The 43,954-nt window shown below is 39.2% G+C and carries 35 protein-coding genes, 4 tRNA genes, 1 rRNA gene, 1 other RNA gene and 1 pseudogene; 27 read left to right on the top strand and 15 right to left on the bottom strand.

Going from position 1 to position 43,954, the window contains the following annotated elements:
• The 3 genes and pseudogenes from rrf to ACYSN2_RS10455 form a co-directional block, all read left to right on the top strand.
• Positions 1–103, top strand: a 5S ribosomal RNA gene (gene rrf / locus ACYSN2_RS10465); the annotation flags it as partial.
• Between the two features lie 295 nt (positions 104–398).
• A pseudogene (locus tag ACYSN2_RS10460) lies at positions 399–761 on the top strand (IS630 transposase-related protein).
• On the top strand, positions 659–1,201 hold the full coding sequence (locus ACYSN2_RS10455; RefSeq protein ID WP_461750201.1) for a transposase: 543 nt from the start codon (positions 659–661) through the stop codon (positions 1,199–1,201). Before ACYSN2_RS10460 ends, ACYSN2_RS10455 begins: the two are co-directional and overlap by 103 nt.
• 122 nt (positions 1,202–1,323) lie before the next feature.
• Here the strand turns inward: ACYSN2_RS10455 and dnaB are convergent, their stop codons facing one another.
• Positions 1,324–2,715, bottom strand: a complete 1,392-nt coding sequence (gene dnaB, locus ACYSN2_RS10450; protein ID WP_461750200.1) for a replicative DNA helicase — start codon at positions 2,713–2,715, stop codon at positions 1,324–1,326.
• Positions 2,716–2,996: 281 nt separating this feature from the next.
• On the opposite strand from dnaB, the gene ACYSN2_RS10445 reads away from it, so the two are divergent.
• The 5 genes from ACYSN2_RS10445 (at position 2,997) to htpX (ending at position 6,558) form a co-directional block, all read left to right on the top strand.
• Positions 2,997–3,620: a YcbK family protein gene (locus tag ACYSN2_RS10445; protein WP_461750199.1), complete on the top strand. Its 624-nt coding sequence runs from the start codon at positions 2,997–2,999 to the stop codon at positions 3,618–3,620.
• Positions 3,621–3,689: 69 nt separating this feature from the next.
• Complete coding sequence (locus ACYSN2_RS10440) at positions 3,690–4,301, top strand: NUDIX domain-containing protein (protein ID WP_461750198.1); 612 nt, start codon at positions 3,690–3,692, stop codon at positions 4,299–4,301.
• 132 nt (positions 4,302–4,433) lie between these two features.
• Positions 4,434–5,054: an L-threonylcarbamoyladenylate synthase gene (locus tag ACYSN2_RS10435; protein WP_461750197.1), complete on the top strand. Its 621-nt coding sequence runs from the start codon at positions 4,434–4,436 to the stop codon at positions 5,052–5,054.
• A 90-nt stretch (positions 5,055–5,144) separates the two neighbouring features.
• On the top strand, positions 5,145–5,516 hold the full coding sequence (gene rplS, locus ACYSN2_RS10430; protein ID WP_461750196.1) for a 50S ribosomal protein L19: 372 nt from the start codon (positions 5,145–5,147) through the stop codon (positions 5,514–5,516).
• A gap of 157 nt (positions 5,517–5,673) precedes the next feature.
• Positions 5,674–6,558: a protease HtpX gene (gene htpX / locus ACYSN2_RS10425; protein WP_461750195.1), complete on the top strand. Its 885-nt coding sequence runs from the start codon at positions 5,674–5,676 to the stop codon at positions 6,556–6,558.
• A 111-nt stretch (positions 6,559–6,669) separates the two neighbouring features.
• Here htpX and ACYSN2_RS10420 read toward each other — a convergent pair whose 3' ends face one another.
• Together ACYSN2_RS10420 and ACYSN2_RS10415 are read right to left on the bottom strand one after the other, a co-directional pair.
• Positions 6,670–7,476 carry an IclR family transcriptional regulator domain-containing protein gene (locus tag ACYSN2_RS10420; protein ID WP_461750194.1) on the bottom strand — a complete coding sequence of 269 codons (807 nt, stop codon included), beginning with the start codon at positions 7,474–7,476 and terminating at the stop codon, positions 6,670–6,672.
• A 130-nt stretch (positions 7,477–7,606) separates the two neighbouring features.
• The gene (locus ACYSN2_RS10415) at positions 7,607–8,410 is read right to left on the bottom strand and encodes an IclR family transcriptional regulator domain-containing protein (protein ID WP_461750193.1); all 804 of its coding nucleotides are present in this window, start codon (positions 8,408–8,410) and stop codon (positions 7,607–7,609) included.
• A 187-nt stretch (positions 8,411–8,597) separates the two neighbouring features.
• On the opposite strand from ACYSN2_RS10415, the gene ACYSN2_RS10410 reads away from it, so the two are divergent.
• Genes ACYSN2_RS10410 through ACYSN2_RS10395 form a run of 4 tightly spaced genes read left to right on the top strand, consistent with a single transcriptional unit; the run spans position 8,598 to position 12,539 of the window.
• Positions 8,598–9,260: a 3-oxoacid CoA-transferase subunit A gene (locus ACYSN2_RS10410; protein WP_461750192.1), complete on the top strand. Its 663-nt coding sequence runs from the start codon at positions 8,598–8,600 to the stop codon at positions 9,258–9,260.
• Between the two features lie 14 nt (positions 9,261–9,274).
• Positions 9,275–9,934, top strand: coding sequence for a 3-oxoacid CoA-transferase subunit B (locus ACYSN2_RS10405; protein ID WP_461750191.1), 660 nt, complete (start codon positions 9,275–9,277; stop codon positions 9,932–9,934).
• 29 nt (positions 9,935–9,963) lie between these two features.
• Positions 9,964–11,175, top strand: a complete 1,212-nt coding sequence (pcaF, locus tag ACYSN2_RS10400) for a 3-oxoadipyl-CoA thiolase (protein ID WP_461750190.1) — start codon at positions 9,964–9,966, stop codon at positions 11,173–11,175.
• Between the two features lie 38 nt (positions 11,176–11,213).
• On the top strand, positions 11,214–12,539 hold the full coding sequence (locus ACYSN2_RS10395; protein WP_461750189.1) for a short-chain fatty acid transporter: 1,326 nt from the start codon (positions 11,214–11,216) through the stop codon (positions 12,537–12,539).
• A 75-nt stretch (positions 12,540–12,614) separates the two neighbouring features.
• Here the strand turns inward: ACYSN2_RS10395 and prmC are convergent, their stop codons facing one another.
• Positions 12,615–13,454: a peptide chain release factor N(5)-glutamine methyltransferase gene (gene prmC, locus ACYSN2_RS10390; RefSeq protein ID WP_461750188.1), complete on the bottom strand. Its 840-nt coding sequence runs from the start codon at positions 13,452–13,454 to the stop codon at positions 12,615–12,617.
• A gap of 313 nt (positions 13,455–13,767) precedes the next feature.
• On the opposite strand from prmC, the gene ACYSN2_RS10385 reads away from it, so the two are divergent.
• Positions 13,768–14,553: a fatty acid desaturase family protein gene (locus ACYSN2_RS10385; RefSeq protein WP_461750187.1), complete on the top strand. Its 786-nt coding sequence runs from the start codon at positions 13,768–13,770 to the stop codon at positions 14,551–14,553.
• A 271-nt stretch (positions 14,554–14,824) separates the two neighbouring features.
• Here the strand turns inward: ACYSN2_RS10385 and rnpB are convergent.
• An RNA gene (gene rnpB, locus ACYSN2_RS10380) (RNase P RNA component class A) lies at positions 14,825–15,176 on the bottom strand.
• Positions 15,177–15,345: 169 nt separating this feature from the next.
• On the opposite strand from rnpB, the gene ACYSN2_RS10375 reads away from it, so the two are divergent.
• Together ACYSN2_RS10375 and ACYSN2_RS10370 are read left to right on the top strand one after the other, a co-directional pair.
• Positions 15,346–15,951: a hypothetical protein gene (locus tag ACYSN2_RS10375; RefSeq protein ID WP_461750186.1), complete on the top strand. Its 606-nt coding sequence runs from the start codon at positions 15,346–15,348 to the stop codon at positions 15,949–15,951.
• 97 nt (positions 15,952–16,048) lie between these two features.
• On the top strand, positions 16,049–17,467 hold the full coding sequence (locus tag ACYSN2_RS10370; RefSeq protein WP_461750185.1) for an MFS transporter: 1,419 nt from the start codon (positions 16,049–16,051) through the stop codon (positions 17,465–17,467).
• Between the two features lie 90 nt (positions 17,468–17,557).
• On the opposite strand, the gene ACYSN2_RS10365 is transcribed toward ACYSN2_RS10370, so the two are convergent.
• The 8 genes from ACYSN2_RS10365 to ACYSN2_RS10330 form a co-directional block, all read right to left on the bottom strand.
• A complete protein-coding gene (locus tag ACYSN2_RS10365) occupies positions 17,558–18,001 on the bottom strand; it encodes a hypothetical protein (protein WP_461750184.1) in 444 nt (147 codons plus the stop codon).
• Between the two features lie 178 nt (positions 18,002–18,179).
• Positions 18,180–18,256, bottom strand: a tRNA-Pro gene (locus ACYSN2_RS10360).
• 89 nt (positions 18,257–18,345) lie between these two features.
• Positions 18,346–18,421 (bottom strand) — tRNA-His (locus ACYSN2_RS10355).
• A 62-nt stretch (positions 18,422–18,483) separates the two neighbouring features.
• Positions 18,484–18,560, bottom strand: a tRNA-Arg gene (locus tag ACYSN2_RS10350).
• Between the two features lie 41 nt (positions 18,561–18,601).
• Positions 18,602–18,678, bottom strand: a tRNA-Pro gene (locus ACYSN2_RS10345).
• Between the two features lie 59 nt (positions 18,679–18,737).
• Positions 18,738–19,976, bottom strand: a complete 1,239-nt coding sequence (locus tag ACYSN2_RS10340; protein ID WP_461750183.1) for a multifunctional CCA addition/repair protein — start codon at positions 19,974–19,976, stop codon at positions 18,738–18,740.
• 103 nt (positions 19,977–20,079) lie between these two features.
• Complete coding sequence (locus ACYSN2_RS10335) at positions 20,080–20,769, bottom strand: lysostaphin resistance A-like protein (RefSeq protein ID WP_461750182.1); 690 nt, start codon at positions 20,767–20,769, stop codon at positions 20,080–20,082.
• A gap of 181 nt (positions 20,770–20,950) precedes the next feature.
• The gene (locus ACYSN2_RS10330; RefSeq protein ID WP_461750181.1) at positions 20,951–25,828 is read right to left on the bottom strand and encodes an alpha-2-macroglobulin family protein; all 4,878 of its coding nucleotides are present in this window, start codon (positions 25,826–25,828) and stop codon (positions 20,951–20,953) included.
• 368 nt (positions 25,829–26,196) lie between these two features.
• Here ACYSN2_RS10330 and pbpC point away from each other — a divergent pair, with 368 nt between their 5' ends.
• The 8 genes from pbpC (at position 26,197) to ACYSN2_RS10290 (ending at position 35,915) form a co-directional block, all read left to right on the top strand.
• Positions 26,197–28,467 (top strand): penicillin-binding protein 1C, encoded by a 2,271-nt coding sequence (pbpC, locus tag ACYSN2_RS10325; RefSeq protein ID WP_461750180.1) that lies wholly within the window; start codon positions 26,197–26,199, stop codon positions 28,465–28,467.
• 167 nt (positions 28,468–28,634) lie between these two features.
• On the top strand, positions 28,635–28,994 hold the full coding sequence (locus ACYSN2_RS10320) for a YajD family HNH nuclease (RefSeq protein WP_461750179.1): 360 nt from the start codon (positions 28,635–28,637) through the stop codon (positions 28,992–28,994).
• A gap of 23 nt (positions 28,995–29,017) precedes the next feature.
• Positions 29,018–29,983: an alpha/beta hydrolase fold domain-containing protein gene (locus tag ACYSN2_RS10315; protein ID WP_461750178.1), complete on the top strand. Its 966-nt coding sequence runs from the start codon at positions 29,018–29,020 to the stop codon at positions 29,981–29,983.
• Between the two features lie 127 nt (positions 29,984–30,110).
• Positions 30,111–31,052: a hypothetical protein gene (locus ACYSN2_RS10310; protein ID WP_461750177.1), complete on the top strand. Its 942-nt coding sequence runs from the start codon at positions 30,111–30,113 to the stop codon at positions 31,050–31,052.
• A 91-nt stretch (positions 31,053–31,143) separates the two neighbouring features.
• Positions 31,144–31,512 carry a DUF1283 family protein gene (locus ACYSN2_RS10305; protein ID WP_461750176.1) on the top strand — a complete coding sequence of 123 codons (369 nt, stop codon included), beginning with the start codon at positions 31,144–31,146 and terminating at the stop codon, positions 31,510–31,512.
• A gap of 149 nt (positions 31,513–31,661) precedes the next feature.
• The gene (locus ACYSN2_RS10300; protein WP_461750175.1) at positions 31,662–33,170 is read left to right on the top strand and encodes a tetratricopeptide repeat protein; all 1,509 of its coding nucleotides are present in this window, start codon (positions 31,662–31,664) and stop codon (positions 33,168–33,170) included.
• Positions 33,171–33,415: 245 nt separating this feature from the next.
• Complete coding sequence (locus ACYSN2_RS10295) at positions 33,416–33,997, top strand: hypothetical protein (RefSeq protein WP_461750174.1); 582 nt, start codon at positions 33,416–33,418, stop codon at positions 33,995–33,997.
• A gap of 262 nt (positions 33,998–34,259) precedes the next feature.
• Positions 34,260–35,915: a dihydroxyacetone kinase subunit DhaK gene (locus ACYSN2_RS10290; protein WP_461750173.1), complete on the top strand. Its 1,656-nt coding sequence runs from the start codon at positions 34,260–34,262 to the stop codon at positions 35,913–35,915.
• A gap of 154 nt (positions 35,916–36,069) precedes the next feature.
• Here ACYSN2_RS10290 and hslU read toward each other — a convergent pair whose 3' ends face one another.
• Both hslU and hslV read right to left on the bottom strand, forming a co-directional pair.
• Positions 36,070–37,410: an ATP-dependent protease ATPase subunit HslU gene (gene hslU, locus ACYSN2_RS10285; protein WP_461750172.1), complete on the bottom strand. Its 1,341-nt coding sequence runs from the start codon at positions 37,408–37,410 to the stop codon at positions 36,070–36,072.
• A 214-nt stretch (positions 37,411–37,624) separates the two neighbouring features.
• On the bottom strand, positions 37,625–38,164 hold the full coding sequence (gene hslV / locus ACYSN2_RS10280) for an ATP-dependent protease subunit HslV (RefSeq protein ID WP_461750171.1): 540 nt from the start codon (positions 38,162–38,164) through the stop codon (positions 37,625–37,627).
• 328 nt (positions 38,165–38,492) lie between these two features.
• Here hslV and ACYSN2_RS10275 point away from each other — a divergent pair, with 328 nt between their 5' ends.
• The 4 genes from ACYSN2_RS10275 to ACYSN2_RS10260 all read left to right on the top strand — a co-directional run bounded on the left by ACYSN2_RS10275 (position 38,493) and on the right by ACYSN2_RS10260 (position 43,378).
• Positions 38,493–39,266, top strand: a complete 774-nt coding sequence (locus ACYSN2_RS10275) for a HesA/MoeB/ThiF family protein (RefSeq protein WP_461750170.1) — start codon at positions 38,493–38,495, stop codon at positions 39,264–39,266.
• Between the two features lie 111 nt (positions 39,267–39,377).
• The gene (locus tag ACYSN2_RS10270) at positions 39,378–39,710 is read left to right on the top strand and encodes a hypothetical protein (protein WP_461750169.1); all 333 of its coding nucleotides are present in this window, start codon (positions 39,378–39,380) and stop codon (positions 39,708–39,710) included.
• Between the two features lie 232 nt (positions 39,711–39,942).
• Positions 39,943–41,901: a PhoX family protein gene (locus ACYSN2_RS10265; protein WP_461750168.1), complete on the top strand. Its 1,959-nt coding sequence runs from the start codon at positions 39,943–39,945 to the stop codon at positions 41,899–41,901.
• Positions 41,902–42,193: 292 nt separating this feature from the next.
• Positions 42,194–43,378: a linear amide C-N hydrolase gene (locus ACYSN2_RS10260; RefSeq protein WP_461750167.1), complete on the top strand. Its 1,185-nt coding sequence runs from the start codon at positions 42,194–42,196 to the stop codon at positions 43,376–43,378.
• Positions 43,379–43,954 lie beyond the last annotated feature (576 nt).

Here is a 43,954-nt window from a genome sequence, read left to right as displayed (position 1 = left end):
AGCGCTATGGTACCACCTGATCCCATCCCGAACTCAGAAGTGAAACGTAGCTGCGCCGATGGTAGTGTGGGAGATCCCATGTGAGAGTAGGTCACCCCCAGGGTTTAATTTGAGAAGCCTCTAGTTCTAACGAACTAGAGGCTTTTTCTTTGCGCCAAGAAAAATGAAAAAAGATGAAAGCTTAAGATAAGAAGATAAAAAAACTTAATCGTGAGGGTTGGGAATAGGAACTATGTCATGATCTCTCGCTAGGTTATTCATCAAGCATCTTTTCTATTGAAGTTTCATAGCTTTTATTGTCGTATTCCGAATATTGGTGAGAATCCTAGATATAGCTATTCTTAAACAATCTCCCTTATAATCTATAAAGGATAACCATCATAATAGTAAGGATAGCTATGAGCTACGGAAAAGATTTAAGAACAAGAGTCCTCAACTTTGTTACCGAAGGTGGCAGCAAAGCTGAAGCTGCGCGAAGATTTAGTATTAACCCATCAACGGTTTATGAATGGTTAAAGACGCCGGATGTTTTTGAAGCTAAAAAAACACGAAACTACACGCCAAGAAAGTATACTTATGAGCAACTTGAGTTATTTATTCAAGAATATCCAGATACCTTTTTAAAATAAATTGCTCTACATTTTGATACGAGCATTGGATCTATCAGCCATTCGTTGAAGAAAATGAAAATCACACGCAAAAAAAGACCTTTAGGTATCGAGAAAGCCTCAAATCCCCTGAAAAGCGACGACAATATTTAAGGCATTGGTATAAAGCAATATCCGCACAAAAAAATATAAATTATGGGAGAAAGCACCAAGGTCTTAGAGTGTATGATTTTAAAAAAGGAGCGAGAAGTTCTAGAACATCATTAATTGCAGGTTATTTTAATAAAAAATGTCTTGCACCTATGTTGTTTTCTGGCACATGTAATAGCGAGGTTTTTAATGAGTGGTTTGAAAAACGACTTATTCCTGAATTACCGAAAAATAGTGTCGTTGTTTTAGATAATGAGACATTCCATAAAAGTGACTATCTCAAAGAGATAGCACCTAAGTATGGCGTTGAATTACTGTTTTTACCTCCTTACTCTCCCGAATTAAATCCGATCGAAAAATTATGGGCAAATTTAAAGAAGTTTTGGAGAGGTAATGCTCATCTAACTTTAGATGAAATGATCGTGACGTCGGGTTTTATTTAATAATAGCTATAAAATTTAACAATAAAAGATAGATGTAAAAAAACCTCATACATCTAGCGCAGATTAGGCTAGAAGATGAGGCTCATTAATAGGATTGAAATTTAGTTGGAATGATTCAGGAATTACTCATCCACAAACTGATCTGCAAAGTCTCTAGTCGAGAGATTCATAAATCGTGAATAACGACCTTGAAAGCTGAGTTTAACGGTTCCAATAGGACCATTACGTTGCTTTCCGATGATGACTTCAGCGACTCCTTTCTCAGGAGATTCATCATTATAAACTTCATCTCGATAGATAAAACAGATAAGGTCAGCATCTTGCTCAATTGCTCCGGAGTCTCGAAGATCACTCATTACTGGTCGTTTATTAGGTCGCTGCTCTAGGCTACGATTCAGCTGAGAAAGAACAATTACGGGAACATTAAGCTCTCTCGCCATAAGCTTAAGGGAACGAGAGATTTCAGAAACTTCCGCAACACGCTGATCTGACATGCCGGGAACACTCATAAGTTGTAAGTAGTCCACCATTACAAGGCCTAATTGACCGTGATCCCGTTGTAAGCGTCTTGCTCTTGAGCGTACTTCAGATGGGCTCAGTCCACTTGTATCATCAATAAATATTTTTGTTTGTGCTAGAGTTTTTGTCGCATCACTTAGTTTTTTAGCTTCAATGTCATTCAACTCGCCTGTTCTGACTTTCCCTTGCTCAATTCCACCGATAGAAGCAAACATTCTCATGACAAGTTGTTCGGCAGGCATCTCTAAGCTGAAAATAGCAACGGGTTTATTGGTATACATGGCAACTCGTTCGACCATATTCATTGCGAGGGTTGTTTTCCCCATTGATGGTCTACCGGCAACAATGATCATGTCGCCATTTTGAAGGCCTGAGGTCATTTCATCAAATTGATCCCAACCTGTTGGTGCACCTGTAATACCGCCTTTTGCTTGTGCTAATTCATCAATTCTAGCAATAGTGCTTTTAAGAACATCACGAATATCTATGAGGCCAGCATCTTGTTTGCTTCCTTGTTCCGCAATTGCAAACACGGCCTGCTCTGCAAACTGAATGAGCTCGTTACTGCTTCTACCCTTTGGATTAAAACCAGAATCCGCAATATTTGTACCCACAGCTATGAGTTTTCGAACAACAGAGCGTTCATAAACGATTTTAGCATAGGCTGTAATATTACTCACAGAAGGCATATCCTGAGCTAGAGTCGCTAAGTAGGGCAAACCTCCAATGTCTTCGAGTAATTCACGCTGTTTTAGATCATCACTAACGGTTAGGATATCTACAGATTGCATTTCATTATGAAGACTTTGGATTGTTTCAAAGATGATCCGGTGATTTTTACTATAAAAATCCGTTGCTGAAACCATCCCATCAATTCTGTCCCAAGCATCTTTGTCTATGAGTAATCCACCCAGCACTGCTTGCTCAGCTTCAATAGAATGAGGGGGTGTTTTTATTTGTGCAAGATCAGTATCGTATGTTTGAGAGTTTTGCATATTTAAATAAGTGTCTTAAAAGTAATTATCGTGTATTCTACCATGAGTAAAGAGTGTTAGCTGATTTCACACATAAATATGATGTGTAGAATTTTTATTATGAAAATATAGCAATAATTTATTTTGTATATTATATTGATAATTATTTTAAATAATTTACCTTATGAAGGTTGCATTTTCGCACCCCGAATACTAAAATTACCTCTTGAAAATAACTTAAAGAAAAGTAATAAGTGCGATATCGTCATTGAATAAATGACAGAAAGGATCGAATAATATATATGGACAATAAATTAATTATTACAGATAGAGAATCATACATTCAACAACACAATGAGATTGTTTGTGACAATAGACGAAATCTCTTGAAAGTTGCATCTGGAGTATTAGCTGGGTCCGCTGTGTTTGGAATTTTTGGTTTAAATCCTGCCTTAGCGAAACAAGCTCTATCTAATGAACGAGAGCTCGTTATATATACACCGGCATTGGGTGAGACTACAAAAACAGTATATTGGGTTCCTGGCGAAGGTTACATTCAGGAATCATTGGATGAAATTTCTTGGGCATTGAGAGATAGAAGAACAAAAACTGCTAAACTCTATGATCCACATGTATTAGACCAGCTCTATGCAATCACTCTTCAGTTAGGATATTCTAAACCTGTTCATGGTTTAAGTGGATATCGTTCTAATAAAACAAATGAAATGTTGCGCAATACGATGCGAGGTGTGGCAAAGAGTAGTTTCCACACTAAGGCAAAAGCAATTGATATTCGTATGCCTGGTATTTCAACTCGTAATCTTCGTAATTCTGCCTTATCATTAAAAGCGGGTGGGGTGGGATATTACAGTAGATCTTCGTTTGTACATATTGATAGTGGTACGGCAAGAAGCTGGGGTAGCTAGATAAATGATTTTGATAAAAAGCCATTCATTATGAATGGCTTTTATTTTGCGTATTAAAAAAGAGGATCTATGAGTTTAAGTAAAAGCAATATTACGATTAAGGTAAATCATAGAGTTTTTGATAGCTTCTTCAAAGTTAATGAACTGATTGTAGATCATGACTGTTTTGATGGGCGCCGTTTTGAAGGCGTAAGACGAGAGGTTATTGCAAAAAGTGATGCCACAAGTGTTTTGCTCTACGACCCTAAAAGAGATGAAGTTCTCTTTGTTCGTCAATTACGCGTACCTTTATTAATGCGCCCAGAAAGAGCATCTCCATGGACGATTGAGATCGTTGCCGGCACAATAGACCGAGCTGAAACACCAGAAGAGATTATCCTGGCAGAAGCGAATGAAGAGGCTGGTGTATTTGTTCAGGAGCTTATTCCGATTTATGAATATTATCCATCGACTGGTGGGAGTGCGAGTAAGATGCACCTTTACTTAGGCTTATGTGACTTAGAGAATGCAGGCGGCTATTTCGGTTTGGCGGATGAGCTTGAAGATATTGAGGCATTCGTGGTAAGTCGAGAAGAGGGGTTTCAGATGCTTGACCGTGGAGAATTAGACAATGAATTCACGATCATTGCGATGTTGTGGTTCCAGTTGCATTACAAGGAATATCTGTCTTGTAATAAGTAGCGATTGCTTTTCGAGATGGAGAGGTTGTATATTATTTAGCTTGATACTCTAATCAATATTTATCAATTTTTATGTAAATTGTGTAAGGCAATTATATTTTACGTTAGATTTTACAAAAGAGAAAAGCTTCCTATGTTATTGCATATTCATCCTAAAAGTCCTCAGGCTAGACTCATTGAGCAAGTAGTATCTATCTTTCATGCGGAAGGAGTGGTTGTCTATCCGACAGATTCTAGTTATGCCATAGGATGCATGTTAGGGAATCAAAAGGGAATGGATCGTATTTTAAAGATTCGACAGGAAAGCGCCAAAAGTCACTATTTTTCTCTGATGTGCCAAGATTTATCAGAATTATCGCATTACGCTTTAGTGGACAATCCTCAATATCGGTTATTAAAAGCGATATTGCCGGGAGCTTACACTTTGATATTAAAAGGAACCCGAGAAGTTCCTAAAAAGCTTTTAATGCCGAAAAGAAATACAGTAGGACTTCGAGTTCCTAATCATGTTATAATCCAAGCTGTTTTAGCAGGGCTCGGGGCTCCGATCCTCTCAACGACGTTAAAAGTACCTGGTTACGATGCATATGAGCTCAATGATGCTTCGATAATCAATGATGTGATTGGTAATCATGTCGACGCTATCATTGATGGCGGTGCTTGTAGCATGGAGCCAACGACTGTAATAGATTTGAGCAATGGTGTACCAGAAATATTGCGTAAAGGGCAGGGCTCTATCTCATTATTTGAATAAAAGTGATACCAATAACAAAATATTGGTGTATAATGCTTTGCTTAGAATAAATCTGGGTAAGATGGTTATTACATTAGAAGGTTTAACGACATGAATATTATTAAACAATTAGAGCAAGAAGCGATGCAAGGTAAAGAGCTTCCTGCTTTTAACCCTGGCGATACTATCATCGTAAATGTAAGGGTTAAAGAAGGCGAGCGTGAGCGTATTCAGGCATTTGAAGGCGTTGTAATCGCAATCAAAAACCGTGGATTAGGTTCATCGTTCATCGTAAGACGTATTTCTCACGGTGTTGGTATGGAACGTACATTCCAAACTTACAGCCCGCTTATTGCAGGTATCGACGTGAAACGTCGTGGTAGCGTTCGTCGTTCGAAACTCTACTACTTGCGTGAACTTTCAGGTCGCGCAGCAAGAATCAAAGAAAAATTACCAGCGCGTAAAACTGCAAAAACTGCGTAATTATTTCGAAAGATTCGACAGTGAATTAAGCCTTGGTGATTTATCATCAAGGCTTTTCTGTGTTTGCCATTGTTTTATTGATAAGCAACCACATATAGTATTTTAGTAAATTGTTTTAAGAATTATTTGATACGGGAACGAAGGAGAAGGAACTCTCATGTTTAAACGAATAGCATTATGGATGATGATGAATATGGCGGTAATTGCCGTTATCACCATTATTTTAAAAATTACGGGATTAGATACGGCAATTTCAGGTGGAAGAGGCTTATTACCAATGCTCTTAGCCTGTGCGGTTGTTGGTTTTGCCGGTTCGATTATTTCTCTGTTAATGTCCAAGAGTTTAGTGAAGCGAACAATGGGTGTGCATATTATTGAAGAGCCGCAAACAGAGTTTGAAGCTTGGTATGTGAATGTTGTGAAGAGACAAGCGGCGGCCGTTGGTGTTAAAACGCCGGAGATTGGAATTTTTGAATCGCCGGAACCTAATGCTTTTGCGACAGGTGCAAGTCGTAATAACTCATTGGTCGCGATTAGTACAGGTTTGACACACGTAATGAACAAAGATGAGATTGAAGCGGTTATCGGTCATGAAATGGCGCATGTGGCAAATGGTGATATGGTCACAATGGCGTTATTGCAAGGTGTATTAAATACATTTGTGGTTTTCTTTTCTCGTATTATTGCCGAGGTTATTGCATCTCGTAGTAATTCAGAAGGAGAGGCTACTAGTTCAGGTGCATACTTTATTGCAACAATGATTCTTCAGATTGTTTTTGGTTTTTTAGCGCAAATTATTGCGAGTTGGTTTAGTCGTTATCGTGAATATCGAGCAGATGAAGGTGGCGCAAGATTAACGTCGAATAGACAAATGGCGAATGCCCTTGATGCGCTACGCCGTAGACCGGATATGAACCAAGATCTTCCAGGGGAGTTTGCGGCATTTGGTTTTACAGGATCTTTAAGAGACCTTTTCAGTACACATCCACCCTTAGAAAAACGTATTGAAGCATTGTTGGCTTCAGAGCGTAGAAATGGTTAGATGGATGATCTAATTTTGAGAATTAGAAACAGAGCATACACAAAAGCCTAGCTGATTGAGCTAGGCTTTTGTGTTTTTAGATCTTGAGTTATTGATGTTTTAAGTCGTTCTTTAAATAAAATTAGTCAGAATATCTGCTGATTCTTTAAGAACAGGTAAGAATTTTTGTTCAATCGTTGCAAGATCATTTTTGAGGATATTGGTGCTAATACTTAAAGACGCAATCACTTTTCCGCCACGATCAAAAATAGGAACAGCAACAGAACATAAGCCAATTTCAAGTTCTTGATCAATGATTGCAAAACCTTGTTCGGCAACTTTTTTGAGTTCTTCTAAAATTCCATCAATCTCATAAATGGTTTTTGCTGTATAAGGAATAAGCTGTGACTGATTGAGGATTTCAATCTGTCTTTCCCTGGATTCTGCTGCTAATAATACTCTGCCCATGGAAGAGCAATATGCCGGCAGATGGCTCCCAATGGTGAAAGTATCGGACATAATTTTTTTATTAATCTCGGAAGATCGTGCAATATAAATTACTTCATTTTGGACCAATACTGCCATCGTCGCTGTTTCATCGAGTGTTCTTGAAATATTTTCCAAGATCGGTTGGGCGGTGCTAGAGAGTGTTTGAGAATTAATATAATTGTGAGCGAGCATTAAAACTTTGGGAGAAAGTTCATAATAACGATCATCTTGAATGACATAGCCGAGTTCCATTAAGGTAAAAAGACCTCGGCGTACGGTTGCTCGTGGAAAACCGGTATCTTTTGCAATATCTGAAATCGTTTGTGCTCGTTTACTAGATGATAAAACTTCGTATATCACTAATCCTCTTGCAAAGGAGCTTAAAAAATCCGAATTATCGGCATGTTTTTCGAGGATTGGTGTAATTTCATCTAGGAAGTTCTTTTGCATAAATCTCTTTATTAAACGAATAATATGAATATGCGCATAGTATAAGATATCGAAGAAAGATTTTCCTTTTTATAGAGAGAAGTATTGATCTCTCTATTATTTGATGAGCTTTAGGTCTGAGGAAAATAGACTATATAAATGTTGTTAAAATGGCGGAAGATGCGAGAAGTTCTGGAAGGAATCTTTCTTTCATCTCCTTAATTTCATTTCTCATGGCGTGTGTACTCACATTTATAGCTGCAATTGTTTTTCCTGATTTATCGCGCACAGGAACAGCGATGGAGCAGAGTCCTAATTCTAATTCCTGATTAATAATGGCATAACCTTGTTCTTTTATTTTTGCTAATTCCTCTAATAGGGCATCTATTTCATTAATAGTATTTTGAGTGTGTGCTTTAAGTTGAGATTCTTTTAATATTTCTATCTGTTTTTCAGTAGGTTCTGCTGCTAGTAATATTCTTCCCATTGATGTGCAATATGCCGGAAGATGACTACCAATTGTTAAAGTATTTGTCATGATTCTTTGAGTATTTTCAGAGGATCTCGCAATATAAATAATTTCATTTTGTACTAAAACAGCCATGGATGATGCTTCATCGAGGTTTCTTGTAATTCCTTCAAGAATTGGTTGTGCTGCATTAGGAAGAGTTTGAGAAGTAATGTAGCTATGAGCTAAGGTTAGAACTTTAGAGGTTAGTTCATAATAACGATCATCTTGGTGTACAAAGCCCATTTTTAATAATGTATATAGGCTTCTACGTACACTGGCTCTGGGAAAGCCTGTGATTTTAGAAATATCGGATATTGTTTGAGGTTTTTTACTAATAGATAGTATTTGTAAAATAACAAGACCTCTTGCAAAAGCACTGATGAAATCAGGATCGCTAGAATAATGTTCTACAAGTTGGAGGTTGCTATCTTTATCTAATGTCATCAATGGGCTTGCCTTCTCAATTTTATATATTAGTTCAGTACCTTAATTATAAGGCAAGCCAAGAGTTTATGCTCTAAGTAAATCTCAGTATGCATCAATAATTATTGACAACATATTATTAGTATGAGATTAATTATATTGTTCGATATTAGTTGATTTCGTGCGATTGTCGCACAAAAGGATTTATATGATTAATAAAATAGGGCGATCTTTAGGAGAGGCTATAGAAAAAATTTTCGATGGTGCCACCATCATGATTGGTGGTTTTGGTACGGCAGGACAGCCGGCTGAACTGATTGATGCCCTGATTGAGCATGGTGCGAAAGATTTAACCATTATTAATAATAATGCCGGCAATGGGGAAATTGGGTTGGCAGCTTTATTAAAATCCAAACGTGTGAAAAAAATTATTTGCTCTTTTCCAAGACAATCTGACTCCCATATTTTTGATGCACTTTATCGTGCCGGAGAAATTGAGTTAGAACTTGTTCCACAAGGAAACTTAGCGGCAAGAATTCAAGCTGCAGGATCGGGGCTTGGTGCTATTTATACGCCAACAGGATTTGGAACAGAACTTGCAGAAGGGAAAGAAACCCGAGAAATTAATGGTCGTAATTATGTGTTGGAATATCCCATCTCTGCGGACTTTGCACTCATTAAAGCTTATAAAGGCGATCGTCACGGCAATCTTATCTATCGTAAAACGGCGCGTAACTTTGGCCCGATTATGGCAGCCGCTGCTGATTACACAATTGCGCAGGTGAATGAGGTTGTGAATGTGGGAGATTTAGATCCTGAGTGCATTATTACGCCGGGAATCTTTGTAAATGAAGTTGTTGAAATTAAGTAGAGCGAGGAATAGTGATGACAAAAACATATACACCACTGACAAGAAATGAGATTGCCGAAAGAGTTGCTAAAGATATATTTGATGGTGCTTATGTCAACTTAGGAATTGGGCTTCCGACCTCTATTGCGAACTATCTTGATGCAGATAAAGAAGTATTTTTGCATAGCGAAAATGGTTTATTAGGAATGGGACCTTCCCCAAAAGAGGGAGAAGAGGACCCAGACTTAATTAATGCCGGTAAAGAGCTCGTGACATTACTTCCTGGAGGAAGCTACTTTCATCATGGCGATTCTTTTACGATGATGCGCGGTGGACATATTGATATTTGTGTTTTAGGTGCATTTCAAATTGCTGAAAATGGAGATCTTGCAAACTGGCATACCGGTGCGAAAGATGCGATTCCAGCAGTAGGCGGCGCAATGGATCTTGCAATTGGTGCGAAAAATGTTTGGGTTGCAACAAATCATACAACGCGTGATGGCACGGCAAAAATTGTAAAAGAGTGTAGTTATCCATTAACAGGCATTGGATGCGTTGATCGGATTTATACAGATTTAGCGGTCATTGATGTGAGAGATAAAAAATTATATGTCACTGAAATGTTCGGGGGAATTACATTTCCAGAATTGCAGGAATTAACCGATGCGCCGTTAATTGATGCATCAACAATTTAGAATAAGAATAATGAGGGAAGGAATAGAATATGGCGGAAATTAATGCATATATTTGTGATGCAATTAGAACCCCTTTTGGTCGATATGGTGGAACATTAGGCGGAATTAGAGCGGATGATTTAGCAGCATTACCCATCACTGCTTTAATGGAAAGGCATCCTGAAGTAGATTGGAAAAATCTAGATGATGTGATTTTAGGATGTGCGAATCAATCAGGGGAAGATAATCGTAATGTTGCGCGAATGGCGCTCTTATTGGCAGGGTTACCGCAGGAAGTTCCCGGTGTTACGGTAAACCGATTATGTGGTTCAAGCTTAGAAGCGATCGGAAGTGCCGCAAGAGCGATTAAATCCGGAGAAGCGGATCTCTTAATTGCCGGCGGAGTTGAAAGCATGACGAGATCTCCTTTCGTGATTGGAAAGAGTGAAAGCGCTTATGATCGATCGCCAAAGATGGAAGATACCACGATGGGTTGGCGCTTTATTAATCCAAAGTTGAATCAACTCTACGGCACAGAAACTATGCCGGAAACCGCAGAAAACTTAGCGGAAAGATTTAATATTTCTCGTGAAGATCAGGATATCTTTGCTTATAGAAGCCAAATGAAGGCCACAAAAGCACAAGAAAATGGGATTTTTGATCAAGAAATTATTCCGGTAAATATTCCTGTTAGACGATCAGACGATATCGTATTTGATAAGGATGAGCATCCAAGAGCCTCCACAACTTTGGAAGGCTTAGCAAAGCTCAAACCTTTTGTAAAGCAAGATGGTGTCATCACTGCCGGCAATGCTTCCGGTATTAATGATGGAGCGGCCGCTCTGTTGATCGCGTCAGATAATGCCGTATCTGAATATGGATTAAAACCATTAGCAAAAATTATCGGTATGCAGAGTATGGGCGTTGAGCCAAGCATTATGGGATTCGGTCCTGTGCCGGCAATTCAAAAGCTTCTCAAACGTACAGGTTTAACATTAGAGGATATGGATGTCATTGAGCTGAATGAAGCTTTTGCGACACAAGCACTCGCTTGTATGCGTGAACTAGGCTTGGAAGATGATGCTGAGCATGTTAATCCCAATGGAGGTGCAATTGCTTTAGGGCATCCTTTAGGCGCATCGGGTGCAAGATTAGTGGCAACCGCAATTTATGAACTTGAGCGCAGAAAAGGGCGTTATGCTCTTTGTGCAATGTGTATTGGCGTTGGACAAGGAATTGCACTGATTATTGAAAGACTATAAATGTATAAAAAAGTATAAATAATTTAATTGGAGGATTCATGGAGAAAATAACAAATTTTACTGTAAAAGTAATGCAAAGATATTTGCCAGATGCGTTGATATTAGCGATTTTTCTAACAGTGATCGTGTTTGTTTTGGGGCTTTCTATTGCTGATAAAACACCTATTGATATGGCGAATTATTGGGGGAAAGGCTTTTCATCATTATTTACATTTGGAATGCAAATGGCATTAGTCTTATTGACAGGATATGCATTAGCATTAACGCCGATAGCTAGACGATTTCTAAATTTTTTAACAAGTATTCCAAATACACCTAAACAAGCATTAGCATTAGTAGCAGTGATTTCATTTTTGGCTTGCTATATTAACTGGGGGTTTGGATTTGTAGTAGGTGCGATTTTAGCCAAGGAAATGGGAAAGAAAATAAAAGGGCTTCATTTTCCAATGGTTGTGGCAGCAGCTTATGGTGCTGAGATCATTAGAGGACCATCTTCATCGATCCCTCTTGTTGTAGCAACTCCTGGACATTTCTTGGAAGATCAAATAGGGATTATACCGGTTACAGAAACCCTTTATTCGGGTTGGAATATCACTTTATCAATCGTGATATTAATTGCTCTTGTACTTTTGTTTATTAGTATGACGCCAAAGAAAGAAAATATTATTGAATACAAGGCAGATGATGAAGATGAAGTTGAATATGGGTACATTAATAAAACAAAAAAAGAGATGACTTTTGCTGAAAGATTAGAGCACAGTTATTTGGTAAATCTTTTGTTAGCTGCAATGCCGATTATCTATTTAGTCAGTCATTTTAAAGACTTAGGATTTAATCTGAATTTAAACATGGTAATTCTAATATTTTTGGCATTATCTTTAGTTTTGCATAGGAGCCCAGCAGCATTTTTAGATGTTATCAAAGAAGGAATTGTATCCACTAGAGGGATTATTATTCAATTCCCATTATATGCGGGTGTTGCAGGAATGATGGCAAGTTCAGGACTAGTAACTATCTTTGCAGATTGGTTTATTACGGTATCTAATGAATATACTTTTCCGTTTATGACATTTATTGCGGCGGGATTGGTAAATATTTTTATACCATCAGGAGGAGGTCAGTGGGCAATACAAGGACCTGTCATGATGGAGGCAGCTATGGCATTGAAAGCGGATATTCCTCAAACTATTATGGCATTTGCATGGGGAGATGCGTGGACTAATCAGATACAACCGTTCTGGGCATTACCATTGTTAGGTGTGGCAGGGCTCTCTGCTAGAGATATAATGGGGTATTGTTTGATCTGGTTATTTTTATCAGGAATAATTATTTCAACTATGTTTGTTGGATTGTCATTTTTGTAAAAATTAGGATTAAAATTAGATGAAGTTAAAAGGGCTTTTCTTGAAAAGCCCTTTTTAGCATGTATATAAGTGTATTTATTCTGAATAGAACCCCAAAGTCACTCGATCATTTCCGCCGTAATCTTGTATTGTTTGGATATTTTGATATCCACAATCTTGCATTTTTTGCTGTAAAACTTCTCGCTGATCGTATCCATGTTCGAGCAGTAACCATCCTGAGTATTTGAAGTAATTAGGAGCGGTTTCGATGAGATGAAAAAGATCGGATAATCCTTGATTGTCGGCAATGAGTGCGCGTTTGGGTTCAAATTTTATGCCGTCACCTTCTAAGTGTTGATCGATGGGATCAATGTAAGGAGGATTGGAAACGATCATATCAAATGCTGATTTTGGCAGGTTTTGGAACCAATCACTCTGCTGAAAATGAATCTCTAATTGGTTATTTTTTGCATTATCTTCGGCAATTTTTAACGTTGTTTCATAATAATCTACGGCAGTGACTTCAATGTCAGGGCGCATGCTCTTAATCGAAAGTGCAATGGTGCCACTTCCTGTACCGAGATCTACTAGAGAAAATGGCGCTTCTAATGCCGTTGGAATAAGGGATAGTGCCGTATCGACAATCACTTCTGTATCATCTCTTGGGATTAAGGTTTCGGCATTCACTTTGAAAGATAAGCCGTAAAATTCCTGTTCTCCCGTGATATAAGCAAAAGGTTCGCCATTTTTTCGGCGTTCAATGAGCGATAAGAATCGAGCCTGAGTTTCAGTATCGATCTCTCTTTCTGGGAACGCGATGAGATAGCTACGATTGACATCGAGCGCATAGGCAAGAAGAAGTTCCGCTTCAAATTGGGGAGAAGGAAGTGATTTTAAGGTTTCTTTACCTAAAATTAGGGCATCTTCAATAGTCATTGTATGGCTCGAAAGGAAGGTTGAACGCTATAAAGCGAATTTGTCGCTTGGTTTATAAATTTACCGATAATTTTATCATAAATCATTTAGAAGAAGCGTTTGGAGGAATTATTTAAGGCAGAATGATAGCGGTATATTCGGTCGGTATTTGTGCTATATCTTAATGAAAATTTGATCTATAGATCTTGTCGAACCTTTACATTTATCTGCTTGGTTAAAGTTCACTATTAATGGTATATTCTGTAATTACAGAAACATGAAAATATAGATAGCCTTTTACATCATGTGAATAGAGATAAAAGATGAGGGTTTTATGGCAGAAAATGTAAGAAAAAATGTTGAATGGCGAGATTTAGTAGCCTTAACGCCGTGCGAGAGTAGAAAGGAATTACTCATTTCGATGCCGTGGTTGCTCTTATCTTTTTTCCTTGCCTATATTGGGTGGTACGTGATTGCACTGGGCGCATCTTTTATGTTTTTTATGACAGGATTACGGCAAGTTCACGATATTTTCCATAGAGCTTTAGGATTGCCGAAGTGGGGAAACTATGTGGTGCTTTATGTATTAAGCAGTTTAATGCTCGGCTCAATGCATTCTGTGAAGGTCAATCATTTACGGCATCATCAATATTGCTTGGAAAAAGAGGATTTAGAAGGGAAGTGCGCAACGTATAAATGGTGGCAAGTGATGTTTTTCTTTGGCCCCATTTATCCTTTTTTGCATCATTATAATGCCTTGAGAGTCGGCAAGAAGCATGATCGCATTTGGATTGTTTTAGAATTAATGGGAAATGCCGGCATTTTAATTGCCGTATTCGGGTTTTTGAATAGTAATATTTTAACCTATCATTATGCGACAATGCTTGTGGCTCAGGTGTTTTCAGTGTTCTTTGCAGTTTGGACTGTGCATCATGATGCGCTAGATCATGTCTTTCAGGCGCGTACTATTCGAAATCCGATTAAGAGCAATATTACGTATCAGCTCTTTTATCATGCCGAACATCATCTTTTTCCAGCAGTGCCGACAAAAAATCTTCCAAAGCTTGCTCAAAGAATAGATGCGTATTTGCCGGAGCTTGAAAAGAGAATGGTGTATTGATGGTTTAGTATGAGGAATCGTTACTTTTAGTAATTCTTGTCAGTAATTTTTTTCGGCAATATATCGTGGAATTAGTTTCAGAGAGTTTAATTGTCAAATAGGGGCTGATTCATCGCTGGTTCGAATGTTTGCATTTTTCTAAAAATCACGTGCCAGCAGTATTAAATCTTTTAAGATTTTTAAGGCTTTTAAGGCTTTTGGAAATCTTAAATTGAAACGACTATAAACAAAAAAGCGGTGCAAATAATATTGCACCGCTTTTTCATTGAAAAGTTTGAGTTAGCCGATAAGCCGGGTTCTGTCGTGGATAATCATTCATCTAGGAATAGAATTGCTTCTATCCTCAAGCGACCTACCCGAGTACAACGCGGATCTCGTCTAATGTACTCCTATTTGGTCTTGCTCCAGATGGGGTTTACCTCAGCTACGAGAAGTCACCTTTCGTACGGTGCGCTCTTACCGCACCTTCTCACCCTTACCGAGATCTAAAGATCTTTAGGCGGTTTAATTTCTTCAGCACTTTCCATAAGCTCACGCTTTCTAGACGTTATCTAGCATCTTGATCCGAGGAGCCCGGACTTTCCTCTAGTATTAAAAATACGAGCGATTACCTGGCTAACTCAAGCTCGCTATTTTGCCTAAGTTTGAGCGGTAACGCAATCAATAGATGCGATATGCATGAAGTTTTTTATATCGGAGGAATTTGTAAATATATTATCAAGAGCGATACAGCTTTGAGGGAATCAATGAGATAATTGTTTTTACAGAAAAATTTAGAAAGGTCGGTAAATTATGGGATCAAAACAGAAGATTTGGATCGGGGCAATTCTTGCCATTATCGCGATAAATATTGTGGTATATATTTTTTTAATCGATAAAGAATCTGAAATGAGTAACGTGCCAGTATCCGTGGCAAAACCACCTTTAGAGCAACCTAATCAAATTTATCGGATGCAGTTTTATTCTAGAGGTTCGGAATGTGGGTTATATGTGAACGGAGAACGTATTTATGATACTTATGGACGTGGATTTGGGTATTTAACGTCTGATTATAATGATAATATCAACCCGTATTTAATCAACGGTAAGAATGAGTTTAGCTTGAAGATGCTCAGCGAAGGGGGATATTTCACGCCGAGAGGTGATTATGAATGTTTTGTGAAAATTAATGCCGGAAGAGGGAAAGCTACGACTGAAACGGTGGCTTATCTGAATATCGATTATGCCGGTCAAGATCACTTTACGATGGGAGATAGCCTTGAATATCCCTATAAGTATCCTTCTAACTTTCAACCTCATTTGGCAATTCAGCAGCCTGAAGATTCAGAAAAAATTGCGGTAATATCTGGAGTATTAGAAATTGCGAACTTAGCAATATCAGAATCGGACACTAAATAGGTTACCAAAAATAAAAAATGCCCATTCAATACCAAAAATATAAATAAGTGCTCATATAAGATTAGGAAAGGAAGCCATTTACAGAGTGAGAAGAGATATGGATCATCAGGTCAATAATGAGATTTCAAAACGGTCAAAGCAACTATTGCCGGTCATTTTGGCGATTGCGATTTTTATGCAGATGCTCGATACGACCATATTAAATACGGCGCTTCCGAGCATTGCCGCTGATCTCAATGAATCTCAATTAAAGCTTCAATCCATTCTTGTGAGTTATACGCTTGTATTGGCGATCTGTGCGCCGATTAGCGGTGTTGTGGCAGATAAAATTGGGACGAAAAGAACCTTTTTACTAGCGATTATTCTGTTTACATTGGGCTCGCTTTTTGCGGCATTTTCCATGAATTTAACGCAGTTAACTTTATCTCGGGTTCTACAAGGCGTTGGTGGCGCAATGCTGACGCCGGTAGCACGCTTAGCTCTGATGAAGGCGTATGAACGGAAAGATTATCTTCGAGTGATTAATTATGCGCTCACGCCGGCACTGATTGGTCCGATTTTAGGGCCGGTTGTCGGCGGATACTTAGTGCAATATATGAGTTGGCATTGGATATTCCTCATTAATATTCCCATCGGCGTGATTGTTTTACTGCTCGCTTTTTTTGCGATGCCGGATTTCAGAGGTGCACCCTTTAAGTTCGATCTGCACGGATATATTATCTTTGCATTGGCGGTATTTCTTATTACTTTTGGCTTAGAATATTCCATTAATGGCGATTATAAATGGCTTTCGATTCCGCTTATATTGGGTGGATTTCTCTTTTTAATGCGCTATTGGTTCTATGCAAGACGTAAAGATAAACCGCTTTTTGAATTAACGCTGTTAGATATTCGCACTTTTAGAATTGGTCTGAATGGCAATCTCGTGGCAAGACTTGGCATTAGCGCGATGCCATTTCTATTGCCGCTATTCTTTCAAGTCGCCTTAGGATATACGCCAAGTGATGCCGGTTGGTTACTTGTACCTATTGCAGTGGGTGGAATTACGATAAAGCCTTTTGTGACAAAAATTTTACGAATGACAGGTTATCGGCGCATTCTCATTTGGAATACGGTGCTTATTAGTGTGAGCATTATTCTAATCGGCATTCTTGGGCGCTATATACCGATTGCGATTTTAGTGATACAGCTCTATATTTTGGGGGTTTGTAACTCTATTCAGTTTACGGCAATGAATACGCTGACAATCGGGGATCTTGGCAAGGATCAAGCAAGTAGCGGAAATAGTTTGGTGGTTGTGAATCAGCAGTTAGCATTAACGTTAGGCGTGGCTTTTGCGGCGCTGTTTTTAAACTTCTATGTCGCGCAACATTGGTTTGTGACAGAAAATATGGAAAAAGCATTCCAGCTCACATTCATTAGCATGGGAGTTTTAACGCTGTTGGCGACCTACATTTTTGCGAAACTAAAACATGATGACGGAGATTTGATGGCGGGAAGAAAGAAGATCGATTAATGTTTTGAATTTTGATCGATCATAGAGAATGTTGTTTTCATTGAATGTCATGGGAAGTTTATAGAACTTGCTGAGAAGCTGATTGATCGCTTATTTTAGCTCAGAAATTTTCCCATCGGTAAAATACATCGTTCCTTGATGAACCTTATGATTCTTGAATGAACCAATAAAATAGGACTGATCACTTAAGATAAGCTTTCCCTTTCCTTCAAATCGCCCATTTTGATGTTCGCCTTCATATATTTCGCCGGTAATCATAGTACTTTTGCCAAAACCATGAGGTTTGTTATCTTGAATACTTCCTTGATAGAAAGATCCATCGGGAGAGATGATTCTTCCCTGATTTTCAGATTCGGCAATATAGATGCTCTTATCTTGCAAATAGCGATATTGATGTGAAGGTAAGTGAGTAATCTCTTTTTGCGCATTCAAATAAGCTTGGTTCTTCGCCGGCATTTGTGGTGTTGGTAGGGAAGAGCACGCTGTAATGATGAGCGGTAAGAGTAAAAGAGGGAGAATTCTGAGTTTTGTCATTGAGTATCAATTCATTGCATTAGTGATGAATGATGATTTTAGCATTACTGAATGTTAAGGTATTTATTTCAGTTTGAAATTCTTTAAAGAACGTACTGGCGCTTTCGTGAGTATTCTGACAAATCGGTAAATTTAAGACGAAAAAAAACATCCCGTAAGGATGTTATTTTCTTAAAGATGGTCGGGGCAGAGGGATTCGAACCCCCGACCCTCTGGTCCCAAACCAGATGCGCTACCAGGCTGCGCTATGCCCCGATCTTAATGTAAGAAGTTGATATTTTTATCATTACAAATTGTCTTTGGGAAACAATCTGTAAGTTTTTCTATATTTACCAAAGGTAAATTGGGGTGAACGACGGGGATCGAACCCGCGACCACCGGAATCACAATCCGGGGCTCTACCAACTGAGCTACGTCCACCATAGAAACTTACTTCTTTTACCGCTTTTCTCTCTTGCAGTCTTTACGCCGATGATGCTTAATGGCGCGCTCGGCAGGACTCGAACCTGCTACCCTCGGCTTAGAAGGCCGATGCTCTATCCAGATGAGCTACGAGCGCTTAAAGCACTTCAGGGCTACATTGAACACTGTCATAAAAATTGGTCGGGGCAGAGGGATTCGAACCCCCGACCCTCTGGTCCCAAACCAGATGCGCTACCAGGCTGCGCTATGCCCCGAAATCTTTAATCTTGTGTTCCAAGAAAGAAATGTATAATAGGCCATAAACGGGATACCGTCAAATTTTTGAGTAATCTTTAATCGCTTTTGCGATCACTTTAATTTGGGAGATGCGAATTGCTTCCGGAATCTCTTTTTTATCAATGTCTTGAATGATTGGCTGCAAATTCATATTTGCCACGTTTTCTCTTAATTCTAAGATATATGCCTTCTGAGGATACATTCTGCCCATAAAATGCAGTCTTCCTCTTGCATCTGCTTTACAAGCATCCACAAAGCGTACTAAATTTTGTGGTTTGCGAAACGCATCTAAACTTTTCAATAGCTTAAGAATGGTTTTTGGTTGTAAAGTGAATGCTTGATGCATCAAAAGATGGAATTCCGTCACTTTTAACGCAATATCTCGATACTCTTTTGGCACTTTTAAACGATCACAAAAAGCTTCTACAAGGGGAACGCCGCGGATTTCATGCAGTTTATGGCTTGGCCATTCATCCATCGGCGTGACTGCTTTTCCAAAATCGTGGCAAAGAATGGCAAACCGCGTTGGTAAATCATCTGTAATTGCCGTGGATGCTTCTAGTGCCATTAACGTATGAACGCCAGAATCAATTTCGGGATGATACTTTGCCGTTTGCGGCACGCCAAATAGTGCTTCAAGCTCAGGAAAGAGAATCTCTAAGGCACCGACTTCCCGAAGCGCATTAAAAAATTCCTGCGGCGATGCTTCTCCTAATGCCTTATTGAGCTCTTGAAATACTCTTTCCGGCGTTAAAGCTTCTAGTTCGCCCGATTGGATCATATTTTTAATAAGCGCTTTTGTTTCATCGGCAATGGTAAAACCATATTGATAATAACGCGCATAGAATCTTGCTAAGCGAAGTACACGAACAGGATCTTCAATAAAAGCATCGCTCACATGGCGAAGCACTTTGTTTTCAATATCCTGAATGCCGCCGTAAGGATCAATCAGATTGCCATCAGAATCTTCGGCAATAGCGTTAATGGTTAAATCTCGGCGCAGAAGATCTTCTTCTAAAGTGATAGAAGGATCGGCGCAAACTGTAAAACCTTGATAACCTTTCGCAACTTTCCGCTCAGAACGAGCGAGCGCATATTCTTCTTTTGTTTTGGGATGTAAAAAAACAGGGAAATCTTTGCCAACGAGCTGATAGCCTTGATCAGTCATAATTTCCGGCGTTGCGCCCACTACAACCCAATCATGTTCATGATAAGGATGCTTCAGTAACTTATCTCGCACAGCACCGCCAACGAGGTAGGTCTGAAATGATGTCATATATATTCCTTGCTTTTGGGAGGTTTATGTCTCAATTAAACAAGATTATAACGTATTTCGTGGAGATAGAATTTCTGTTTTTTATCAAACTATTAGTTGCTGACTATAAGTCGTAAAAAACAGCATAAACACTTACGGCATTATTGATGATATGAATCAGAATGGGATATCTAATATCTCGAGTATAAGCGTATGTCATCGCCAAAAAGACACCCATTAAAAAATAATATAATAAGGTGAGTGAGAAAGAGATTTCATGGAGTAATCCAAATAGTAATGCGCTAAAAAAAATGGCTGAAAATCTAGATATATAGGTATTTTTGGTGAAAAAATAGTTGAAAAATATTCCTCTAAATAATAATTCCTCCGCAATAGGAGCACCAGCAATCGCAAATATCGACATCGTTATAGGAAAACGCACCAATAATATTTCGATGATTTTTTGATTTTCCGGCGATTCAATTTGAAGGACATTTTCAAACATAAAGTGGGTTATAAATAGTAGAGCCAGGATCATTATCAAGAAATAGCCAATATTTTTATTGAAAGAATAAGTGCCATATCCGACAGGATTGTGTTTTTTTAATTGCCGTTGATATAGATAATATAAGCAGCAGATCACAAGAAAACAGGTAGTAGAAATGGTGGATGAAAGACTCAGATCATGGTCAGGGAAGAAAAGTATCCACAGCATGGGAATGGATACAAATACGATTAAGAGAATAAAAAAAATAAAACGCATGAGATATAACAGGCATGTATAAAGCACTTGTTTTGGAGTAACTTGTGTCAATGGATTCCCTCTTTCTAGAATGTCTATTACTCGATGTTTCCTAGATTGCTCCTAGATAAAATTCTTTATAAATCTAGTAATAGTAATAAAAGCATTACCCTAATTGCGATGTAAGCAATTAGGGTTAATGGTGATGGATTGATAAATGTGAGTTGTAGATTGTTAATCTTACTGATCGCCGTTATTTCTCAATAGTGATAATGCCGGGTTCCACCATGATATTTTTGTAAGTAGGAAGATACATATCTTCGATGGTTGTGATGGGCATTTCATAAACGCCGGGAACGGCAGCTTCCAGAATATAGACAAACTCTTGCTTCACGCCTTTTGAGATCGGCAGTGATACCAAATAGTGATCAAATCTGAATTCTTCATGTTCAATTCGATCTCTTTGCGCTTTGGAAATGCCTAAATCTTTGTAAAACTCCTCAATATCATCGGTTGCGATGTTTGGATTCACAAGATTAAAACCGCCGGGAATACGATCGACAATCAATCCGCTTGGAAGATTATTATCCGGCGCTTCAACGGTTAAACGAACCGTAATTCGATCGCCCACTTTCAGCGTTTGCCCAATATAGTTATTTAAGGATTTAGTGAATTTCAGTTTGAAGTTCTCCACTTGCACAGGATGCTTTGGATATCCTTCAATATGATATTCCATAAATAACGGTTCTTTGCTCGAAAGCGTGGCAATACTATTTGCCGGAATGATGGTATTTGTGAGAAGCGATTGCGCTTCTCCGTTAACGATGAACGACATCTCCGTCGGCTCAAGCGATTGATCAACGCCGAGTTTAATCAGCGAATAACGATCTTGGGTACTAAAGTATTTTCGGGTGTTTAATCGATTATCCAATAGAAGTAATAGCTCGTTTTGAATATCATTATTGACCTGAAAGTTGCGAGCGCTGATCTCATTAAACATCGTTAAAATCAATGCGATTTCAGAAACATCCGATTGATAATAGCCATATTCCTGATTTTTACTCTCCATTTTTTCAAGCACTTTTGAAAATAGAATATTTCCATCTTGCTCATTGCCGAGAATGGTAAATGCCGCGGCTAAATAGGCCGTAGATAACGGCGTTAATCGATGCTCAAGCTGTTTTAAAAAGAGAATATCGGCATTAAAGATTCTACCTTCTTTCGCTAAAACCCAAGTCGCATAACTGACATTGGTTAAGCTGAAACGGCTGAGAATATTATCTCGGCTTGAAGGCACTTCTGTACCGATTCTATTGTAGACACTTTGAGCATCATTGAGTTGTCTTTTGAGATAAGACAGCGCTCTATCAAGATCCTTTTGGGGAATATGTGCAGGATATTTCTCTTTTGCTGTGGTTAAAAAGTCCGTAATATACACGCTCGTTGCAAAACGGCTTTCGCCATTTGACCACAAAGAGAAACCGCCATTCGGTTTCTGACGATCTAATAACTTGCTGATGGTATCTTTCATCATTTTATCTTCCCACTCTTCAAAGCTCTCGGAAGATTTTTTAGGATTGCGCTGAATGTCTAATTGATACGCCAGACGTTTTTCCTGATCTAAGATCGCATTCTCTTTGAATAACCATGGGAAAGCCTTACTCGTAATCTGCTCTGTACAGCCATAAGGATATTGGAATAATCCGCTGGTATAAGAGAGAACGTTAATATACGGCGTTTTCGAGAATGTAATGGATTCTCTAAATCCTTGGCTAAATTGCCCTGAAATAGCGCTATTTCTCTGCCAAAGCGTATCGGCTTTTAGAGAATTACGATCATAAATCGCCGTTTCTTCTGTTTTATGAACCGTTCCGATTTGGTAGTTTCTAATCGCTTTAAAGCTTTGGGAATCAATCTCTAAAACCACTTCGGCAAAGGGTGTGAATTCCTTTAAAGAGATAGGAATCAGCGCATGAAAGCGTTCCTCTTTATCGAGTTCCACGACATTTTGATAATCAATATCAAATTGCTCACTGCCTACAGAAATTTTGATAAGATCTTTCTGACCCGTCATATTCACAAGGGTGAGCGAGATAAAGGTTTCATCTTCCACACGAATAAACTTCGGCGGGACAAGGTCGGCGATAATCGGCGCACGAATGATGAGCGTTTCGTTGATCTCCCCGATTTGCGAATCATTAAAGATTTTTACAGCAACTTCCGCTTCGCCATTAAAATCAGGTAGATCAAATGTGATAAACGCTTTGCCATCCTCAAACGAGATCAGCTCTGAAGAGAGAGAAACCGTTTTCATCTCTGTAAGGTTCGGTAAGCTTTCCTCTTCTTCGGCAACGAGATCGGAATCCCCACCAAACTGCGGATTTAAGAGAGAGCCCATTCCTTGCTTAAAGATACGGCTGTAATAATCAATAATCTCGGCGCTATATCTGCGCTGTTTGAACAAGGCATCAAACATGGAACCCTGTTTTTCGGGAATCATATTTAAAATTCCCCGATCGGTAATGCTGATCGTGGCATAGAGCGATTCTTTGCCGGCATTTTTTAAAGTTTGAATATCCGCATCTGATAAGGAAACTTCAATTGTGACAGGCTGATCGGGAAGGGTAATTGCCGGGAATGAGAGTTGAGGATACAGTTTGCGGGCGCTCGTATCGATTTTTAATGGGATAATTCCTAAAGAACGAACGGTTTCATCTTTCTTGTTTTTAGAGATTAACAACCCTGAAATATAGAGATCATGATGATTCCACTTTGGATCAAACGGAATTTTGAGGATACTTTTACCGGAAGGAATATGTGTATTTTCTTCAAATAAGATGTTCGATCCTTCTACTAAAAGCGTGAGATTTCCCGGAAATGGTGCATCAATCGTGAGTTCAATCTCTTCGCCGGGCTTAAAGCTTGGCTTTTGCGTGGAAAGATTTAAGTGAAGTGGTTTTGCTGCTGCAAGTTGTCCTGAGCTTGAGTTTTCCCAGCTTCCGGCAAATTTAAATTCAGTCACTAAATCGGTATCGAGATCTTTAACTTCTAAAATATAGCTTCCCCAAGAGTAAGGCGAGAATGAAAAGTTCGAAATATCGCCACTTTGAATCACTTTCTGCTCGCGAATTTGGAAGCCATAGTTTCTATGGCAATCCCAACCACGATAAGTGCTATAAACCCAAGTACAATATGGGTCTTCATACTTTAATGTGAGCAGTAAGTTGCTCGGCGCAATATCGCCTTCCGGCGTTGCGGTAAAGATTTCAAAATTAGCATCTCTGCCGTAACCGATATTTCCCTCTTCAAAAAGCGGGCGAATCACCGGCACGGCTTTTCCTGGCCAAAGATTATTTTTAGCAGAACGACTAATACCAAGAACGGAACCATCGAGAATATTCACTGCCGTATCAAATCGCAAAACAGCAGAAGGAGATGGCCAATAATCTTGAGAGAAAGGACGGGTTGCTTCAAAGATTACTTCCCCATTTTTATCTAAAAATCCTCGATCTTGGTAAGATTTTACGAAGTACTCACTAGGGAATGACAATACGCCTGTAAACCAATCCTTGTGACCAATAAAGGGTGTTCGATTTAGAGATAATTCATGATGAAGAGTAACTTCATTACCATTTGCCGGCGCACCAAAGAGATAACGGCTAGAGATATTAAATGAGATCTGTTCATCATATTGATAGATTTTCTCTTCCGCTGTCACAATAAGTTCCATTCTTTCTGGCATAAACTCTTCAATATAGAGTTTTAACGAACCGAGCGGTAAATCACTACTAATATCGGTACGCGCTTCAATTTTCCAAATGCCGGTTTTTGCTTCTTGCGGAATGGTAATGATGGATTGATAGAAACCTTCTGTGCTCGAATCAATTTGATAATTTCGGAAAGTTTTTCCCTGAGGATCAATCACGCTTAAAGTTAAAGGTTGTTCTGGCAATAGATAGCCATCAAAATTTCGAAGAAGCGTGTTGATCGTCATCGCTTCGCCGGGGCGATAGAGCGTTCTATTGGAATAAACATAAGCGACTTCTTCAGTGCTAACAGCGCCTTGAATGGCGTATTCATTGAGATCGAGCGCTATCTCTTTGAGCGGAAGAATGGAGATATCGCCTTCCTGCTGAACCACAACAATATCGGATTTTTCTAATCGTTTCGGTAAACGGCAAAGTCCATCTTCAAAGGTACACAGAATGGAGGATTTTTCGAGTTTACGATCTTTGTTTTTCCAAACTTCAAGCGTTGCGCCATCCACAGGTTCATTATTGGAGAAATGATTACCGATAATGACGGTGCTTTCCGGATATAAACGGGCTTGTAAGCCGATATCTGAGATAAAGATAATGCGCGTATCGGGTTTCTTATATATTTCTCCGGCAGGATTTGCGGTAATCAGATAAGCGCCGGGCTGAATGTTTTTATCTAATGGCACTTGATGAATCGTCGGTTCATTTTTTGGCGTATCTTTCGGCGTCACATATCGGAAAATGCCGGCAGGCGTCATATCTTTCACTAAGCGAGATAGCGACCATGTATCAAAATCCGAGCCAATATAATAATTCTCTAACAGTTGCGGTAAATTGTGAATGGCATAATATTCCACATCAATCTCTTGCGTGCCGAACATTTCCACCGGAATCGTAGAGTTATGAAGCGGTAACACAGGACCTCTTCCGATGATTTTGACAAAATCACTTGGCGTTCCTAAATAGATATAATCCTCTTTTCGGGAGTTTGTTTTTTGGTGCTGAAACTGATCGGTGCTGATCGTATAGCTTCCTTCAGAAATGGGATAATACGACAATCTGTAGCCATCTTTACTCAGATGCCACTTTCCTTCATCGATCACTTCATCTTTATGATTATCATAGTTATAGCTCGTAATTTTAAACTGCTTTTGAAGCGCATCGGCCTTGAAAAGTTGAGGTTCATCAAAAAACACCGAAATCGTTTCTTGATTGTTGAGCTTAAAAGCATTGATGGAAGTTACTTGCGCGTGAATCGGTAATAGCGCTAATAATCCAAATAACAGTACGGCAAATAGAATAGAACGTTGCCATAAGCGCAACATCACACCGTGCGCATGATAACTTTCGTAACTTCCGGCAAATAGTTTCATGAAAATTCTCCCATGAGATCGAAGGGCTTTAAAGATGATTGAAGTATTTCACATCATTTATCTGATAAATATCAGAGCATTATGCCAAATAATAAGGTTGCCTATCGAAAATAGATGGCTTCTTTTTAGAATTCATTTTAAAGATTGATATAGCTCTTTATTCAGAGGGATTTCAGCGAAGTTTCAGGAAAATCGTATCACGAAGGATGAACTTTGAAAGATCGGCACTTTATTGACTTGGTTTCATTGTATTGTTTTCTCGATACTGCTTTAATTATCACACGCTTAATCGCATTGCCGGTTAAGAAATGATTGTGGCGCTATGGATCATAGTCGCTAATATTACTTTGTGGGAATGAGATCAATTCATGGCATCAAAACGCCGTCTATTTTGGAAGTTTTTTCGCTGGCTCGGATTGTCCGTTGCCGGCATTTGCGTTTTGTTAGGGATGAGCTTTGCGCTGTTAAATTATCTTTTACCGCTGGAAGTGCCGAAGATTGATGTTTCGACCACAGTTGTGGCAAAAGATGGGGAAGTATTACGGCAATTTTCTAATGAAGATGGGGTTTTCCGGCATTGGATTTCCTTAGACGAAGTGTCTCCCGATTATTTGCATGCGCTGATTCAATATGAAGATCGCTACTATTATCAGCATTTTGGTGTAAATCCGTTCTCGTCGCTTCGCGCGATTTGGCAGATGATCATTCATCAAAAAATCATCTCCGGCAGTTCTACCTTGACCATGCAAGTTTCCAGATTGCTCTATCCTCATGAGCGAACCTTTTTCGGGAAATTACAGCAAGTATTTAGAGCGATACAATTGGAATTCAATTACAGTAAAGCCGAAATTTTAACGCTCTATATTAACCTTGCGCCTATGGGCGGAAATATAGAAGGCGTGAGCTCTGCCAGTGAGCGCTATTTTTCAAAATCTGCTAATGAATTAACCTTGTCGGAAAGTGCATTATTAGTAGCACTTCCCCAAAGACCTTCGGTATATCGACCGGATCGTAATTTAACGCTTGCGAGAAATGCTCGGGATAAAGTTTTACGGCGTTTATATGATTTTGGGGAAATTGATGAACAAACATGGCAACTGGCGAGTCAAGATCCCATCAATTATCAGCCGAGCAAGACGCCTTTTCATGCGCCCCTTTTTGCCGATAGGCTTCGCCGGCAATTTCCCGATCAGCATCGCATTGAATCAACGATTAACTATGATTTACAGCGCCATTTAGAAACATTTCTTCTCGCACAAAGCCAGAAATTTCCAAAGCATCTTTCATCGGCAATTTTGGTGGTGAATAATCACACCCATGAAGTGGAAGCGTATTTGGGGTCTGTGGATATGTTTGATGTGAATCGTGCCGGATTTGTAGATATGGTAACGGCAATTCGCTCGCCGGGATCGACGTTAAAGCCGTTTGCTTATGGATTAGGATTAGATTACGGCGTAATTCATGAAGCGAGTTTATTGACAGATGTTCCGCGCGCTTTTGATGGTTATGAACCGCAAAATTTCGATAAAGAATTTCGGGGCAGAGTGCCGATGTTTCGGGCATTACAGCAATCGTTAAATGTGCCGGTCGTTCAAGTTTTTCAACATTTAACGCCGTTTTATTTTTTACAAAAAATGCGGGAAGCCGGCATTAATCTGCATATTTCAGAACCGACATTAAGTATGATTCTCGGCGGTGTGGGCATTACGTTAGAAGAGCAAGTGCGCCTGTTTTCAAGCTTTGGCTCTGATGGGAAAGTCTATCCTTTAATCATGGTAAAGGATTCACAGGAACAAACGAAACCAACCGAAATCTCTGAACTTACCGGCAAGCCAATTCTATCGCCGGCATCTAATTGGATTATTACGAAAACCTTACGCAATATTACGCCTGCTAAACGTATCAATTCCCGAAGAATCGCATGGAAAACCGGCACAAGCTACGGCTATCGAGATGGTTGGGCGCTCGGCGTCAGCGCCGATTGGACTGTGGGCGTTTGGGTAGGTCGTCCTGATTCTGTGCCGAATGTCGGCATTTTAGCCGGCGATATTGCCGTGCCTCTGTTATTTGATACATTTGCATTTCTGCCTAAAGATCAAACCACTTTTAAGAAACCGTATAACGTTCAAGAAGCGGTTATCTGCTGGCCTTCGGGCAGAAAAAAAGCTCAATTGCCGGAAGATGAATGTTTAGAAGAATTTAAAATAGATACCATTGCCGGCAATGTTCCTCGAACGCTTTATGATGGGAAAGGCGAATCCCCGCATAATGGTTGGCCGATATTATTAGCAGATGATTTCATTGCCGATATCTTAGAAGAAAATATTACTCGGCAAGCATTTTTTCAGAAATATCACTCAGAATCTCAAAGAGATAGAGCCGGTAAATCAAGAGAAACGCCTATTTACGGCGTGAAGATTTTGACCTTAGCAAATGAAAGTATTATCTTCAAATCAGACTATAAAATTCATCTTTCAGCGCAAGGAAAATCGCCTTTTAGATGGTATTTAAATGGAGAATTATTACAAACGCCGGCATTAGATATTCAAACGTTAAATGCCGGAGAATACAGATTGAGCGTACAAGATGAGCAGGGAAATAGTGATCAAATTCAATTTGAAATTCGAGAGATTGAGTAGACATTCAGATCAAAATTTAGTTTGAAAGTTAGTTCCCAGCTTATGTAACAACGATTTAGAAAAATACTTTAGAAAAACACTTTAGAAAAGTAATTTATAAAAAAACTTATAAAACGTATTGATAAAAACAGTGATTATCCCATTTTGATAATGAAAAAGGACATCTCATGACACAACCAAAATCTCGATTAGATCAAATTATTTCCGAAACTCATGAAAATCGCCGTAAGCGAGAAATGGGATATCGGGAACAAGCGTTAAAACTCTATCCATGGATCTGCGGACGTTGCCAGCGAGAATTTGATCATCGCAATCTTCGAGAACTCACCGTTCATCATAAAGATCATGATCATGATAATAATCCAACGGATGGCAGTAACTGGGAACTTCTCTGCCTCTATTGCCACGACAACGAACATCAACGCTTAGAAGAAGCCTACAACAACGCCACAAGAAATACCGATGGCAAAACCGCAATCGCCACGCACAATCCCTTTGCAGATTTGGCGAGTTTGTTGAAAAAATAGCCTTTATTAAGGAGGAGTAATTGATGAATAAAAAAGATATTAATAAACACATCACAACAGAAATGGCACAGGTTTTACAGATTCAGCAGGAATTAGCAGATGGATTTGAAAAAAGTGATGATTCTATCGAAAGTATGCGCCGGGATTATAATTTAGAACGAGCTTATTGGAATGATGGCGGACCAGAAGCTAAAAAGACGATAAATTTGGAACTTGAAGGACCACATGGCGCATTGCCGATACGATTACATTATCCTTTGCATCGGAAAGAGAAGGGCATCATTCTTTATATCCATGGCGGAGGTTTTATGGTGGGAAACCTAGATACCCATAGCAGGATTATGAGAAATATCATGGAATTATCAGGATCTGTTGTAATCGGCATTGATTATCACTTAGCACCAGAGTATCAATATCCTGTTCAGCTTGAAGAGTGCGCTTTTTTAGTGAAACACTTACGAGAAAATAGTGAAGAATACGATATTGATGCGAATGATATTGTATTTGCCAGTGATTCTGCAGGTGCAAATCTCGCATTAGCCACAACACTCTATTTAAGAGATCGTTTACCAGATATTCACTTTATTAGAGCTCTTTTACTTTATTATGGAACATTCGGGTTGAAAGATTCAAGATCGATGCGGTTATATGGCGGAGATTATGATGGTTTAAGCCAAAGCCAGTTACAGGAATATCAGCAAATGTACCTTGGCAAGCAGATTAATGAAACACATTATAGCGATTGCTTTGATCATAACTTAGCGACCAATATTCCTCCTTGTTATATCGCCTGTGGCGAGATTGATCCTCTTTTTGATGATAGCCAATTACTCTTTGATATTTTAGTAGAGAATGGAACGAAAGCAGAACTACAGTGTTTTAATGGAGTCACTCACTCCTTTTTACACTTTTCTAAAATAATGCCGGAAGCAATTATCGCCATTGAACAAGGGATAAAGTTTTATAGATCATTGAAACAATCCGCTTAACGATCTAATCGATGGTGCAACCGTAATCGTCATGCACAATCCCTTTGCAGATTTGGCGAGTTTATTGAAGAAGTAGTTATGAAAATAGTTTCTGATTAAAACAGTATGTTTGTGAAGGAATATTACGATGAAAAATAAGTATAAAAGATTTAACGGATCTTTAAGAGCGATTAAAGGATGGGCGGAAAGTATTTCTGGAAGAGAAGAGGATTATCAAGAGTATGAAAAAAATTCTATACAGCAATACTTAGAAGGCAAAGATGTTTATGGTATGGCTAGAATTGTGCTTTGGGATATGGGATATCTCCATATAGGAAAAGCCCTTTTATCATCTGAAATCGGCGATATCAAGCAAGCTAATCAAAATATGAGAATAGGCATTAATCGTATGATTCATGCGAATGTATTAGCGATTATACAAGTCAAAAAAGTAGGCAAGACAGTGTGGACTTTAGATGATTTTACTAAGGAAGTCGCAATTGCCATAAATATGGGGTTACTTAACTTAGCTGAAAAATATTATCACTTTATATTAGAAGCGTTAGAACAAGGTTATAGCATTGCGAATGGGCATAATAATCCATTTTGGGAAAATTCACTTCGTTACTCAGCGATGATTATGATGATAGTCAGTGATTGGTTAGGATTACCAGAACCAGACTTAGAAAAGTATGCGCTCCCGAAAGATCCTATCTGGATACATTATGCAAGCCACTGGAAAGAACCAGATCTCGATAAGTTTAAAGAAATATTACAACAGGTATGTGATGTTCATCTTGAAAGAATAGCGATTACGGATAGAGAATTTGAATCTCAAGAATTTGATTTTAATTCGCCTTATGAAGCACTTTATCCTGTAGAAATTTTGTTTGTTTTAAGATTAAGAGAAATGATTGGCTTAGAAAATCCTTCAATTGAGCATCCTTTTATGAATACTTCTTATGCGAAAATTACAGAAAGTACTTTATCAGAAGCACTCAACGATCCTTTATTGACAGATTTTTTAGAAGCAGTCAGAAAAAAGGATCCTGAGTCTATCGCGCTCTGGGATAATTTCAGAGAGGGATAGAAATGTATTTGGGAGCAAGGAAGCTTCTGGAAATAATAGCATTAAATATTTAAAAAGAAGACATTATTAATTCAAAAAAGGTTGAGTTTATATGAATAATAACAGTGTGTTGAATGAATTGTGGAGCAAGTTTTTCTCCTCTAGATTTGTATTGATAACTTTGATATTGGCTTCAATAATATCTATGTCGGCAGTTTATGCCGACACACAAAAACTGATTATTGAATCTGGAGATAATGCCCAAAGTCGTCAAAGGGCGGAGATGGAGCGGGATCAGTGGAAGGATACTCGTACACTTCGTCAGAAACAAAATGTGCGTGCCGAGAAAGAGTGGGATAAGAAAGATAATGCGATTGATGATAGTTATAATTGTCAGGTAAGTGAAAATGTTCATCTCTATTGGGAGCCCAATACTCGCAGATGTTTAGATCGACGAACGGGAAGAGCTGTTAATCCGTAAAAATATCGATAGAAATATTTTTACGACAAAATCTCTACAATAATTTCCTTAAAAGATTTTTTAATGGCTCTTAATAAATCATTTTTCATAAAAGGGCATTATCACGTTAATCGGCAATAATTTTTGCTGATCAAGATCAAAGGAGTTTTATGATCCCGTTTAATCCCGCAATATTTTTAATTATGGCGATCATATCGATAATTGCACTTGCGGCTCCTTTTCTTATTCTCTATTCGTTGCTGTTCTCGCTTCGAGTTTATTTTATTGCGCGTAAAGAGCAAGTACCATTTATCCGCCTCTTGTTTAAGAGTAAGTTTTTTATTGTAGTTTTTTCTATTAGCGTAGTTTTCTCTACGATTGCGATTATTATTGCATTGGCTATCTATTCCTTTAAAAAAGATTTTGAGCGTAAACAGGAATATATGGAAAGCCGACAATATTTTGTATTAGAACATGAACATCTGTATGGGGAATTTCTCTTTCCTAAAGGTACATTGATTAATCGTAATGATTCTAGAGATATTGGGGAAGAGGTTTATTTACCTGTTTTAAGTGGATTAGATAGAGTAAGGTTTTCAGAACCAACGGAAATTGCTGGAATATTAGCAACTGCGATGGATATTATGGGATATATAGAAATTGCGGAAGATCAGCAAATAGGTCCTGTTCACTATTTTCCGCGTAAATCTCAATTAGGTAATGAACCGTTAGTCGATCGGACATTGCCTTTCATGCATTGTAAGAAAGGTTCAGTTGCTGTGTTTGAACGATCTAGAAAACGGAGATTTTCAGATCGAGCTTATCATTGGAGGTATGCAGATGGTGCTGATGCTGAATTTTCCCCTTCGGAATGGAAATTTAGATATTGTGATGAGAAACGAACAATAGATGTATTGCCGGCATATGGTTCTCAAGAAGCTATTCAATTAGAGAATGAACGTAAAAAACAAACAAGAATAAAGAATAGTTCAGTCATTAAAGATGGTGTGTTGATGGATGCCGAAGAAGTAGTATTTAACATTAGTTATTTGTTAGAAGCACAGCAACAATATCTCTTTAGCAGAAATAAAAATCTACAGACAGAAGATTATTTAAAGATTTATGAATTGTTTGAAAAGGCTGCGGAGAACGGAGAAGAGGAAGCGTATTACTATCTTGGCATTATGAATGATGCCGGCGAAGGTGTTCCGCAAGATCGGGAGAAAGCACTCTATTGGTTCCATAAATCGGTAGATACCGGAAATGAGGAAGCATTGGCTCGCATGGGAAGCATTTATTTGCATGATGAAGAAGTGCAAGATTATACAAAGGCGAGAGAAATCTTCGAGAAAACCGTAGAGAGCGAAAGAAATGAAACAGCAGAGTATTATCTCGGGCGAATCTATGCAGAAGGATTAGGCGTTGAGCAAGATTATCAGCAAGCTTTAGAATGGTTTAAAAAATCCGCGGATCCTTTTCATGCGATTGGCATGACGGGTTATCATCCGCTTGCGCTCAGAGCGATGTTGAAAGTTGGAAAACTGTATGAGGAAGGTTTAGTCGGAGAGAAAGACTACACAGCCGCTGAACCTTGGTATGACAAAGCTTGTCATTTAGAATTACAAGAAGCTTGTGAGCATTTGAAAGACATGATGCAACAAGGGATCACTCTCCAATAATAGTCGGATGAAATGACATTTTAATAGCTTGAGAATATCTCAGGCTATTTTTTTGCCTTGATATTTTAAGGTTTAGATTTTTACTTATGGCTTTTTCTTCTAGTTTTTCTTACGGCATTATCTATTTCATTTAATAATCTGTTTTTGTTTTAAAGTATTTGATTTGCTTGATGCTCATAAAAAGAGCTGTGCTATATTGCTAAAGGTTGGATTTTTATAACTAACATCTTATGGAGGATGAATCTATGAAAAAAATAATCTTAACAACATCAATGATGGCGATCTTTTCTGTTTCAGGCTTAATGGCATTTGCGGAAGAGAAAAGGGTTCCATCCAATCAATTTTGGGAAACACTACAAAGCCACTGCGGAAATGCTTATGCCGGAAAACTAGCAGATGGTCAAGATCGACCGGAATTTACCGGAGATTTAGTGATGCATGTGAAAAGTTGTAGTAATTCAGAAATTAAGATTCCATTTTTTGTGGGAGATGATCTTTCCCGCACATGGATTTTAACGAAAGATGACAATAATCTCATTCAGCTCAAGCATGATCATCGCCATGAAGATGGCTCAGAAGAAGACATTAACTTTTACGGCGGAAAATCGCCAAATGCTGGGCATGCAAACTTTCAGTTTTTTCCGGCCGATCCAGAAACGGCATCTATGATTCCAGATGCGTCTTCAAACGTATGGTGGATTGAACTTTCAGATACCGAGTACAGCTACAACCTAAACCGATTAGCATCCGATAGAGCGCCTTTTCGTGTAGAGTTTGATCTCACAGAAACGATTGATACGCCGAAAGATCCTTGGGGTTGGGAGTAATTTAGTAATCCTAGATTGTTTCAACGAAAAGCAGTTTTCTAACGGTGGAAAACTGCTTTTTTATTATTTTTTTATTGTTTTACGCTTGAGATGTGATTGAAAGAGATTGGTGAGAGATTGTTCTGATTATAACGAACGCCTTCTAAAAAATAGGGCATAATGAATTTTTGTAAAATAACTTCATAAAGTTTATTGATAATATTTTATTGCGATGCGATATGAAAACATTCAACGAATATAATTAAAAATAAGGAGATTTTAGATGAAAGCTTTTATTAATCCTGAACGAAATGTGGTGAATGATGCAGTTGAGGGATTGCTTGTAGATGATCGGCTTGCGGTGTTAGATCAATTCCCTGAGGTGCGCGTAGTGGTTCGCCGTGATTGGCAGAAAGATAAAGTGGCACTAATCTCCGGCGGAGGTTCAGGACATGAGCCGGCGCATGCGGGCTTTGTGGGAAAAGGAATGTTAACGGCGGCAGTTTGCGGAGATGTATTTGCATCGCCAACGGTGGATGCGGTTCTTTCGGCAATTCTTGCGGTAACGGGCGAAAAAGGCTCGCTTGTGATTATTAAAAATTATACTGGCGATCGTCTGAATTTCGGTTTAGCCGTAGAGCAAGCAAGAGCGCTCGGTTATAAAGTGGAAAGTATTACAGTCGGCGATGATGTTGCGCTGGGGGATGATGTTCAAAAACGTGGCATTGCCGGCACACTGTTTGTGCATAAAGTTGCCGGATACTTAGCGGAAGCGGGTTTTGAACTCTCTGAGATTGTGGAAATTGTCCAAAATGCCGTGAATAATATTATGACGCTTGGCATGGCAGTGACGGAATGTCAGATGTTTAATAGCGATAAAGCATGTCGTTTAAAAGAGAATGAAGCAGAGCTTGGGCTCGGCATTCACGGCGAAGCGGGAACAAAAATTATTCCGTATGCAAATGCCGATACATTCATGCAGACGGTTTCGGATCAACTGAATGCGAAGGTTCAGGAAAAGATTAAAGATGCGCAATCTGGCATTCAGGCAGATACTCGTTATGCGTTACTGCTGAATAACTTGGGTTCAGTGACACCGCTTGAGATGAATGTATTGCTTCATGCTTTTACGAAAACAGCGCTTGCAGAAAAGGTGCAATATATTACAGGTCCGGCGCAATATATGACGGCGCTGAATATGGCAGGTTTTTCGCTGTCAATTATCGCACTTGATGAAATGATTGAAACAGCATTATTAGCAGATGTGGAACCTGTGGCTTGGCAGAAAGTTCGCAGTTTTTGTGCGCCGCATAAAATCGCATCGCCCACATTGCCGGCAATTTACCCTTATGCGCCATCAGAAGATGATCATGCGAAAGCGGTCATCTTAAATGCGACGAATACGTTTATCGCGATTAAAGATGAGATGAATGCTCTAGATGCGAAAGTTGGAGATGGCGATGCCGGAGAAACGTTTGCATTTGGTGCACAAAAAATTCAGGAAGCGATCGATCAATTGCCGTTAGCAGATGGCGCAGAGTTGCTCGAAACAATCGGACGAGTATTAGCGAGGGAAGCGGGCGGATCCAGTGGCGTTTTACTATCGATTCTCTTTACGGCGGCAGCGGTAGAGTATCAGCAAGATCCTGATTATGGTAAAGCGCTGTTGGCAGGTTTGGCGCAGATGAAGCATCACGGCGGAGCGGATGTCGGCGATAGAACGATGATCGATGCATTAGAACCGGCATTTATTGCATTAGCCAATGGCGAAAGTTTAGAAGCAGCGGCAATTGCGGCAAGAAAAGGCTCTGAAAGTACGAAGTTCATCACGAAAACATTATTCGGCAGATCTTCTTATATTCCGGAAAGTGAATTAAAAAACATTCCTGATCCCGGTGCAGAAGCCATGGCAAGAGCGTTTGAAGGATTGTTGAAGTAACAATGTGAAATAGAAAGTTAAGAAAAAGCGATAAGAAAAAACAATAAAGAAAAAGCCAACTCACTTTAAACAGTGAATTGGCTTTTTTGTGCTTTCTCTATTTTCGATTTTCTCTTCTAGATTCTGTATCTGAATGAGATTATCGAAGAAGATATTAGAGAATAAATCTGCTTAAATCTTCATCTTCTACAAGATCATCTAACTCATTTTTCACATAATCTTCTGTCACAACGAATTTTTCGCCATCACGATCCGATGCTGAGAATGAGATCTCTTCGAGAAGTTTTTCTAAAATGGTATGAAGACGACGAGCACCGATGTTTTCAGTTTTCTCGTTCACATCAAATGCCATTTTCGCAATCTTACGAAGTGCAGCTTCTTCAAATTCAAGTTCCACGCCTTCTGTTTTGAGAAGTGCTGAATATTGTTTGATAAGTGCAGAAGAAGGTTCTGTTAAGATGCGGAAGAAATCATCGGCATTGAGTGATTTGAGTTCTACACGAATCGGTAAACGACCTTGAAGCTCTGGAATTAAATCAGAAGGTTTCGCTAAATGGAACGCACCTGAAGTAATGAAGAGGATATGATCTGTTTTAATCGCACCATATTTTGTGGAAACAGTACAACCTTCGATTAATGGTAGAAGATCACGCTGAACGCCTTCACGAGAAACATCCGCGCCTGAGGTTTCGCCCTTACGGCATACTTTGTCGATCTCATCGATAAAGACAATACCTTGGTTCTCGGCAACTTCAATCGCTTTCTGTTTTGCTTCTTCTTCATTGATTAAACGTGCAGCTTCTTCGTTTTGAACGACTTTAAGCGCATCTTTAATCTTCATTTTTTTGCTCTTTTTCTTTTCCATGCCAGATTGTTGGAAAAGAGATTGAAGCTGATCCGCCATCTCTTCCATTCCTGGAGGCGTCATGATATTTACGCCGCCGGCAGCTGTGCCGGAAACTTCGATATCAATCTCTTTATCATCCATTTCGCCGCGAATAATTTTTTCACGGAATTTTTGGCGCGTCGAGTTTTCAACTTTTGGTGCATTTGGCTCATCTGCAAAACCCACGCTTTTTGGTGGTGGTAAAATCGCATCAAGCACACGTTCAATCGCCGCTTCTTCTGCTTTTGGATATGCTTCTTTAATCATTTTTTCGCGCACTTGCTTTACAGAAGCTTCTACTAAATCACGAATAATCGAATCCACTTCACGACCAACGTAACCCACTTCTGTGAATTTTGTTGCTTCTACTTTGATAAATGGTGCATTTGCAAGTGTTGCAAGACGGCGAGCAATTTCAGTTTTACCAACACCGGTCGGTCCGATCATGAGGATATTTTTCGGCGTAATCTCTTTACGCATATCATCGCCAACTTGTTGGCGTCTCCAACGGTTACGAAGCGCAATTGCAACAGAGCGTTTTGCTTCATTTTGACCAATAATATAACGATCGAGTTCTTGAACGATCTCTCTTGGGGTCATAGCACTCATATATGATTCCTTTAAATATACTTAAATACTTTGATCTATCTTTTGTTAGATTGGGTAGCTTTTCTGATCTTCAATTGTCGATCTCAATATTAACTTCAATACTAAACTACCAATCTTTTTCAATAGATTTTGATATGTTCTGTGAAGCGTTCTAAATAGCGTGATTAGCAACATGATTAGAAACGCAGTTTGAGAAAAAATAATGTTTTGGCTTTTAGAAGCTTAATTTCTCAAGAGTTAAATTTTTATTACTGTAAATACAAACACTGCCGGCAATCTCAAGGCTTTTACGTACGATCTCTTCTGCTGGAAGTTCTGTATTTTGTAAAAGTGCTAATGCTGCACTGTGGGCAAACATACCGCCGGAACCGATGGTTGCGATATCGTGTTCAGGTTCGATTACATCGCCTAATCCTGAAATCACAAATGTTGCCGTTTCGTCAGCGACAATCAGAAGCGCTTCAAGTTTGCGAAGCGAGCGTTCTGTACGCCAATCTTTTGCTAAAGCTACTGCCGCTCTAGTGAGGTTACCACTATGTTGTGCGAGTTTTTCTTCGAAGCGTTCGAAAAGTGTAAAAGCGTCCGCAGTACCACCGGCAAATCCGGCAATCACTTGGCCATTAAACAGACGACGAACTTTACGAGCGTTGCCTTTCATGATGGTGTTTCCCATGGAAACTTGTCCATCTCCACCGATGACGACTTCATTACCGCGGCGCACCGCACAGATGGTTGTACCTCGAAATTGTTCCACAATTAACTCCTTATTCGTTTTAGAATTGCGTGCTACTATAATGTGGTGCCTTCACTAGATTTCAAGCGATCATGTAAAAATAGGATTATATTTGTGCATTTTAGGCGCTATTTAAGCAGTATAAAACAGCATTTGCATGAAGCATTTCTTTGAAGAAGCCTTAAAATTGAAGCATCCTCTAGAAGGATTGTCAGGATGTTTTATAGATATTTTATGAATGCCGAGATCTTCTTAATTTCTTGGGATTACCTTATAAATATATATATGAATCTTGGTAAATCAGTGTTGAATGCGGAATGTGATAAATTGAGCAATCTGGAGATATAGCATGGAGATAGATAAAGAGTTGTTGACGGATGAAGAGCTTCTTCGTTATTCACGGCATATTATGCTCGATCAGTTTGATCTAGAAGGGCAGGCGAAATTTAAATCTGCACATGTTGTGGTTGTGGGATGTGGCGGTTTAGGAATGGCAGCGCTTCCCATTTTGGCAGGTGCCGGCATTGGCAAAATTACACTGATTGATTTTGATACCGTCGATCTCACGAATCTTCATCGGCAAACAGGTTATAAGATGGCGGATATTGGTGCATCGAAAGTCAAAAGGGCGAAGAATCATCTTGCGGCATTGAATCCCGATATTGAATTAGACGCAATTGAACAGAAAGTCTCATTGGCGGAACTTGAAACCCTGATTCAAGGTGCGAGCTGTGTTTTAGATTGCAGTGATAACTTTCCGCTTCGAAAAGATCTCAATCGTGCTTGCTTGATGAATAAAGTCCCGCTCATTTCAGGTTCTGCGGTGCGTTATGAAGGGCAGTTAACGGTATTTGATTTTAGAGATCCTCATACAGCATGTTATGAATGTCTGTTTGCCGGCGATCATGCGGATGATGGAAACTGTGCGCTCTTTGGTGTTTTCTCTCCTGTTGTGCATATTATCGGTGTTTCACAAGCACAAGAAGCGTTGAAAATTATTTTAGCGATCGGTTCTATCGCAACAGGGCGTATTTATCTCTATAATGCATTAGAATTTACATGGCAAAATTTTGGATATCGGCGCAATCCTCGGTGTGAAGCGCATGATCATTCTATTAATTAGAAAACTTTTAAAAAAATTTACAAAAAATATTCATCTCAATCTCATCTCAACCTCACCTCCATTACAGAATAGAGTTGAGTTATTCAGAATAAAATAAGGATTATGAAACCTATGAAAAAATCTCTACTTGTTGCACTCTTTGGTTCTCTTATCATCGCCGGTTGTGCATCAGCGCCTAAAAGCGTCAGTTATTCTGAATACAGAGAAGAGAATAAGCACGATACTGAATTGGTTTCAGATAAAAACATCCAAAATTACGCGTCATGTGTACGAAGTGGTTTAAGCGCTTATAATCCGACAGAATCAACGCTTTCCGGCAACGGCATTCGTTTATCAGCACCGAATCAATTTGAAGTGGAAATTTATAAAGCCATTGATAGCACTTACGCACGAGCAGATACCAGTAATCAAAATGTGATTAATGTTCTTCAGCAATGTAAGTAACAAGTAAATAAGTAATTATTGGCATAAACAGTGGTTAACACTTTGTGTGAAAGCGATCTTTGATAGATCGCTTTTTTGTTGTCTTCTTATTCTTATATTTTATTGTTGCATTCCCATTTTAAATCTTTAGAAGTGTCATCTTTGTGTCACATAGATTCCTTACGATAATGACAATCCCGAAATAGAGTCGCTTACGGGAATCACTTATTGGTTGAAATTTTGGAGATCTGTCATGACACGTAAACGTGATGAATTTGAAGTAAGTAATCAAACCTCTAACTCTGCATTCTCAGAAGTAATGGATGCGCGTATTTCTCGTAGATCCTTATTTAAAATTGGTGGAATGGGCGCGGCTGTTGGAATTGCATCACTGTTCCCCTCTTCGCTATTTGCTTCTGAAGCGAAAGCGGACGTGATTTCAGCTGCGAAAAATGGCGGCGTGACATTTAAGTCTGTGCCATATTCCACATTAGATACGGTTGTTGTACCGGAAGGTTATAGAGCGGTTGCGTTCTATAAATGGGGAGATCCTGTAGGAATTGCCGGCAATTCTCCTGCTTTCAAAAAAGATGGTTCCAATAGTGCCGAAGAACAAGCGGTGCAAGCGGGAATGAATCATGATGGAATGGCATACTTTCCATTAGGAGAAGGCGATGAGCGTTCACGCCGTGGACTTCTCGCAATGAATCATGAATATGTCGATAACGGGCTTCTTTTCCCTGATGGCGTTGAGAATTGGTCGGCAGATAAAGTATTAAAATCACAAAATGCGATGGGAATCTCTGTTGTCGAAGTGATGAAAGATAGTAATGGTGATTGGGCAGTCGTTAGTCCTTCACAATACGCTCGTAGAATTACACCTCATACGCCGATGACGGTTTCAGGTCCGGCAAAAGGTCATGCTGCCTTTAAAACGGCTGCAGATCCTACCGGCAGTAAAGTTTTGGGAACGATGCAAAACTGTGCCAATGGTGAAACGCCGTGGGGAACGTATCTGACTTGTGAAGAGAACTGGGCAGATATTTTCGTGAAAGCGGAAGGCGAACATACGCCGTTAGAAAAACGTTACGGCGTTGCAGATGCGGATGATGCTTACCGCTGGGTAGAATTTGATGATCGTTTTAATGTGAATAAACACCCAAATGAAGTGAATCGTTTTGGTTGGGTTGTGGAAATTGATCCAGAAGATCCAACATCAACACCGATTAAGCACACAGGTTTAGGACGTTTCAAACATGAAGGTGCGAAACTTGTAGTCGGACCTGATCAGCGCATTGCCGTTTATATGGGTGATGATCAGCGCTTTGAATATATCTATAAATTTATTAGTAACGGCAAATATGATCCGGCGAAAGGAAAAGCGAATAGCGCACTTCTTACAGACGGAACGCTTTATGTTGCTCGTTTTGATGACAACGGCAAAGGGCAGTGGTTACCACTTGTGTTTGGTCAAAATGGTTTAACGGCGGCAAACGGTTTTAATGATCAAGGCGATATTGTGATTAATGCGCGTGGTGCTGCGGATATTGTGGGCGCAACGAAGATGGATCGCCCTGAATGGATTGCTGCAGATCCGAAAAATGCCGGCAGTATTTACTGTACGTTAACGAATAATAGCAACCGTGGAAAAGCGGGATATCCGGCAGCAGATGCCGCAAACCCACGAGATAATAATCTCTTTGGTCATATCATTCATTGGCAAGAAGCAAATGCCGATGTGGCTTCGTTAGAGTTTGATTGGGATATTTTAGCGCTCGCAGGATCCGATCAAACAGATGATCCAAACTTGAAAGCGCAAAATAGTGGCGATGCTTTTGGAAGTCCTGATGGTTTAGAGTTTGATAATAACGGCATTCTTTGGGTGCAAACGGATGTGTCTTCTTCCACGATTAACCAAAAAGCGTATCAAGGAATGGGAAATAATCAGATGCTCGCCGTTGATCCGGCAGATGGTCATTTTAAGCGCTTCTTAACAGGGCCAAATGGCAGTGAAATTACCGGCATTGCCTTTACGCCAGATAATAAAACGATGTTCATTAATATTCAACATCCCGGCGAACCTGATAGCGGTACAACAAATCATCTAACGCCTTTAGCGCTTTCAACATGGCCAGAAGGACCTGCTGCCGGAAGACCAAGAGCGGCAACGGTTGTGATTCAGCGCATTGATGGCGGTGTGATTGGAAGCTAATGAGATTCCGATCTGAGATTTCGATCTAATAACGATCTTGAGTAATAAGTAGTGACACAATTGACGTTACTACTTTTTAGCTAAGCCTTAAGAAGTTTCGCGACATTCTTAAGGCTTTTTTTATGATCTTAAAAAGGTCATTGAAAATGATAGGGAAGTGTAGAAATAAGCATTCTTAAAAATTGATTTAACGGTATGATGATTTTTAAGGAATTTATCATATTTGTCATAGATTCAAATAGCTTCCACGAAAGTGATGATCTTTTATATATCAGAGAAGGATGGTTTTAGGATGAAACAAGCAATCAATAAAACACAATCGACCGCAAAAAAATGGGTTGTTGGAATAGGCGCTGCATTACTGTTAAGTACTTCTATTGCGGAAGCCTGTACTAGAATTGTCTTTCACGGAGATAATAATCGGAATATCACGGCAAGATCGATGGATTGGAAATCGGATATTGGCACGAATTTATGGATTTTACCAAAAGGCATTGCACGTACCGGCGAAGCCGGAGATCGATCGATCAAATGGACTTCTAAATATGGAAGCGTTGTGGCAACAGGATATGATATTGCGACAACTGATGGCGTGAATGAAGCGGGATTAAATGCCAATCTCTTATGGCTAGTGGAATCTGATTATCCTAATATCGAAGCCAATAGCGAAAAACCCACAATGGCGCTCTCATTATGGGCGCAATATATGTTAGATAACTTTGCAACGGTTGAGGAAGCCGTAACATTCTTAGAAACAGAACCCTTTATTATTATCACAGCAGAAGTGCCGGGAGAAACACGATTAGCAACACTTCATCTGTCGCTGTCGGATAAAACAGGCGATAGTGCGATTGTTGAATATATTGATGGGAAGCAAGTCATTCATCATGATAAGCGTTATCAAGTGATGACAAACTCCCCAACTTTTGAAAAGCAGTTAGCACTTAATGAATATTGGCAAAGTATCGGCGGCACCACAATGCTACCGGGAACCAATCGTGCAGCAGATCGTTTTGCGCGTGCTTCCTTCTATATTAATGCGATTCCAAAAGATGGCTCTGATAAAGATGTATTTGCCGGCGTATTTAGTGTGATTCGAAATGTATCGGTGCCGTATGGCTTAAATACAGAGGAAGAACCAAATATCTCATCCACAAGATGGCGCACGGTTGTCGATCATCAAGCAGAACTCTATTTCTTTGAATCAGCAGTTTCGCCGAATATCTTCTGGATTGATCTTAAAGAGGTAGATTTCTCGCCGGGATCTCATAATGTGAAGAAGTTAGATTTAGGAATCGATCAATCTCATACTTATGCCGGAGAGGTTTCTTCACAATTTCTCGTAACGCCAGCATTTACTTTCTTAGGAATTACCGAAGAAGAATTGAAAGCAGAGAATAAGAAACAAGCGGAAGAACGGAAAGAGAGAGAAGCTCAGTTAGAAGCAAAAGAGCGAGAGAATGAAAGCATCTATTAAGTTCGTTGAACAGATTAAATGATAGCTTCAACTATGATTGCCCTCATGCAGAACTTGTATGAGGGCTTATTTATATAGAGAATCTTATATAAAGAGCTATATAGATGCAGAGTAATATATAGGAAATATACTCTTGAAACTTAGATAAATCGAATGAGAACGATAAGTTTTTCTAAAAGATCTCACGAGAGTGATATTTGGTTTGATTTAAATTTATTTACAATTCAATGGGTTTGGTTGTTTTTGGGCTTTTTTATAAATAAAAGTTAAAAATAGGCTTGCCAAAAAAAAATAAAAGCGTAATATACACCTTCTTGATTGACGGCAACGTTGAGAAAGGTTCGGAAGGAAGTAGGTTTTGATAGGTTTGTAGTTTGGACTTATCGGTAAGATTAGCTTCTCTCTTTTAAGTTTAAGTTCGGTTTTAGGGGGTTTATAAAATTGAATCGGTGCTTAAAAAGAGATCAAAAATAAAATTGACAACTTCGAATCACTTCTGTAATATTGTTCGTCTGCTTAGGGCGGTGAGAGATTCACCGGGCGGTCAACGAGATGTTGATTAGCTTGCTAAACACT

The sequence above is a fragment of the Ignatzschineria sp. LJL83 genome, assembly GCF_054871845.1.
Note: the sequence above shows the minus strand (reverse complement) of the source record. Positions and strands in the feature narration are given on the sequence as shown.

Excerpts from the sequence above, each read along its gene's own strand:
- dnaB (WP_461750200.1), bottom strand. The coding sequence starts at position 2,715 with ATGCAAAACTCTCAAACATACGATACTGATCTTGCACAAATAAAAACA.
- ACYSN2_RS10445 (WP_461750199.1), top strand. The coding sequence starts at position 2,997 with ATGGACAATAAATTAATTATTACAGATAGAGAATCATACATTCAACAA.
- ACYSN2_RS10440 (WP_461750198.1), top strand. The coding sequence starts at position 3,690 with ATGAGTTTAAGTAAAAGCAATATTACGATTAAGGTAAATCATAGAGTT.
- ACYSN2_RS10435 (WP_461750197.1), top strand. The coding sequence starts at position 4,434 with ATGTTATTGCATATTCATCCTAAAAGTCCTCAGGCTAGACTCATTGAG.
- rplS (WP_461750196.1), top strand. The coding sequence starts at position 5,145 with ATGAATATTATTAAACAATTAGAGCAAGAAGCGATGCAAGGTAAAGAG.
- htpX (WP_461750195.1), top strand. The coding sequence starts at position 5,674 with ATGTTTAAACGAATAGCATTATGGATGATGATGAATATGGCGGTAATT.
- ACYSN2_RS10420 (WP_461750194.1), bottom strand. The coding sequence starts at position 7,476 with ATGCAAAAGAACTTCCTAGATGAAATTACACCAATCCTCGAAAAACAT.
- ACYSN2_RS10415 (WP_461750193.1), bottom strand. The coding sequence starts at position 8,410 with ATGACATTAGATAAAGATAGCAACCTCCAACTTGTAGAACATTATTCT.
- ACYSN2_RS10410 (WP_461750192.1), top strand. The coding sequence starts at position 8,598 with ATGATTAATAAAATAGGGCGATCTTTAGGAGAGGCTATAGAAAAAATT.
- ACYSN2_RS10405 (WP_461750191.1), top strand. The coding sequence starts at position 9,275 with ATGACAAAAACATATACACCACTGACAAGAAATGAGATTGCCGAAAGA.
- pcaF (WP_461750190.1), top strand. The coding sequence starts at position 9,964 with ATGGCGGAAATTAATGCATATATTTGTGATGCAATTAGAACCCCTTTT.
- ACYSN2_RS10395 (WP_461750189.1), top strand. The coding sequence starts at position 11,214 with ATGGAGAAAATAACAAATTTTACTGTAAAAGTAATGCAAAGATATTTG.
- prmC (WP_461750188.1), bottom strand. The coding sequence starts at position 13,454 with ATGACTATTGAAGATGCCCTAATTTTAGGTAAAGAAACCTTAAAATCA.
- ACYSN2_RS10385 (WP_461750187.1), top strand. The coding sequence starts at position 13,768 with ATGGCAGAAAATGTAAGAAAAAATGTTGAATGGCGAGATTTAGTAGCC.
- ACYSN2_RS10375 (WP_461750186.1), top strand. The coding sequence starts at position 15,346 with ATGGGATCAAAACAGAAGATTTGGATCGGGGCAATTCTTGCCATTATC.
- ACYSN2_RS10370 (WP_461750185.1), top strand. The coding sequence starts at position 16,049 with ATGGATCATCAGGTCAATAATGAGATTTCAAAACGGTCAAAGCAACTA.
- ACYSN2_RS10365 (WP_461750184.1), bottom strand. The coding sequence starts at position 18,001 with ATGACAAAACTCAGAATTCTCCCTCTTTTACTCTTACCGCTCATCATT.
- ACYSN2_RS10340 (WP_461750183.1), bottom strand. The coding sequence starts at position 19,976 with ATGACATCATTTCAGACCTACCTCGTTGGCGGTGCTGTGCGAGATAAG.
- ACYSN2_RS10330 (WP_461750181.1), bottom strand. The coding sequence starts at position 25,828 with ATGAAACTATTTGCCGGAAGTTACGAAAGTTATCATGCGCACGGTGTG.
- pbpC (WP_461750180.1), top strand. The coding sequence starts at position 26,197 with ATGGCATCAAAACGCCGTCTATTTTGGAAGTTTTTTCGCTGGCTCGGA.
- ACYSN2_RS10320 (WP_461750179.1), top strand. The coding sequence starts at position 28,635 with ATGACACAACCAAAATCTCGATTAGATCAAATTATTTCCGAAACTCAT.
- ACYSN2_RS10315 (WP_461750178.1), top strand. The coding sequence starts at position 29,018 with ATGAATAAAAAAGATATTAATAAACACATCACAACAGAAATGGCACAG.
- ACYSN2_RS10310 (WP_461750177.1), top strand. The coding sequence starts at position 30,111 with ATGAAAAATAAGTATAAAAGATTTAACGGATCTTTAAGAGCGATTAAA.
- ACYSN2_RS10305 (WP_461750176.1), top strand. The coding sequence starts at position 31,144 with ATGAATAATAACAGTGTGTTGAATGAATTGTGGAGCAAGTTTTTCTCC.
- ACYSN2_RS10300 (WP_461750175.1), top strand. The coding sequence starts at position 31,662 with ATGATCCCGTTTAATCCCGCAATATTTTTAATTATGGCGATCATATCG.
- ACYSN2_RS10295 (WP_461750174.1), top strand. The coding sequence starts at position 33,416 with ATGAAAAAAATAATCTTAACAACATCAATGATGGCGATCTTTTCTGTT.
- ACYSN2_RS10290 (WP_461750173.1), top strand. The coding sequence starts at position 34,260 with ATGAAAGCTTTTATTAATCCTGAACGAAATGTGGTGAATGATGCAGTT.
- hslU (WP_461750172.1), bottom strand. The coding sequence starts at position 37,410 with ATGAGTGCTATGACCCCAAGAGAGATCGTTCAAGAACTCGATCGTTAT.
- ACYSN2_RS10275 (WP_461750170.1), top strand. The coding sequence starts at position 38,493 with ATGGAGATAGATAAAGAGTTGTTGACGGATGAAGAGCTTCTTCGTTAT.
- ACYSN2_RS10270 (WP_461750169.1), top strand. The coding sequence starts at position 39,378 with ATGAAAAAATCTCTACTTGTTGCACTCTTTGGTTCTCTTATCATCGCC.
- ACYSN2_RS10265 (WP_461750168.1), top strand. The coding sequence starts at position 39,943 with ATGACACGTAAACGTGATGAATTTGAAGTAAGTAATCAAACCTCTAAC.
- ACYSN2_RS10260 (WP_461750167.1), top strand. The coding sequence starts at position 42,194 with ATGAAACAAGCAATCAATAAAACACAATCGACCGCAAAAAAATGGGTT.